Genomic DNA, 57671 nt, shown 5'->3' with positions numbered 1-57671 from the left:
ACCGCAAGGACACAATTCATTGCGGCCGATTTTGGCATGGCCGCGCACCAACGGTTCTTGTTTCGCCGCTGACTCAGGCGCCGGGCTTTGCTCGAGAGCAGACACTTCTTCATGCTGTAAACGCATTTTGCGCTGAGCCTGCAATGCGGCTTCTTGGCGCTGACGCTCCATCGCTTCCATCTGTTCTTGCGTCATAGGCTCCAAGCGGAACAGGACTCGGGTTACATCGTGTTTGAGATTGTTGAGCATTTCCTGGAACAAACCGAAGGACTCGCGTTTGTATTCCTGTTTTGGGTTTTTCTGCGCGTACGCACGCAAGCCTATGCCTTGGCGCAAATGATCCATATTGGCCAAATGTTCTTTCCACAAAGTATCCAGAACATGCAGCGTCACTTGCTTCTCGAGGGAGCGCATGATGGGCCCGATACGCTCGACTTTCTCCCGATAAAAACGCTCCATTTCCGCGCGAATTCGCTCACGCAGCGGCTCTTCATGGAGTCGTTTATCTTCATCCAACCATTGCTGGATCGGCAGTTTTACGCCGAATTCGCCTTCCAACGCCTGTTCCAGGCCCGGAATATTCCACTGCTCAGCCAGTGACTGGGGTGGAATATAGGAAGAAACCATGTCATTGACGACGTCATCACGAATTCTGTGAATGGCTTCTTCGATGCTTTCTTCATCCAGTAAGTCATTGCGCTGGTTGTATATAACCTGACGCTGATCGTTCGCGACGTCATCGTATTCGAGTAGCTGCTTACGATAATCGAAGTTGCGAGCCTCGACTTTTCGTTGAGCCGTTTCGATCGCATTAGTCACCATGCGGTGCTCAATGGCTTCGCCTTTTTCCATTCCCAGAGCGCTCATAATTTTGCGCACCCGGTCAGAGGCGAAAATACGCATCAGGTTATCTTCGAGCGATAAATAGAAGCGAGAGAAACCGGGGTCACCTTGACGACCCGCGCGACCACGCAGCTGGTTGTCGATACGGCGAGACTCGTGGCGCTCGGTACCTATGATGTGCAGGCCACCGGCTTGCAATACCTGCTCATTGCGTTTTTTCCACTCGGCTTTTATCGCGGCAATCTGCTCTTCGGTAGGGTTCTCCAAACGAGCCGCTTCCGCTTCCCAATTACCGCCGAGCACAATATCCGTACCCCGACCGGCCATGTTGGTTGCGATGGTCACGGCGCCGGGTCGACCTGCCTGGGCGACGATCTCCGCTTCGCGGGCGTGCTGTTTGGCGTTCAATACTTCGTGCGCAATGCCGGCTTTTTTGAAGCGGCGCGACATTTCTTCCGAAGTTTCCACCGAAGCAGTACCAACCAGCACTGGCGCGCCGGTTTCGTTGATGCGTTTTACTTCATTAACAATGGCTTCGTACTTGTCTTCCGCTGTTAGGAAGACCAGATCGTTCAGATCCTTTCGCTGTACGGGGCGGTTGGTGGGAATCACGACGACATCCAGACCATAAATTTGGCGGAACTCCACCGCCTCCGTATCCGCAGTTCCTGTCATACCAGACAGTTTTTTATACAGACGGAAATAGTTTTGGAACGTAGTGGAAGCCAAGGTCTGGCTCTCACTCTGAATAGGCACACCTTCTTTGGCTTCAATTGCCTGATGCAGACCTTCGGAAAGCCGTCGTCCCGGCATGGTTCGGCCGGTATGTTCATCGATCAGAATGACCTGACGGTTTTCGACAATGTATTCGACGTCCTTATGAAACAGCTTATGCGCACGCAATGCGGTATGAACATGGTGCAGCAAGCCGAGATTGCTCGCGGAATACAAGTTTTGGTTGTCGCGCAACAACCCATTCTTGGTCAACAATTCTTCAATAAGTTGATGGCCATCTTCGGTCAGTTCGATTTGGCGGGTCTTTTCGTCGACGGTGAAGTGGCCCTGTTTGCCGGCTTCTTCATCATGAAGTTGCAACTGCGGGATGAGTTTATTCATCAGCAGATACAGCTCGGTGTTGTTCTCGGTAGCGCCGGAGATGATCAAGGGCGTGCGCGCCTCATCGATCAAAATGGAGTCCACCTCATCCACTACGGCGAAGTTCAGCCCCCTCTGCACCCGATCTTCTTTGCGCAGCACCATGTTGTCGCGCAGGTAATCAAAGCCGTATTCGTTGTTGGTACCGTAGGTGATATCGGCTCCGTAGGCAGCGCGCTTTTCTTCCTGCGACTGCATGGATACTACTATGCCTACGGTCAAGCCAAGACCTTCGTATAACGGACGCATCCAGTTGGCGTCGCGCGAAGCCAGATAATCGTTGACGGTTACTATATGTACGCCTTTACCGGAAATAGCGTTCAAATAGGCGGCCAGGGTAGCAACCAATGTTTTACCTTCACCGGTTTTCATCTCCGCGATGCGACCTTCGTGCAGCGTGATACCACCGATCAACTGGACGTCGAAGTGGCGCATTCCCATGATGCGGCGGCTCGCTTCGCGACAAACCGCAAAGGCTTCCGGCAATAATTTATCCAGCGACTCACCCTTGACATGCCGCTGCTTGAATTCTTCGGTTTTGGCTTTGAGCTGCTCATCTGACAGCGCTTGGATCGCGGCTTCATGGCCATTGATCTGGGCGACCAATTTACCCATTCGCTTCAGTTCGCGATCATTTTTTGTACCAACAATCTTTTTTATAAGTGTTCCAATCATGGGATTGCAAATTCCGGAGGAAAAGGGGCTTTCGATTCGAAAGGCCCGCATCATAAATGACTTGAATTAGGGGTGAAATAGGATGCGCGTTCGCGCAAAGAAAAACGAGGGGTGTTAACGACTGGCGCGATGTATATAAGAAGAAGGATCGACCGCTCGGCCGTTTTTGTAGACTTCAAAGTGGACGTGGTGACCAGTGGAGCGTCCGCTCGTACCCATACGGGCAATGATCTGGCCCTTTTTCACCACATCGCCCACTTTGACCAGGTTTTCCTTGTTGTGGGCGTAACGAGTGGAAAATCCTTTACCGTGGTTGATTTCGACCATATGGCCGTAGCCGCTGCGCTCACCGGACCATACAACGACACCCGCCGCAACGGCAATAATGTCAGAGCCTTCTTTGCCGGCGAAATCGACGCCCGAATGCCAAGCTATGCGGCCGGTAAACGGATCGGTACGACGACCGTAGCGACTGGACATCCAACCTTTGGTAATGGGACGCCCGGCAATAAAGACATCATTTTCCAATTTACGATTGGCTAGCAGTGCTTCCAGGGTTTCCAGCTGATGCTGCCGGTTTTCGATTTGCTGGGCTAACTCTTCAATGGCGTGAGAAAAATCAGGGGGAGAGAAACTGTCGCCGGAGATCTCCTGCTCGGGACCACCCAGTGCCGGCGGCTGGGAGAAATCGAACTCCCCATTGTCGAGCTTCGCCATGGTGGTCAAACGCTCGCCCAGAGCATCTATGCGCACCAAACGGGTTTGCAATTCGGCTACACGTAACGTCAAAGCTGCCAACTTGCTTTCAGCCTGCTGGCGGGCTTGTTCGATCAATATTTCCTGTTCTTGCAACCGCTCCGCCCAGACTTGGCGGATTTCCGGCTCGAGCAGATGATTTTTGGAATCTGAAACTAATTTGAGGTAGGTGACGTAAGCAGCAACCGGAACGCCAATCAGACAGGCAAGGCAGACAGATAATAAAGCACCCGACCAAATGCCTAGGTTGATACTGCGGCAATTGCCGTATTTTTTGCTGAGGATGATGATTTTCACTGATTAATTTCGCTTTTGGGGCTGAGTCCGGTACTAGCTGAGACGTTACTCAAGACGCAGCGTTGCGATTGAGCTCTGTAATAAGTAGTACATGAACTTCCATGTGCGCAAGCGAAAGGGGGCGTCCAGCCACCCTGACGGTGGCCGACTATGGCATAAGAGCCGCCAAAAACGCAACCGTTATTCAGCAAGGGCGTTAAGTGAAGCAAATCTATAAAAAATTCGTTTAAGCAATCGCCAAGGGACGCGAGTAAGAAATAGGCACTGCTTGCTCTTCGGATTCGAAGGTAACCATTTCCCAGGCATCTTTTTGCCGCATCAGCTCGCGGATGGAGCGATTGTTCAATCCATGACCAGATTTATACGCATCAAACTCGCCGATCAGGCTATAGCCGAGCAAATACAGATCGCCGATCGCATCCAATACTTTGTGTTTGACGAATTCGTCTTCATAGCGCAGGCCGTCTTCGTTCAACACACGGTATTTATCGATCACTATGGCATTGTTGACACTGCCACCTTTGGCCAAGCCTTTGGAGCGCAGGTATTCAATTTCATGCATAAAGCCAAAAGTGCGTGCACGAGAGACTTCTTTGACAAAAGAGGTACTGGAGAAATCAACGGACGCGCGCAGCGAGCGATCTTTAAAGACAGGATGATCAAAATCTATGGCAAAGGACACTTTAAAGCCATCGTAGGGACGGAAGCTGACCCGCTTTTCACCTTCTTCAACGGTGACCGTCTTCTTGATGCGGATAAATCGTTTCGGAGCATTTTGTTCTTCAATGCCGGCCGACTGAATCAGAAAAACGAATGGACCGGCACTGCCATCCATAATAGGGACTTCATCAGCATCCACTTCGATGATGGCGTTATCGATACCGAGACCAGCGAGCGCAGACAGCAAATGTTCAACCGTAGAAATGCGCACATCACCCTGAACCAGCGTGGTCGACAGGGTAGTGTCGCCAACATTTTCCGCTTTAGCCTTAATCTCAACGACGGGATCCAAATCCACGCGACGGAACATAATGCCGAAATCCGCCGGAGCCGGCCGCAGCGTTAATACAATCTTTTTGCCTGTGTGGAGACCTACGCCTGTCGCGCGAATTTCATTTTTCAATGTTCTTTGTCTGATCATTTTTCGGTCTCAAATATAAAGCGACTAACACGCAATGCAAAAAGGGTGCGCATACTAACAAACTAAAGAAGGGAAACAGAGATGGCCGGTTGGCTGCGCGCCGGGAAAACCGCCACCCGACTGATCTTGATGAAGAGAGGCCTAAGCACTCTGCGCGATTCAGCCGCGCTAGTGTGCAGAAATCAATCTGAACTCAAACTGAATATGCCTGAACTCTCACTGAATAGGTCGAGTTCAATTGACAGCGACCACGGCCTGTTCCCGCGGGGGGAACAGGAACAGACGCGAGTCGCTGCCTTGCGGTATCAATCAGCTTGACGGCGCAGAAACGCCGGGATGTCCAGATACTCCATATCGCGCTCTCGGGTATCCAGAGCTCGTGCAGTGTTGCCAGTAGCACGGCCAGTACCAGCTGCGCGCATAACAGTCGGTTTATCCAGAACAGCGTAGTTCGGCATACCGTCTGAATTGCGGGTGTTGTCCACCACTTTGGCTGGCTGGGCGCTGACTTTGGCTTCGTTGTGACCGAGGCCAGTAGCAACCACCGTTACCCGCAGTTCGTCCGTCATTTCTGGATCGATTACGGTGCCGACGACAACCGTGGCTTCACCTGAGGCAAATTCTTCAATGGTGTTACCCACTTCAGTGAACTCACCCAAGGTCAAATCCATGCCGGCCGTGATATTGACCAGGATGCCGCGAGCACCTTGCAAGTTGACGTCTTCCAGCAGCGGGCTGCGGATAGCAGCTTCAGCTGCTTCACGCGCACGGTTGTCGCCGCGAGCAATACCGGTACCCATCATCGCCATACCCATTTCGGACATTACGGTACGCACGTCAGCGAAGTCGACGTTGATCATACCGGGACGAATGATCAGATCCGCGATACCTTGAACTGCGCCCAGCAGAACATCGTTCGCCGCTTTGAAGGCGTCGAGCAAGCTCGTGGTTTTACCCAATACCGGCAACAATTTTTCGTTCGGGATGGTGATTAGAGAATCCACGCGATCCTTCAATTGTTTAATACCGGCTTCGGCGATCGCCATACGCTTGCGACCTTCGAACGTAAACGGACGGGTGACCACTGCGACGGTCAGAATGCCGAGCTCGCGCGCGACCTCCGCCACCACTGGCGCACCACCAGTTCCGGTACCACCACCCATGCCTGCAGTGATGAATACCATATCAGCGCCGCTCAATACCTCAGCGATGCGTTCACGATCTTCCATCGCCGCCTGACGACCCACTTCCGGATTTGCACCCGCGCCCAATCCTTTCGTCATGTGGCTGCCGAGCTGCAATACGGTTCGCGCATCTATATCTTTGAGCGCTTGCGCATCGGTGTTGGCGCAAATAAATTCAACGCCTTCGATTTGACTGGAAATCATGTGTTTAACAGCGTTGCCGCCACCACCACCGACTCCTACCACTTTAATTACCGCATTTTGCGGTAAAGCATCTACCAGTTCAAACATAAGTTCCCCCTCATTTTCCCCTGAAACCGTGGATTAGTACCGAGTTAAAAATTCTTTTGGAACCAACCTTTAAGGCGGGTCCACACACTTTCGCTGTTGTTATGAAAAACTTTGCTGCCTCCTTGCTGTTTCATTCCGTAAATCAAAAGACCCACCCCAGTTGAATAAATTGGATTATTCACAATGTCCTTTAAGCCGCGAACGTTTTGCGGAGTTCCCAGGCGGACGGGCATATGGAAAATTTCTTCTGCTAGCTCTACTACGCCTTCCATTTTCGATGTGCCGCCGGTTAAAACAATTCCCGCCGGAATCATGTCTTCAAAACCACTGCGCCGCAGTTCGGCCTGAATCAAGGTGAATAATTCTTCGTAACGAGGTTCCACTACCTCCGCCAATGCTTGGCGGGATAATTCCCGCGGCGGTCGGTCGCCGACGCTGGGCACTTTGATGGTTTCTTCCGCGCCGGTTAATTTCGCCAGAGCGCAGGCGTATTTAATTTTGATTTCTTCGGCGTATTGGGTGGGCGTACGCAATGCCATTGCAATGTCATTGGTCACCTGGTCGCCGGCAATCGGAATCACGGCGGTATGGCGAATCGCTCCGTCGTAAAAAACCGCAATGTCCGTAGTACCGCCGCCTATATCCACAACGCAGACGCCGAGTTCTTTTTCGTCATCCGTCAGGACGGCGTAACTCGAAGCGAGTTGCTCGAGGATGATGTCCTCGACTTCCAAACCGCAGCGTTTGATACATTTTTCGACGTTATGCGCTGCATTCAGGGCACAAGTCACCAAATGCACTTTCGCTTCCAGGCGAACACCAGACATACCCAGCGGCTCTTTCACGCCTTCCTGTTCGTCGATCACATATTCCTGCGGCAGTATGTGCAGAATTTTCTGGTCCGCTGGAATCGCCACTGCCTGAGCAGCATCAATAACGCGCTCAATATCCTGCTGATAAACTTCGCGATCTTTAATCGCCACTATGCCGTGGGAATTCAGACTGCGAATATGACTGCCCGCGATACCGGCATAAACAGAGTGAATCTGACACCCCGCCATCAACTCCGCTTCTTCCACCGCTCTTTGAATTGATTGCACGGTGGAATCGATATTGACCACAACACCTTTTTTCAGCCCAGCCGATTTATGGGATCCCAACCCCACCACAGAGAGCTCCCCCTCTGGGGATATTTCGCCGACAATAGCGACAACCTTGGACGTTCCTATATCCAAGCCGACGATCATTCTCCCCCCACTAGACTGTGCCATTGCCCTTTTTCACTCTTAAATTTGCTTTTATTTGACGTAAATTCACATTTACCAATTTCGATTTACCTGGATGGCATCAACCACCCGCCATGTATTGTCCTTCCACCGGATTTTTCCAGGTCACGGCAAATCCACTGGGGTAACGCATATCGACAAGCTCAATCTTATGGAAATCCTTCCCCAGATCCCCCGCCTTTGCTGCCAATAAATATTGCAGTTTTTCCCACAAACGATCGCGGCCGAGCTTAATCACCAATCCTGACTGAGTCGTCAATGTCCAAGCCCTGGTCGCATCCAATTCGACTGCAGCTAACACTAAATCTTGTTGCGCGAGTAATTTGCCGATGCGGAGATATTGTTCCATGATTTCCCGTGCGTAACGGTCTTCACCATGAAGAAGCGGTAATGCTTGTATTTTAGTCGTTTTTTCAACTTCTATGATATCGCCGCGCATATTTAGGAATCCTTTTTCTCCCCAGCGCGCAATCGGTTGCTGTTCGGTAACCCTCACGACCAGTTTGTCAGGCCACATACGAGCAACAGATGCGGTATCAATCCAAGGATTGGATTCCAGTTTTCGCTTTAGATCGTGCAAATTCATTTCCAAAAATGAACCCTGCACATGCGGTGCGACATATTCTTCGATAAGGTCACTCGAAATAAACTGAAACGAGCCCTCAACCTGCACTTCTTTAATTGGTCGATGGGCGATTTGCTGCAACTTTTCCTGCGGATTGAAATACCAAATAGCCGCAACAATTCCACCGATCAAACTACCTGCAGACAGCACTTTCCAAACGACTGCCCCCATAGCCCTGTAACGGCCAAAGGAAACTTTCGCCTTTTTGCGAGTAGCGCCCGAGCGCGCAGCACGAGCGACAGCCGGAGAGCTATTTCTCGAGCTGTTTCCCGAATATGACCTTCTCGTTGCGCTGATCATGGCTTTTAATCCAAGGTCTGACTCAATATCGCTAACACAAGCTGATTAAACGAATATCCCGCCGCTTTGGCGGCCATGGGAACCAAACTGTGATCGGTCATACCGGGCACCGTGTTCAATTCCAACAAATAAAAGTTGCCATTTGCATCCGCCATGACATCCACCCGTCCCCATCCCGAGGCGCCAGCCGCATTGAATGCATCCGCAGCTAATTGTTTCAAACGGCGTTCATCTGCGTCGTTAAGGCCACAAGGGCAAATATAGCGAGTATCGTTCGCCTGGTATTTCGCGGAAAAATCGTAAAACTGGTGATTGGTTTCCAATTTAATGGGCGGCAATGCAATTCCGTCGAGTATGGCAACGGTATATTCGGCGCCGCGGATATAGCGTTCTGCTAATACCAGCCGGTCATAACGCTGCGCGGCTTCGAAAGCCTGTTGCAATTCCGCCGCACTCTTAACTTTTGCCATGCCGATGCTGGAGCCTTCATGGCAAGGTTTTACCATCGCCTCACCACCGAGCTGCTCGATAATAAGGTTCCAATCACTGCTGGAATTCAGCACTGCGTAATCCGGTGTCGATAATCCGCATCCGCGCCATAATTGTTTGGTGCGCAATTTATCCATGCAGAGAGCCGACGCAGCTATGCCACTGCCGGTGTAAGGCAAATTCATCCATTCCAGGAGGGCCTGGATTTTGCCGTCTTCACCACCAGCACCATGCAGTGCAATAAATACTCGATCAACCTTCAATTTTTGTAATTGTTGCAACGGGTTTTCACCAACATCGACTGGCTCAACAGCAACGCCCTCTTCGCGCAATGCATTGATAACAGCCGCGCCGCTGCGCAGAGAAATTTCACGTTCGGCGGATGTGCCGCCATACAGCACCGCAACTACGCCGAGTTGTTCCGGTCGTGCTTGTTTAAATGAATAGTGTGTCATGTCTCTTTTGAAACCTGAGAAAATTGGCGAGCCAAAACCGCGGCAAGTCCGCCGACGTTGCCCGCGCCTTGCGTAATGACGATATCTCCGGGCCGAATGATATTGGCCAACACCTGGGGAACAGCATCAACGCTTTCCACAAAAATCGGGTCCACTGTGCCACGAGTGCGAATACTGCGGCTTAAAGTGCGACCATCCGCACCTGGTATCGGTTCTTCCCCAGCCGGATATACGTCCAACAAAATCAATTGGTCTACTGTGGACAACACATCGGCAAAATCTTCAAATAAATCCCGCGTGCGCGTGTAGCGATGCGGCTGATAAATCATGACCAACCTACGCGTCGGCCATCCCGCACGCACCGCTGCGATGGTCGCTGCAACTTCGCGCGGATGGTGGCCATAGTCGTCCACCAGCATTAGCGGTTCGCCCGGCCCTAAAATAAATTCACCATAAACCTGAAAACGTCGACCGACTCCGAGAAAATCTGCGAGCCCCGCCTGAATTGCACTGTCTGGAACACCTTCTTCCGTTGCAACGGCGATTGATGCCAGCGCATTTAATACGTTGTGGCGTCCGGGCAAATTCAAAAATATCGATAAAGGTTCCGACTTATTGGGACGCCATGCGCGAAAACGTTGCGTTTTGCCAGTTTGCACCACATCTGTCGCGCGATAATCGTTGTTTTCGCCAAATCCATAAGTAACGGTCGCGCGCCCCACTGAGGGCATAACTTCGCGAATCACCGGGTCGTCGCCACATAAAACGGCCAAACCGTAAAAAGGCAGATTGTGCAGAAACGCAATAAATGTCTGCTTCAATTTATTGAAGTCGCCGCCGTAGGTGTCCATATGATCGGCGTCAATATTGGTGACCACTGTGACCATCGGCTGCAGATGCATAAAGGAAGCATCACTTTCATCCGCTTCCGCGACCAAATAACGACTTTCCCCGAGACGCGCGTTGGTGCCGGCGCTATTTAATAGTCCGCCGATAACAAAGGTGGGGTCCAAATCACCTGCGGCAAGAATTGATGCAATCAAACTGGTCGTGGTGGTTTTACCGTGGGTACCTGCCACAGCAATTCCGTGGCGATAACGCATCAATTCACCCAACATTTCGGCGCGGCGCACAACCGGAACACGCGCTTCACGCGCAGCGACAATTTCCGGGTTTTGCGCGTTAACTGCGCTGGAGCAGACCACAACATCGCGACCGGCAACATTCGTTGCGTGATGACCGATAAATATAGTCGCACCCATGGATTCGAGGCGTCGCGTCGTATCCGATGCTTTTATATCGGAACCGGAAATTTCATATCCCTGGTTGAGCAACACTTCTGCAATGCCACACATACCAGCACCGCCGATACCGACAAAATGGATTTTGCGGATGCGGCGCATTTCCGGCACGTTATGATTTTTGGCATTAGCCATTGGCCGCCTCCAGACATATATCTGCGCATGAAGTCGTTGCCTCGGATTTCGCGGCTTTGCGCGCTGCTTGCGCCATTTTTAATAAAAGGCCCCGCTGAGCGATAAATGTCATAACTCGTTCTTTCAATATCTCTGCCGTGAGAGATTTTTGTGGATACAGTTCCGCTGCACCTTGATCGACAAGCCAGCGCGCGTTTGCCGTTTGGTGATCGTCAATTGCGAATGGAAAAGGAACTAAGAGAGAAGCTACTCCCGCTGCACTTAATTCTGCGATTGTTAGAGCGCCTGCGCGGCACACGACCAAATCAGCCCAGGCCAATGCTTCGGCCATATCGTCGATAAATGCAGTAACTTCCCCTGACACGCCGCACTCTTTATAAACAGCGAGAGTATTGTCTAAATGTTTCGCACCCGTTTGATGACGGACTTGCAGTTGTCCTTCTTTAATAAATGGTGCAACCGCTTTAGGCACCAATTCGTTTAATGCCTGGGCACCAAGACTTCCACCCAACACCAAAAGTTGCAATGGGCCAGTGCGATTTTGCAAACGCGTTTCGGGTTCCGGTAAAGCGGCTATATCTTCCCGCACAGGATTGCCGATACAGATTGCTTTGGGCAATACATTCGGGAATGCGGTTAAAACTCGCGTCGCAATTTTCGCCAACCACTTATTGGTAGTGCCTGGACGCGCGTTTTGTTCATGGATAACCAGCGGAATCCCCATGATGCGCGCGGCTATGCCGCCCGGACCTGACGCATATCCACCCATTCCCAACACAACATGCGGTTGGAATTTTTGCAAAATTGCGCGCGCCGCCCACACTGAACGCACGATTTTCCAGGGCGCGCCGATCAGGGTCTTTAAACCTTTTCCGCGCACGCCGGAAATGGGTAATAAATGAAGATGGATATTTGCTGCAGGCACCAATCTCGCCTCGATTCCACGATCGGTACCCAACCATTGAATTTCACATCCGCGACTGCGCAGCTCTTTCGCAACCGCTAACGCAGGAAATACATGACCACCCGTTCCACCGGCCATAACCAGCACACGTTTTTTTGCACTGTCAGTCATTGGCAGCCTCCCATTTTGTTGAAGGCTCTTTTTTGGCTGAAGGCTCTCTTTTAGCTGAGGGCTCTCTTTTAGCTGAGGGCTCTCTTTTAGCTGAGGGCTCTCTTTTGGCGGACGGTTCTCTCTTTGAAGGTTCACCTTTTGCAGAAGAAAGTTCCGTTTGCATGCGCAGCAGCAACGCCATAAAACAGCACGAAATAATCAAGCTGCTTCCACCGGAACTGACAAATGGCAGCGTCAAGCCTTTAGTTGGCAATAAACCGGATGCCACTCCCATATTGATAAATGCCTGAGCCGCAATCAGCATGCCGACGCCAACGGCGGAGAAGGCAATAAACGGATATTCGCGTTCACTTGCCGCGCGAGCTATTGCCAGAATTCGCCATACCAAAATTCCGAAAGCCACTATTACGGATGCTGCGCCAAACAAGCCGAACTCTTCTGCGACTATGGCGAAAATAAAGTCTGTATGCGCCTCTGGCAGGAAAAACAATTTTTGCAGACTGTTGCCCAGTCCCAGCCCAAACCACTCGCCTCTACCAAATGCGATCAACGATTGAACCAACTGATAGCCACTGGAAAATTGTTCTGCCCAGGGATCAAGAAATGTCACCAATCGCTGCCAGCGATAGGGCGAAATGATCGCAAGCGTGGCCAGTCCAATGACCCCGGTCAGCGACAGCAGAATAAAGCGAATCAAGGGAATACCCGCCATAAACATCATGGCTCCGGCGGTCAAACATAAAACCACCGCACTGCCGAAATCCGGCTCGAGCAATAACAACAGAACAAATGCGCCAAGGATGCCTATCAGTTTGAAAAACGCACTCCAGCGGGTTTGAAACTCACGGGTCCTGCGCGCCAGAAAACTGGCAAAGAAAATAATGAAGCAGAATTTCGCAACTTCTGATGCCTGTACTGATATTGGTCCGAAAGAAAACCAGCGCTGGGCGCCGTTAACGGTTTTACCAACACCGGGGATCAAAACAGCAATCAATAAGGTTATGCCCGCGAACAACAACAGAATCGACCAACGGTTCCACATTTCCACCGGCACGTGATAAACCAAAAATCCCGAGACAAGAGCCATGCCCAGAAAAATCACGTGCCGCTTAACGAAATACCACGGATCGCCGTAAACCTGAGCAGCAAAATCAATGGAGGCAGAAGCCACCATGATGACGCCGAACGACACCAGACCAAAAGCCAACAGCAACAAGGTCCAATCGAATTGGGGTCGCTCGGACACAAATAATGGCGATTCCAACATCAGTGCGCGCATAACCGCTCCACTATGTCGCGAAATTGGTCGCCGCGATCTTCGTAGTTTCTGAACATATCCAGGCTGGCACAGGCTGGCGATAACAAAACCGTATCGCCGGGCGAGGCAAATTTGCGCGCTTTTTCCACCGCCTCTTGCAGCGAAGAACATTTTTCAACGGGCACCAGCGGTGCGCACACTTGCGCGATTTTGTCTGCATCTTTGCCGATCAGGGTCACCGCTCTTACGCTAGCTTTAATCAAAGGAGCGAGTGAAGAAAAATCTGCACCTTTGCCATCGCCTCCAGCGATCAGCACTATATTGGGCTTGTCACTGGCCAGACCTTTTAACGCCGCTTCGGTCGCACCTATATTGGTGCCTTTGGAGTCATTGACGTAATCGACGCTGTCAAATCGGCCCACCAATTGGCAGCGATGCGGCAAACCCGGAAATTCCCGCAAGGTTTCCAGCATGGCATTTTCGTCGAGGCCGACTGCTCGTCCCAAAGCCAGAGCAGCGAGCGCATTGGCAAGATTGTGCAAACCACGCAACGGAATTTCTGAAGCATTCAATAATTTGCGCAAACCGTGAGCCAGCCAAATTCCGTCGGCATCCCGGTGCAAACCAAAATCTTTCAAGTCCGGCTCACCGAGTCCGAAACGCGTCACTTGCGCGCCTTCGGCCAATGGCGGTTGCGTCAAGGCGTCGTCCCGATTGATCACCAAATGTTGGGCATTCATATAAATGCGCTGTTTGATGAAGTGATATTCCGCGAGATCCTTGTAACGGTCCATGTGATCGGGCGACACATTTAACACGGTGGCCGCGGCCGCACGTAGGCTGACCGTACTTTCCAGTTGAAAGCTCGATAATTCCAATACGTACAATTCGGCACTATCGTCGAGCAAATCCAGTGCAGGCGTACCGAGATTGCCACCGACCTTGGCGGCAACACCCGCTTTTTTAGCCATTTCGCCAACCAGCGTCGTGACCGTGGTTTTGCCATTGGAACCCGTAATGGCCACTATGGGTGCGCGCGCTTCGCGGGTAAATAATTCGATATCACCAATGACCGGCACGCCGTCGGCGATGGCTGCAGCGATCGCCGGATGTTTACGCGGCACGCCCGGACTCAAAATAATTTCGCTGACACCTTGCCATTGCGAGTAATCAAATTCGCCCGTCAGTATCCGAACTCCCGGAAATTGCTGTTGAAAACGCGCTAGACTTTCCGGTTTCGGTGCTTTATCCGCCACCATAAAGGTACGCCCTTGACGCGCCAGGAAACGGGCAACGGAAAATCCCGTCACGCCGAGCCCGACGATCAATGCAATACGACTTGTGGCGATCAGAGCAGCCATGATTTATCTCAACTTCAAGGTCGCAAGACCAATCAAAACCAACATGACGGTAATAATCCAAAACCGCACAATCACGCGCGGTTCTGGCCATCCTTTTAATTCAAAATGGTGATGTAGCGGCGCCATACGGAAAATTCGTCTACCCGTGAGTTTGAAAGACGCCACCTGCAAAATCACCGACACGGTTTCCATCACAAAAATGCCGGACATGATAAAAAAGACGATTTCGTGGCGGACAATCACTGCAATAACACCCAGAGCACCGCCGAGTGCCAATGCACCTACGTCGCCCATAAAAACCTGTGCGGGATAGGTGTTGAACCACAAAAAGCCAAGTCCCGCTCCGGCCAATGCGCCGCAAAATACAACGAGTTCGCCCGTGCCCGGCACATAGGGAATATGTAAATAAGTGGCGAAATTGGCGTGGCCAACGAGATACGCGATTATGCCGAGTGCCGAACCCACCATCACGGTCGGCATAATCGCCAAACCATCCAAACCATCCGTCAAGTTGACTGCGTTACTCGCGCCGACCACCACGAAATACACCAGCAGCAAATATCCCCAACCCAAATCAAGCGTGACGTTTTTGAAAAAGGGCACGTACAGTTGGGTTTCCACTGGGCTCTGTGCAGTCGTATACAAAAAAATCGCCACTGCTATACCGGCAACTGACTGCCAAAAATATTTCCAGCGCGCGGGCAGGCCGCGGGAATTTTTTTCGATGACCTTGCGGTAATCATCGACCCATCCCACCAATCCATAGGTAATGGTGATAAACAGCACCGCCCAGACAAAACGGTTGGTGAGGTCAGCCCATAAAAACACGCTGATGGAGATGGCAAATAACAAAAGCGCACCGCCCATGGTGGGTGTGCCGGATTTGCTCAAATGACTTTTCGGACCATCGTTGCGTACAGCCTGCCCGATTTGCTTCTGCACCATTTTCCGAATGAACCATGGCCCAAGCAAAAGAGAGACGCACAATGCGGTCATGATTCCAAGAATTCCGCGCAGCGTCAGATATTGAAACACCGCCATAGGGCGGAAAAACGGTTCCAAATATTGGGCAAGCCAAACTAGCATGAAGAAACTTCCTTCGTGTTTAAAACCCGCTGCACGATTTCTTCCATGCGTGCACTGCGGGACCCTTTAACCAGCGCAGTGGTGTGCGCATCCAGTTGAGAGAGCAGCGCATCCACCAACGCTTCTTTACTGGGAAAATTCAATCCGCCTGTGCCAAATTCCGCTGCACTCAATGCGGATAAAGGGCCGTGCGTTAACAAAACCGAAATATTTTTCTGCGCGGCGTAGCGCCCAAGTTCGCGATGTTGCGCAGGAGCTGTCTCGCCCAATTCGCCCAAATCACCCAATACCAGCACGCGGTTACCAGGACAATTGCTTAAATAGTCGATGGCCGCACGCACGGAAGCGGGATTGGCGTTGTAGGTGTCGTCGACTATGCGTGCCCCACGCGGACCGTCATAAATTTGCATCCGGCCTTTTTCGCCGGAAAATTTTCCAAGTCCCGCCGCTATATCACTTAAGTTGACGCCTGCAGCAATTGCGCAGGCGGCCGCGGCCAGAGCGTTGGCAACGTTGTGCTGGCCCGGCAAAAGCAAACGAACAGGCTGCATTTCGCCTTGGTAACACAATGCAAAAGACGCGCGCCCTACGGAGTCGAATTCGATCGCTTGCGCATAAACCGCAGGAATAGCTCGGTCGCTTTTTGCCAAAGAAAAACCGATTTGTCGGCACTGCTGCGTTGCTTTGAGAAATTGTTCAGCAAAGGCGTCGTCCAAGTTAATTACTGCTGTCTGATGCGCTTGCAGTGCGCCATAAATGGAGCCTTTTTCCCGCGCTATAGCCTCAATCGAGCCGAATCCGCCAATATGCGCCGGACCGACATTGTTAACCAGCGCTATGTCCGGCTTAACCAAATCGGTGAGATAGGCAATTTCGCCCGGATGATTGGTGCCAATTTCGACAACAGCAAATCGCTGCGTCGACAAATTCATCAGTGTCAAAGGCACACCGATGTGATTATTAAAATTGCCTTGCGTTGCCACTACATCAGCTGCTGTGGCGAAAATATCGCGCAATAGACCTTTGACGCTGGTTTTTCCACTGCTGCCGGTTACGGCCACAATGGTTCCGGAAAATGCTTTGCGGCTCAGCGCCCCTATGGCGCCCAGCGCACGCGTGGAATCGGCCACAACCACTTGAGGCACATTGGCAGATTCAATGTCCTGTTCGACAACCAGCGCGCATGCACCGCGATCAACGGCGACCTGTACAAAATCGTGGCCATCAAAATTGTCACCGCGCAAAGCCACAAATAATTCACCTGGTTGAAGCTGGCGTGAGTCCGTGCTCAACTTGGTAAATTCAGCGTCGCTGCCCACCAGGCGAGCGTGCAAAGGTGCGATCAGATCCGTCAGACGCATCAGACACCCCCTCGTTGGGCGCGAAGACGCAATGCTTTTTCCGCCTCTTCCACGTCGCTGAACGGACGTTTTTCTTCGCCGATGATTTGATAGGTTTCGTGACCTTTGCCAGCAATCAGGATGACATCACCGGGTTGCGCCTGGGTAATAGCAAAAGCAATGGCCTCTGCTCGATCGGTAATGCAACGGTGTTTTTGTGCACGAAAACCGGTGCAGATTTCCTGCAAAATGCTGTGCGGTTCCTCCGTGCGCGGATTATCGCTGGTGACAATCACGTGATCGGCAAATCGCTCTGCCAATGTCGCCATCACCGGCCGCTTGCTGCGATCGCGATCGCCGCCGCAGCCGAACACCACCCATAATTTTCCGGAGGTGTGAACTCGTGTGGAGGCAATGGCTTGGGCAAGTGCGTCAGGCGTATGAGCGTAATCGACCACTGCCGTCACATCTGCGTCTACTGCAATACGCTGCATGCGCCCAGGAACTGGCAGCAATCTTGGAACGGCTTCCAGCAACACCGGAAATTCACAACCAATTGCACACAGCGCCGTCAAGGCGGAGATCAGGTTGTAGACGTTAAATTCGCCGAGTAATGGGCTGGAAATTTCTGTCTCGCCCCATGGCGTCGCCAAGCGAAAATTCACGCCTTCTGCGCTATAGGTCAAATCGCTGGCGTAAACATCTGCGGCAAAATGCAGTAATGAATAGCTGTAGACATTAGCGCGCTGTTTGGCGGCGGCGACCATTTGCGGCGCATGAGGATCATCAAGATTGATAATCGCCGCCTGCAGTCCCATCGACTCAAATAATTTTTGTTTGGCAGCAGCATAATTCTGCATGGTGCCGTGGTAGTCGAGGTGATCGTGGGTGATATTGGTAAAAATACCTGCACGAAAATTAATGCCAGCGACGCGATGTTGATAAAGTCCATGCGAGGAAACTTCCATCGCCACCATGCGCACATTGTTATCCCGCAAATCGGCCAGTAATTTCTGCGCGCGCGCCGCATCCGGCGTGGTCATACCAAAATCATGAATAACACGGCCATCAACCGCTACACCCAGGGTTCCAATAGTGCCTGCTCGACCGGCAATGGCGCTGTAAAGCTGCGCTAAAAGAGAAACGGTTGTGCTTTTGCCGTTAGTGCCAGTAACGCCGATAACCTGTAGTGAAGAAGAAGGATCGCCATAGCATCTGCCAGCAATTTCGCTGACGCGCGCAGGAAGGTTGGCCACGCTGATCACCGGCGCATCTACTTCATAACGTACAAGCCCGGTTTTTTGTTCTACTGTCGATTCAATTAAAACCGCTACTGCTCCGCGTTTTACCGCGTCGGCAATAAATGTTTGGCCGTCTAATTTCCCGCCTTGCAGAGCGATAAACAAATCACCGGGAGCGACCTGACGACTGTCCTGGCATACGCCGGAAACACGCAGATTCCTCAAATCGTCCGGCAGGCGCAACTCAGGCATCAGCTGCGCCAGTGTGATCGATGATGCTGTGATAGGCGTTGCGCTTGTCATTAGCGTGCCACCACTTTTTGTTGCGAGGGTGATTGACTAGGCGGCACCTGCAACAAACGCAAAGTGCCCTCCGCCACCCGGGCGAATACCGGAGCAGCGGCTTCACCGCCGTAATAATGTTCCTGTGGTGGTTCATTAATAATTACCACCATGACGATTTCCGGATTGTCAGCAGGTGCAAGACCAGCAAACAAAGCGATGTATTTGTCGTCCGCATAACCGCCTTCACCCACTTTATGCGCGGTACCAGTTTTGCCGGCTACTGGGTAGGCTTTGATTTGTGCGCGTGTTGCCGTACCACCGGTTTGGGTAACGGCTTTGAGCATGTTTAACACCTGCTGCGAGTGTTTGACATCTATGACGCGGCTGCCTTCTGGAACATTTTGCTGCTTGAGAATGGCGGTCGGTCGCAAAATGCCGCCGGTGGCGAAAACTGTGTACGCGTGGGCAAGCTGCAGCGCCGTCAAAGTCATGCCGTGACCGAAAGCCAAAGCCGCGCGCTCGGTCGGATGCCAACGGCGCGGATTGGGCAATTTGCCCAGTGCTTCTCCGGGAAATCCGGTGCCCGACAATTGGCCAACGCCAACGCGATAGAACACATCGCGCAAATCTTCCGGCGGTAAATCCATGGCAATTTTGCTGATCGCGACCTGACTGGATTTTTGAATCACGGTGGTCAAATCCATCACACCGTAATTGCGGAAATCCGAATAGGTTTTGCCGCCGACGCGCCAATACCCGGGATTGGTATCAATTTTGGTGTTAGGGCTATATCGACCGCTTTCCAGAGCCGCAACTATGGTAAATGGCTTCATGGTCGAGCCTGGCTCGATCATGTCTGTGACCGCGCGATTGCGTAACTGAGCTGGTTGAATCTGGCTGCGGTTGTTCGGGTTATAGGAAGGCTGATTGGCCATGGCGAGAATTTCGCCCGTTTGCGCATCCAGCATTACGATGGAACCGGATGCCGCGCCTTGTTCTGCAATGGCATTTTTCAATTCGCGATAGGCGAGGTATTGCAGGCGCAAATCCAGACTGAGTTGCACATCTTTGCCCGATTCGGCCGCGCGGATCACGCCCAGATCTTTTACGACATTACCTTTCAAATCCTTCATCACCCTGCGGGAGCCGGGCGTTCCTGCCAACCAATTTTCCAGCGCCAATTCCATGCCTTCGCGCCCGCGATCGTCGATATCGGTAAAACCGACCACGTGCGCCGCGACTTCACCTGCGGGATAAAAACGCTGAAAGCCTTTTTCCGCGGATACGCCTTCCAATTTGAGGGCGAGAATTCTGTCGGCGTCATGCGGCGGTAAATTTCTCGCCACATACATAAATTGTTTGTCACTGAAACGGCCAATGCGGGCTGCCAGCTCAGAGGTTTTTAAACCGAGCGCTTCAGCCAATACCGCTGTTTTTTCCGGATCGAAACGTTGCGGGTTGAGCACAATGGATTTGACAGGCGTGCTGACGGCGAGGATTTCACCGTTGCGGTCGGTGATCACACCTCTATAGGCCTGGATGACTTCTTCCCGCACGGTGCGTGCCTGTCCCTGCTCTTGCAAAAACGTGTAGCCTTTTTCAGCGGTGGGAATCACTTGCAGGTGCGCGAGATGCCAGATCAGGGCTGAAGGTAAAACCGCCAAAAGCAAGACCATACAAATAATGCGCGCACGAGCAAACACCGGTCCTGCCGGTGTTTGGCGCGCAATTTTTTTTGGACTTGCGTTTTTGCGTATCATCGTTTTACAACGACCACCTGATCAGTGTCCGGTACTGTCATGTTCAATTCTTTCAATGCCATTTGCTCTACCCGGGCATAGGCCGAGAGAGAACTTTTTTCCAACAACAATTGCCCCGACTCCGCCTGCAAATCTGCAGCGGCATGGCGCAGCGTTTCCAATTCATGGGTAGCGAGACGGGCACGGTGGGTGACGTAGATAACGGAGAGCGCAGAGCCCATCACGAGAAACCACGCAGCAAAAATCAACATGCCATGTCCTAACTTGCGTACCATTGGGTACCTCTCTCACCGGTTCACCCCGGTCTGATACACGTTGCGGAAATGAGGATTAAATTTTTTCAGCCACTCTCATGATTGCACTGCGTGAGCGGATATTTTGCTGTACTTCCTCCTCACTCGCCCTAACGGTTTTGCCGATGATCCTGAGCCTGTGCTGCAACTGGTCCGCCGTTACCGGCAATCCTTTGGGAAATATCTGACCGCGCGCCTCTTGTTTCATAAACCGCTTGACTATGCGGTCTTCGAGGCTGTGAAAACTGATCACTACCAAGCGTCCACCGGGCTGAAGGACAGCCATTGCGGCGTGTAACGCCTGCTCTAAATCCTTTAGCTCGTTATTGATCTCAATACGGATCGCTTGGAACGCGCGCGTCGCTGGATGCTTATCGCGTTCCCATTTCGGATTCGCCGCAGCAATGACCTCTGCCAATTGACGCGTCCGGGTAAAAGGACTTTCACGTCTGTGCGCGACTATTGCCCGGGCCATGCGACGGGAAAATTTTTCCTCGCCATATTCGAACAACACTCGCGCAATTTCTTCTTCTGACGCGCTATTTACCCACTGCGCCGCACTGATACCGCGGCTGGTATCCATCCGCATATCCAGCGGGCCATCCTGCATAAAACTGAACCCGCGTTCCGCCTGATCGAGTTGCGGGGAGGACACCCCCAGATCCAACAATATCCCCGCAACTCGGCCGGCAACCTCACGCTGCGCAGCTATATCAGCCAGCGCAGCAAAAGAATCGTGAACAATGGAAAAACGCTGATCCTCTTGTTCCAGTTTTTCCCCCGCGGCTATCGCCAGCGGGTCTTTATCAAATCCCAGCAACCGACCTTCCGCGTTGAGTCGCTGCAGTACTGCGCGACTGTGGCCACCCCGACCAAAGGTGCCATCGATATAAAAACCGCTGGCATCCTGTACTAACGCGTCAACCGACTCCCGCAGGAGTACCGAAAAATGCTCTGGCTGGCTCATAAGTCCTACAGGCTCAAGGTCAACAATTCGGGCGGTGGTGCATCGTCGTCCAGCTCCGCGTTAACCACCGACTTGAACCAAGCCTCTTCACTCCACAATTCCAATTTTTTTCCCAACCCCACCAACATCAGGTTTTTATCGAGCCTGGCATAGGTGCGCAGAGTCGGTGGCACCAACACGCGACCGTTACTGTCCAGCTCGAGCGAAGTTGCATTTCCCAGCAACAATCGTTGTACGCGCAGCGCGTGTTTGTTGAATGTCGGCAGGGCTTCAATTTGCGGGCGGATCTGCTCCCATTCATTCTCGGGATAGATCAGAATGCATCGGTTTTCCGTATGGGCTGTCATAACCAATTGGCCGTTGCTGAGCGCCATAAAGCATTCCCGCTGCTTGGCGGGTATCGCGATGCGCCCTTTAGCGTCCATCGTTATGCTGTGACTGCCCTGGAACACACTTTGACCATTAGAAGACCGTTTGCCCTTGGGAGACCACCATCGCCCCACCAATATCCACAAAAAACCACTTTATTCCACTTTAGCACACTATCCAGGCCGCGTGGCGCCTGTCAACACGGCAGACCACCAAAACGAGAGGGCACCAATTAAAAATGAGAATTTTTTTGGTTTGGAAAATTCTGCAAAACAGGCAAAAAAGAAAGATCTTTTTGATGAGAAACAAAGGCGTGGAAGCAAGTGCTAACAAAGCACTTTAATTGCAAGAATATTTCGATTTAACAACGCGGAAGAACTACGCAAAGAAGGGATAAAGCGTATATGAGAGATAATGCGGAGTCGGCCGATAAGCCGGGTTCTGTCATGGACAGTCATTCATCTGGGACAAGCGTCGCCGCTTGCCTCTAGCAACCTACCCGAATCCAGCGCGGGCCACGCCATTGGATTCCTATTTGGTCTTGCTCCGAACGGGGTTTGCCGTGCCGCAGACTGTTACCAGCTGCGCGGTGCGCTCTTACCGCACCCTTTCACCCTTACCATCCAAAGATGGCGGTCTACTCTCTGTTGCACTTTCCGTAGGCTCGCGCCCCCCAGGCGTTACCTGGCGTTCTGCCCTATGGAGCCCGGACTTTCCTCCCCTGTCGAAACAGGAGCGACTGCCTGGCCAACTCCGGGGCGCACCTTAACAAAGATATTCCTGCGCCGGCAAGCAACAAATGTTTGGCTTCAGCGCGTCAATGCCCAGTCGTAGAGGCGATTTTTCTTTTCGCCTGTGATGGCCGCAGCCAGTGAGGCCGCCTGTTTCACCGGCAGTTTCTCATCCAACAATAAACTCATCACCCGGCAGGCTTCCGGGGAGAGCTCCTCTTGCTGCTCGGGCGGTTGATAGCCGGCCACGAGCAAGACAATCTCGCCCTTCTGCTGATCCGGATCCTGCTCGACTATAGCGAGGACCGAGCTGATTGTTCCGGATAAAAAGGTCTCGAAGGTTTTGCTGATCTCCCGCGCCATTACCATGCGCCGCTCCGGTCCAAAGACTTCCAGCAGATCGGCTAGGCTCGCCTGAATTCGATGCGGCGATTCGTAAAAAATCAGCGTGCGGGAATCTTGTACCAGCGCCTGATAAAACGCGCGGCGCGCACTGTTTTTAGCGGGAGGAAACCCTTCAAACGCAAAGCGGTCCGAAGGCAGACCGCTGGCGCTTAAAGCTGCAATCGCAGCGCACGCGCCCGGGATAGGGATGACATTAATGCCTTCCTCCCGCGCTGCGGAAACCAAACGATAACCGGGATCTGAAATCAACGGCGTACCCGCATCGGAGATCAGCGCAATGTTTTTTCCCGCTTTTAAACGATCCAACAAATCCTGGGCTTTTTGTTCGCTGCTGAAATCGTGGTAGGAGATCATGGGAGTGCTGATCTGAAAATGCTGCATCAACTTCCCACTGTGACGTGTGTCCTCTGCCGCTATGAGGTCGACCGTTTGAAGAACCTCAATGGCGCGGGGTACCATATCGGCCAAATTACCGATGGGGGTCGGCACTATGTATAACACTCCGGCAGCCGAACTCACTCGGACAGTCATGATTCTCACTCCAATAAATCTCGTTTTTATTCACCGTGGAGATCCAGCATGAGTTTTGGTACTCGGCTGACGGCATTCGGCGTCATTACACTCGCGCTTCTCGCTTGCGAGAGCAATCAGAGCAGGCCCGGCGGCACTGATACTTCCACAATAGTCGCGCAACAGCGGCAATCGGCAGACGCTCTGCTGGCCCAAGCTGAGCGCTCGGATCCACAAACCAAATTCGGCTTGATGCTGGAAGCGGCGCAAATACTGGCGCAAAGCGGAGATGTCGGCAGGGCGCGCAGCATCATAAACAATCTGCCCCCACAAACGAACCTCCGAATTTCCACTGCCCAGGCTGCACGCCTCGCTCTGGTCAGAAGTTATATCGCCACTGCAGACGGTTATTACGTTCAGGCACTGGAATATTTGGAAGCACCACCGGCCGATTATCCATCCGCGCTTCCGCTCGAACTTGCTCATCCTATCTTGGAGCAAAAAGCCACACTACTTCATAACATGGGAAATTATCCCGCCAGCCTGGAAGAGCGCGTCCGCTTGCACGATTTGCTCGGCGGCCGGGCGCAGGAGAGTGCAGATAATCAACAACGCTTGTGGCAAACCCTGATGGAAATTCCCTCGGCGGAACTAGGGAAGCTTCTTGCAGAAGGCGGTGCAAGTCGCGATTTGGAAGGCTGGTATCGCTTGGCGCTGCTCAGCAAAGACACCCAGGCCAATATCCGCGAACAATTGGCGCGCCTGGACCGCTGGATGCTGGAGTGGTCCGATCACCCCGCTAGCGTCAATCTCCCCGCCGACCTGCAGATGCTGCGCCAGATTCTCAGCGAGCAGCCGCAACAAATTGCGCTGCTGCTGCCGTTCTCGGGAAAACTCGCCAGCGCCGCCAACGCGATTCGCGACGGATTTATGGCGGCTTACTACCAACACCGCCAATTGGAATCCGACGCTCCCGCCTTGCGGTTTTATGACACGGAACAGCAGGACATCAACGCGGTGTACGACCAAGCTTTGGCGGACGGCGCGCAGCTGATCATTGGTCCTCTGGCGAAAGAGCAGCTGCAGGATTTGGCGCTGCGCCCGGCGCTGCCTGTGCCGACTCTGGCGCTAAACACTATCGATAATCCGCTCGGTACTGTCGCCAATCTGTTTCAATTCGGCCTCGGGGTGGAAGACGAAGCTCGCCAAGCGGCAGAACAGGCTTGGCGCGATGGTCACCGCCGCGCCATGATTCTCGCCCCCAATAACAACTGGGGCGATCGCAGCGTTAACACATTTATTACACACTGGCGCAATTTTGGCGGCGAAATCGTTAAAGAATATCGCTACTCCGAAAAGCAGGATTATTCAAAACTGCTCAAACAAGCTTTGCAGTTGGACTTGAGTGAAAAGCGCGCGCAGGAAATTCGCGCGCTGATCGGCAATGTGCAATTTGAACCGCGCCGCAGACAGGATATCGACTTGATTTTCCTGGTCGCCCAGGCCAATGAAGCGCGCCAGGTAAAACCGACTCTAGCCTTCCATTACGCGGCGGATATTCCGGTATATTCCACCAGTCAGGTTTACTCCGGAGTTCCCGACAGCAAGCTCGATCAGGATATGAATGGCATCAAATTCTCCACCCTGCCCTGGTTTTTCGAGCGCCAAGCGGCCGAGAAAAAAGCGCTGGAAAAATTCGCCGACAACAGCGCCGCACTGCAACCGCTGTATGCAATGGGTGTGGACAGCTTCCATTTGTATCCGCGCCTAAAACAATTGGAAGCGGTGCGCGAAGCGAATTTTTACGGGCTCACCGGAACTCTGCGTCTTAATGAACAACAGCAGTTCCAGCGCCAGCAGGTGTGGGCAGAATTTCGTAATGGCCGCCCGCGAGTGCTGGCCGAGTCGTTCTGACGATGATTTTTTCTCTCACCCGCCACCAACTGATCGGACAGCAAGGTGAGCGCACCGCCGAACGTTATTTGCTTGAGCAGGGCTTGCGCTTGGTCACGCGCAATTACCGCTGCCAAAGCGGCGAAATCGATTTGATCATGCGCGACGGCGATACCTTGGTGTTTGTCGAAGTGCGGCAGCGCAAAAGCAGTGATTACGGCTCGCCGCTGGAAACTGTTTCTGTGGCTAAACAGCGCAAAATCCTTTCCGCCTCTCAACATTATTTACAGAGCGAAAAAATCTCGTCGCGCCAAGCGATGCGCTTCGATGTTGTCGGCGTCATACATGACGGCAAACAAGCGCGCATCGACTGGGTGCGCAACGCGTTTTAATCACCGGAAATTTTATGTCGCAGAGAGTCTATAACCTGTTCCAGCGCAGTATCGAAGCCAAGATGCAAGTGGGCGAAGAATTGGCCCCGCTGATCGAGGCTTCCGCCGACCGGCTGGTACAGGCCCTTTTGGAAGAAAAGAAAATTCTGGTTTGCGGCAACGGCCCGTCTTCCGCCCTCGCGCAAATATTTACCTGCAATCTCGTCGACCGGTTTGAAAAAGAGCGCCCCGGCCTGCCCGCCATTTGGCTCGGCGGCAATCTGGCGACCTACACATCGATCGTCGCCGATGCGCACTACCACGACGTCTACGCAAAACCACTGCGCGCACTCGGGCAAGCGGGGGACATTTTGCTGGTGTTGAGTTCGAGCGGAAACACCCCAAACCTGCTCCACGCGATTCACACTGCCCACGACCGCGGCCTGTCGGTCATCGCCCTGACCGGGCGCGACGGCGGCGAGATTGGGCGCATGTTACAGCCGGGAGATATAGAACTGCGCGCGGCAGTCAATTCCCGCAGCCGAATCCACGAAATCCATTTATTGGTGCTCTACTGCCTTAGCGATTTGATCGACCACAAACTTTTTGGAATTGAATGATATGCAGCGATTTACAGCGTTTCGCCTGATTACCTTAGCGTTCTGCACTCTGCTGTGCAGTTGCGTCACCATGCTCGACGCAACCAACGACGGTCCGGTGCAGCCCGATCCAGGGCGCAGAACCTTTGGTGCCTACGTCGACGACCAACGATTGGAAACATTGATCGAAGTGAATCTGCGCAAGGCGGATCCGCGCATGCAAGATGCTCGTATCAATGTCGTCAGTTTTAACGGTGTGGTCCTGTTAACCGGCGAAGTACCACATAGTGATTTGCGCCAAATTGCCGGTGAAACCGCGCGCGCCATTGCCAAAGTCCGCCAAGTGCACAATGAATTGTTGGTGAAAAGCAGTTCGACGTTTTTCGCGCGCCGCAACGACAATTGGCTGTCCACCAAAGTGCGCGCGAAAATTCTCGCCAATCGCGATATAGAATCCGAACGCGTTAAGGTGATAGTCGATAATCGCGTGGTTTATCTGATGGGATTATTGACGCGCAAAGAAGCCGATTTGGTCAGCGGACTGGCTGCGCAGGTAAGCGGCGTGGAAAAAGTGGTTCGCGTTATTGAATACATCGAAAAACGCTAAATTGTTCATTACTCCCAAATAAAAATGCCCCGGATAAAACCGGGGCATTTTGTTTTCCTCTCTACACAATTTCCACCGCAACTGCCGTAGCTTCGCCGCCGCCAATACAGAGCGCGGCAATTCCGCGTTTTTTGCCGTAAGTTTGCAACGCGGCAATCAAGGTCACCAAAATCCGCGCACCGGATGCACCGAGGGGATGGCCTAAAGCGCAGGCGCCGCCGTGCACATTGACCTTTTCGGCAGGAATTTCCAAATCCCGCATAGCCGCCATGGTCACCACTGCGAAAGCTTCGTTAATTTCGAACAGGTCGACGTCTTTCACCGACCAATTGGTTAATTCCAAAAGTTTTTTCACCGCGCCGACCGGCGCCGTGGTGAACCATTCCGGCGCCTGTGCGAATTGCGTTTGCGCCTTGATGACCGCAAGGGGTTTTAAGCCGCGTTTTTGTGCTGTGCTTTGCCGCATTAACACCAGTGCCGCTGCACCATCCGAAATAGAACTGGAATTGGCCGCCGTGACTGTGCCATCTTTTTTAAATGCGGGTTTTAGTGAAGGAATTTTTTCCGGTTTTGCATTGCCCGGTTGTTCATCCACCGCGACCACGGTTTCACCTTTGCGGCTTTTCACCGTGACAGGAACAATTTCCCGTTCAAAATGCCCTGCGGCAATTGCGTCATTGGCTTTGTTTAGCGAAGCGATGGCAAAGTCGTCTTGCTGCTGGCGAGTAAATTGATATTTGTCGGCGGTGGCTTCGGCAAAAGTCCCCATCAAATTGCCGTCATAGGCGTTTTGCAAACCGTCGAGGAACATGTGATCTAACAGTTCGCCGTGACCCAGGCGATATCCGGAACGCGCTTTGGTTAACAGGTAAGGCGCATTGGTCATGCTCTCCATGCCGCCAGCAACCACAATTTCCGCATTTCCAACGGTGAGCGCATCTGCGCCCATCATCACCGCCTTCATTCCCGAACCGCACACTTTGTTGACCGTAGTGGTGGGCACATTTTGTGGCAAACCCGCTGCAATAGCCGCCTGACGCGCGGGCGCCTGACCGAGACCTGCAGGCAGCACACAACCCATCAAAACTTCATTGACATCCGCAGGAGCCACACCAGCATCGGCCACTGCACCTTTGATTGCCTCACCTCCCAACTGTGGTGCGGATAATTCGCTAAAAACACCGCTCATACCTCCCATGGCGGTGCGGGCGATACCGACAACTACAATAGGATCGTTCATAGGGACCTCCTGCTGGTCAATTCAGATTTGGAATGAAGACAGATAGACGGGACGTGGAAACTTGGGATTCTATGCTGTCTTCGCAATATGGCCGACGATTTCTATGCCGGAACACGGGTTTGGCTGCCCTTTTTGCAACATGGGTCGACTTTTTCTCTGATAGACTTTCTTTGCGTTTAGTTGCACCTGGTGTGTTTTGCGCCACACTCTTTTATTAGTCCAACCAAAGGGAACTCTGTCATGAGCATTTCAACCATCGTTACGTTGGTTATTGTTGTTGCGCTTATCTTTTACGTCATTTCCATCTACAACAAATTAGTTGCACTGAAAAACCGCTTTCAGAACGCATTTGCGCAAATCGAAGTGCAATTAAAGCGCCGTTACGATCTGATTCCCAATCTGGTGGAAACGGCCAAGGGTTATATGGCGCATGAAAGAGAAACCCTGGAAGCCGTCATAGCCGCACGCAACTCAGCTCTGTCCGTGTTGAAATCAGCCGCCGCCAATCCGGGCAATGCAGACGCCATGCAGAGCTTGGCGGGAGCAGAAAATGCTCTGGCTGGCGCACTTGGCCGCTTGAATGTGGTGATGGAGGCTTATCCGGATCTCAAGGCCAATCAAAATATGATGCAACTGTCCGAAGAACTGATTTCCACGGAAAACAAAGTGGCATTTTCACGTCAGGCGTTTAACGACTCAGTCACTGAATACAATTCCTACCGCCAAAGTTTCCCGCCCGTGGTGTTCGCCAATCTGTTTGGCCACAGCACCGATGCAAAGCTGCTCGAATTCGAAGATCGCGCCGCCATTCAACAAGCACCCAAGGTTTCCTTTTGATGATCGCCCGGTGCAATGCCGGGCCCCTGGATAACTTTGGTGAATTGATTCCGCTATGAACTTCTTTGCTGAACAAGAACGCGCGCGGCGCAAGACCCTTTTACTCGGGGTTTTGATGACGGCGGCGGTTATCTCCTTGATTCTGATGACCGCGCTGGCCATCAGTATGATCCTTTACTTTATCCAGTGGCCGATCGACTCTCCGCGCATGGTGGAGAATATGCAGACACCCTGGAAGGAACATTTTCTCTACTCTCTGAATTCCAGCATTTTGCTCTACGCCGCCATAGCCGTGGTGGCGACTGTGGCTGGCGGATCTCTGTATAAATTTTTCCAGCTCGGCGGTAATGGTCGACGCGTCGCCGAGGCACTGAACGGACGCATGATCCTGGCGAACACCACCGATCCCTTGGAGCGGCGCATGCTCAATGTGGTGGAGGAAATGGCCATAGCGTCGGGTAATCCCGTACCACCGGTTTACGTGCTGGATGAGCCAGGGATCAACGCTTTTGCCGCCGGAACGGATAGACGCAATGCCGTCATAGGTGTCACCCGCGGTTGCCTGGAGCTATTGAACCGCGAAGAACTGCAAGGCGTTGTCGCGCACGAGTTCAGCCATATCCACAACGGCGATATGAAACTCAACCTGCGCCTTGTGGCGGTATTGCACGGTATTCTGCTGATCGGCCTGATCGGCTCGTATATGTTGCGTTCGTCTTCGAGCCGCAGCCGCAACAAGAATCACGGTGCGGTGGTGGGAATGGGCCTGGCATTAGTGGTACTGGGATATTGCGGGATCTTTTTCGGCAATCTGATTAAAGCCGCTGTCAGTCGCCAACGGGAATTTCTTGCCGACGCCTCTGCAGTGCAATTCACCCGCAACCCAACCGGAATTTCCAATGCGCTGCGCAAAATCGGCGGTCATAGTGAGCATGCCATTTTGCACAACGCCCGCGCTTCGGAATTCAGCCATATGTATTTCGGCCAGGGGCTTAAATCGGCTCTTGGGGGTTTGATGGCGACTCACCCTCCTCTGCCCCTGCGCATCCGCAAAATTCTGCCGCGCTGGGATGGCAGCATGATTACCCCGACCGCACAAACAGCGGTCGACGATATCCAACCCAAGCCCTCTACTACTGCAGCGGGATTTTCGACAGCAGCCGCCAGCTTGGCGCAAGTCGGCACCTTGAGCGCCGCCATAGAGCAGGTGGGCAATCCGACCGAAGAAAACCTCAAGAGCGCGCAAGTGTTTTTGATGGAACTGCCCAAGTCCATCTACGCTGCTGCACACGAGCCTTTCAGCTGCCGTGCGTTGATTTACTGGCTGTTGATGGACCAGAACAATCAGGAATGTCGGCGCAACCAATGGCAAATTCTGCAATCCTCGCTGGATGCGCAGACTCTGCAAGCCATGAAAGATCTGGAATACGACATCAAAGCACTGCAAAGGGCGGACTATTTGAGCGTGGTGGATCTCGCCATGCCCGCGCTGAAAACCCTGTCCGCCAGCCAGTACCAGGAATTCAAAAAGGAATTGGCGGCGCTGATCAAGGCCGACGACAAAATCTCCCTGTTTGAATGGTGTCTCTATCGCATAGTCACCAGCGGTTGCGAGGACAAGACGGTTCATGGCACTCATCGCCTGCCGCAACTCCAGGAAGCCGTGCAGACCCTGCTCACCGCGGCCTGCCAAGGTCAAAGCGAGGTGCAATTCGCTGGCAGCCTTGCGGCGGCCGAGCGCCACTTATCCGGTGTTGCGTTGCAGAAAGAAGCCAGTCGCACCTTTTCCATCGCTGCTCTCGACGCTGCGATGAAACAACTCCAACGGCTGCGCCCGCTGGAAAAGCCGACCTTATTGAAAGCTTTAGCAGCCTGTATGGAAGCAGATAAGAAGATTACCCAGGAAGAGATCGAGCTGTTTCGCGCTGTGGCAGACTGCTTGGACTGCCCGGTCCCGCCACTGGGTCACGGACTCGATAAATAGAAATGGGGCCTTTGAGGACCCCATTTTGTGAATCAATCAAGGCAGGGTTCAATCAACGTAAATAGGCCCTACTCCCATCCCCCAAATCACCACTGTGGCGATCAAAATCGACACAGCCAGCACAAGACCAACGGTTATCACTGACGTGGCGTACATAAAAGCCTGATCTTTGGAAATATCCATCAGAATTGGAATCCCCTGATAAATCAGGTAGACCGAATAGGCCACCGCGATACCCATCACTGCCGTAACCAGCCAGAGCTCGGGGTAAAGCAGAACGATTCCAGAAAGCAGCGTGGGGGTGGAGATATAAACCGCGAGCGCAGTTCCCTCGTAGTGACGGCGCTCCGCATCGTCCTTAACACCGTAGGTTTTGGACATCCAATTGATAAACTCGCCCAGCAGATAAATGCCTGCCAGCAGCGCTACATAGGTCAGGGCACACAATGACGCGGCACTTGCCGCCGTCAGCTTCACAGGCTCACCTCTAGCCACTGTCCAGCCCACTTGCGTAACGCCTATATAAGCGCAAACCGCCGGGATAAGCGCAAGAAATGGTACGTGGCTGACGAAGACTTGGAGGAAGGAACTTTTGTCGTTGCGGATGGATTTCCACTCAGACTGAGGATTAAACAGGATGCCGAGCGTGTGTTGCAAAATACCCATACGTATCTCCGATTGCGCCGTTATTAAATTTATGTAACGCGAGATTGTGGACTTATCGTATGAGATTCTATGACAGCTATGGTTCCGTCGCTTCGGCTTAGTAAGACCCTTTCGCAATCTAAAAACCGCCTAAAGGCCTTTTTCGCTATATGAACGGCAGCGGGACCATGCTGCCTTGTACTTCACAACTCTACTTCACAACTCTACTTCACAACTCTGAGGCTGGGGCGCTTTTCACCCCCGGCTGGACCGGGTTCAGTAGGCTTAGGAGGTTCCGGAGAACTGGGCTCCGGTTCAAACATCATGCCCTGGCCGTTTTCCTTGGCATAAATACCGAGGACGGCATTGCAAGGAACATAAATGTCCGTCGGCACACCGCCAAAGCGCGCACTGAAGCGCACACCGGTATTGCTCAAATCCAACCCCATCACCGCACGCGGCGCTATGTTCAGGACGATTTGGCCATCTTTGGAAACGTACTGCTGGGGCACCTGTACGCCCTCAGCGCGCGCGAACACCACCAGATAGGGGGTGAGGGAATTGTCGACAATCCACTCGTAGAGCGCGCGGATGAAGTAGGGCCGGCTGGACGTCATACTGGATTTATTCACCGCTGCTTAACCTCCTCTCTTAAGTGCGCGACGCAGGACGAATGGACTTCTCCCAGTCGGAGAGACTAGCGACGAAAGAATCGCGCTTGAACACCCGTTCCATATAATCCAGCAAAGGCTGAGTTTGCCGCGTCGACGGAATCTTGATGCCGAATGCCGGCAGACGCCACAAGATAGGCGCAACACAGCAATCCAACAACGAAAAGTCCGGACTCATGAAAAAGGGTTTATCGGCGAAGATCGGTGCGATTGCCACCAAACTGTCAGTCAGCTCTTTGCGCGCCTCAGCGGAATTTTTCCCGTCGCGCGCCAGCGCATCCACCAGCGGACACCAGTCCATCTCCACCCTATGGATATATTGACGAATTTCCGCCCGCGCTACGGGATAAACCGGCAGCAGTGGTGGATGGGGGAAACGTTCGTCCAGGTATTCCATCATAACGCGCGACTCATACAACGTCAGATCGCGGTCGATTAAAGTGGGCAGGGAGTTGTAGGGATTCGCTTCGCTAAGTTCTTTTGGCAGGTCGAGCGGATCAGCCGTAATGACCTCTACCCCGACGTTTTTTTCCGCGAGAACTATGCGAACTCGGTGACTGTAATGATCTTTGGCGTCAGAAAAAAGGGCAGCAGATGAACGTTTGGCCGTACCTACCATCGAGACCTCACTTTTAGGGGGACATCAGTCCCGGCTTGCGCCGGGACAGTAAGCGTTGACGATTTGGACGACCAACCGACTACTTATGAACGTCTTTCCAGTATTCGCGGTTCAACAACCAAGTGAATACCAAAAAGACCAGCAGGAACAACATGACGTAGATACCGATGCGCTTCCTCTTCTCTGCGCCCGGTTCAGCCACATACTCCAGGAAATTCACTACGTCGTAAACCACGCGCTCAAATTCTTCACCGGAGAGAGAGCCCTTGATTGCACCGGGAGCCAAAGTGCCACAAGCGACTGTTGCAGGCTCACCCACCTGGTTGCGGATGACACGACCATGGCTGTCGACGGCTGGCCCAGGAGCACATTCGAGCAGGCCTTGCAGCTCAAGCATCACATGCGGCATACCAACGTTCTCGAAAACCTTGTTGTTGACGCCGGTAGGACGGGTATCGTCGCGGTAGAACGTCAGCAGATAGGTATACAGCCATTCGGGGGAACGTGAGCGCGCAACCAAGCTGAGATCCGGAGGAGTGGCACCGAACCATCTTTTGGCATTTTGCGGAGACATAGAGATGGTCATCAGTTCACCGATCTTTTGATCGGTGAAAATAATGTTGTCGAGCATCACCTGATCCGGAATACCGAGATCTTCCGCCACCCGGCCATAGCGTGAATAACCGACGCTGTGGCATCCCATGCAGTAGTTGACGAAATACTTCAGGCCGCGCTGCAGTGACTCTTTGTCGCTGATATCGAAAGGCTTATGCGGCTCCAGGCAAGGAACGTTACCACATGGACCTCCCTCTGATGCACCCACCGCCTTGATCGGCACTATCACCAAAATGATAAACAAGGCGAATCCACCGAGAACCAGACCTTTGCTCAAGCCGGTCATGCGAACACGGTCAGGCACTGGGCTGCATTTTTCCCGGCGAGTCCAGAACGGCATGCCGATGAAATAAGCGAAATACAGAACAGTACACAGCTGCGCCAGAATGGTTCGGCCGGGAGTAGAAGGCTTAACACCCAGATAACCCAAAATCACAAACGCTGCAGCGAACACAATCAGCGCAATGCGACTAAAGGTGCCTTTGTAACGAATGGATTTAACTGGGCTCTTATCCAGCCAGGGCAACACAAACAGAATGGCAATAGCCGCACCCATGACCACGAAACCGAGGAATTTGGAATCCAAAGGTCCAATATCAAAGGTCACAGCGCGCAACATGGCGTAGAACGGCGTGAAGTACCAAACCGGTGCTATGTGCTCTGGAGTCTTCAAACCATTGGCTTGTTCAAAGTTTGCGTATTCCAGGAAGAAACCGCCCATTTCCGGAGCGAAGAAGATAACGCCACAGAAAGCGAACAGAAACACGGTTACGCCAACCAGATCGTGAACGGTGTAGTACGGGTGGAACGCGATTCCATCCAGAGGTACGCCGTTTGCGTCTTTATGCTTCTTGATCTCGATACCGTCGGGGTTATTGGAACCCACTTGGTGGAGAGCCAGAATATGAAGCACCACCAGCGCCAGCAGAACGATCGGCAGAGCGACTACGTGTAGAGCAAAGAAGCGGTTCAAGGTGGCTCCCGAAATCAGGTAGTCACCGCGGATCCATTGAACAAGGTCTTCACCAACAACAGGAATCGCACCAAACAGGTTTACGATTACCTGCGCCCCCCAGTAGGACATCTGGCCCCAAGGCAACACATAGCCCATGAAGGCTTCGGCCATAAGCACCAAGTAAATCAACATACCGAAGATCCACACCAGTTCGCGCGGCGCTTTGTAGGATCCGTACATCAAACCACGGAACATATGGAGGTAAACCACCACGAAGAAGGCAGATGCACCGGTGGAATGCATATAGCGCAGAATATCGCCGTAGGGCACGTCGCGCATGATGTACTCAACAGAAGCAAAGGCGCCTTCAGCAGAAGGTTCGAAGTTCATCGTCAGCCAGATACCGGTGAGCAGTTGGTTCACCAGTACGAGCAGTGACAGCACTCCGAAGAAGTACCAGAAGTTGAAATTTTTCGGCGCGTAGTATTTGCCCATGTGGGTATCCCATGCGCGCTGCACCGGAAGGCGGTAATCAATCCAGTTCCACAAGCCTGTAAGCCACTTTGTCATTGGATCACGCCTCCTGATCTTCGCCGATGAGTATTACGGTATCGCTGAGATACTTATGGGGGGGGACTTCCAGATTGATGGGCGCTGGAACGCCTTTCAATACGCGGCCTGCCAAGTCGAATTTGGACCCGTGGCACTTGCAGAAAAAGCCGCCCTGCCACTCAACAGATCCGCCTATATCAATCGAACCCACTGTCGGTTGGTATCCAGGAGCACAGCCCAAGTGGGTGCACAATCCGAGCAGCACGACAAATTCTTCTTTAATTGCGCGCCCTTCATTTTTTGCGTAACCGGGCTGAACCGATTTTTCAGAGGTGGGATCACGCAACTCCGGCTCCATGACTTTCAAACCGGCCAGAGCTTCCTGAGTACGTCGAACTATGTAAACGGGCTTTCCACGCCACTCGACAGTTACCATCTGGCCTGGCTCCAATTTGGAGATATTGACCTCCACTGGAGCGCCTGCCGCTTTGGCCTTGGCGCTGGGGTTCCAAGAACCCACGAATGGTACCGCGGCGCCAATAACACCCGCAGCCCCCACGACGGACGTCATCGCCGTTAGGACACGACGACGCCCTTGGTTTACACCGTCATTGCTCATGACGCTAATCTCCCGTGACAGCTTTTAAAAGACAAAGGTTGAGAATGGATAAATTCTATGATCTTCAGCGGCGGGATCACTTTATTAAAATGGAGTATCCCGACATCTCGCCTACTGCGGTGATGCCGTATGAATTGATTGCCCCAAGTGCCCACAAAAAATGGCAACATGGTAATGAAAATACCTACTGCTTACAAGGAAATACGCGTCGTCTAACCAGGCGCCCAGGCCATAAAAAGTTTTCCAACTCGCGCGGATAAGTTGCCAGACACCAAAGAAAAAAGCCCGACATTGTCGGGCTTTCGGATATCCAACGATTAACGTTTGGAGTATTGCGGTCTCTTGCGCGCTTTGCGCAAACCAACCTTTTTGCGCTCCACTTCGCGAGAGTCGCGAGTGACATAACCTGCTTTTCGCAGATCGGAGCGAAGGCTGTCGTCATAAGCCATCAGAGCGCGAGTCAAACCGTGGCGAATTGCACCAGCTTGACCGAAGCTACCGCCGCCTTTGACAGTTACTTTAACGTCAAACTTGTCTGAGTTGCCGGTCAGTTCGAGCGGTTGACGCACGATCATGCGGGCTACTTCGCGACCGAAATACTCTTCGAGAGCGCGATCGTTGACGCTGAATTTGCCGCTACCCAAAGAGATAAAAACACGTGCCGTAGCAGTTTTGCGACGACCGGTACCGTAAAATTGTTCACCTGCCATAATTCAGCTTCCGTTAAATGTTCAGTTCTTGGGGTTGCTGGGCTGCGTGCGGATGAGCATCGCCGGCATACACCTTCAGTTTTTTGAAGATCGCACGTCCAAGAGGCCCTTTAGGCAACATACCTTTCACGGCACTCATGATCGTCAGCTCAGGAGCCTTGATGATCAATTTTTCGAAGCTGATGGATTTCAAACCACCGGGGAAACCGGTGTGGTGATGGTAGAACTTGTCTTTTGCCTTGTTACCGGTCACGCGAACTTTTTCGGCGTTGATTACAACGATGTAATCGCCAGTGTCCACGTGGGGAGTAAATTCAGGCTTGTGCTTGCCGCGCAGGCGGTGAGCAATTTCTGCAGCCAGACGGCCGAGAGTTTTGCCTGAAGCATCGACAATGTACCAGTCACGTTTTACTGTTTCCGATTTGGCACTGTAAGTCTTCATGTTGTAGGCCTTCAAAACGTAGGGTACAAACTGGAACCCGGAAAACCCGGGGGTTAAAGCCCTGCCCACAAGACGCGGGCAAAAAGGAGCGCGAATCCTACACAAGGATTGGCCGTTTTTCAAGCAACTTAAGCGTCGAATCTACGGTCTGTGAGGCTGAGCCAGATACTCTTCACTCTGCATCTCCAGCAAACGGCTCACGGTGCGCTGAAACTCGAATTCCAACCGCCCTTCTTTATACAGCTCTGTCACCGGACAAGCGGCGGAGAGCACCAGCTTGACGCGCCGGTCGTAGAATTCATCCACCATATAGATAAAACGCCGCGCCTGGTCGTCATTGCGGCCGACAAACTGAGGGACATTGGAAACCAGGATGGCGTGAAACTCTTTGGCCAGAACTATGTAATCGTTCTGCGAACGCGGGCCGTCGCACAGGGCAGCGAAATCGAACCAGGCCACATCGTCCGCTTCATAGCGCGCACAGATCGTCCGATTTTCCACCTCAAGCGGCACATTCTGCTGAATAGCGCCTCTCTCAGGTACGAGGCGATGGAAACAATTTTTCAGAGCCTGCTCCGCCTCATCTCCCAGAGGAGAGTGGAAAAGATCCGCCTTGACCAAAGTTCGCAGACGATAATCCGTACCACCGTCGACATTGAGCACATCCGTATGACTGTTCAACAGCGCAATCGCTGGCAGAAAGCGCACCCGCTGCAGGCCATCTTTATATAAGCCATCCGGCTCAATATTGGATGTCGCCACCAGGGTCACGCCGCGCGCGAACAAAGCGTCCAGCAAATTCCCCAAAATCATGGCGTCGGTAATATCGGATACAAAAAATTCGTCAAAGCAGATAACGCGCGCTTCACCCGCCAGCACATCCGCTACTTTTTCCAGGGGATTTTTTTCACCTTTAAAACGCGTGAGCTCGCTGTGAACGCGGCGCATAAAGCGGTGAAAGTGGACGCGCATTTTTTGTGGAAACGGCAGGGTTTCAAAAAAAACATCCATTATGTAGGTTTTGCCGCGCCCGACACCTCCCCACATATAAACGCCTTTAGGCGCCGAGGGAGTTTTACCAAATGCAAATAAACGCTGCCAAAGCGGAACTCGACGATGCTGAAGAGCAACTAATTCGTCGAACAGAATCTGCAAGCGTTCAATCGCTTGCCGCTGTGCTGCATCTGCTGCAAATCCTGATTTTTGCAAGTCACGCTCATAGCGGCTGATCGGTGTATCAATCATTGGAGGGGTTCTAACCAGAAAAACAGGCGGCGCGTACTTTAACTTGCCGCTCTAGGTGGCGCAATTTCGCTGTGAACCAGCGCAAGTTGCTGTAAGTCGGGGTATCATTAAGAAGCGTGTTGATTGCCGCCAAGCCGACTGCGTTCAATAACATAGCAAACAGATTTCCCATCTGCCGGCTAAAAATTGCACGCCTCGTCGCCCCACCTCCATTTTTTCCGCCTAAGGAGATTTTTGTGTTTCCGTTAGAAAGCTTGTTTATCGTCGGGATTATTATGCTGATAGTGGGCGCTGTTATAGGTGCCATTGTGAGCCGAACCTGGATTGCACCGGAGCAGCACAAAGAGATTGAGCAACGACTTTTGGACGCAAAACGGGAGCTGGAAAGCTATCAACAAGACGTCGCGCAACATTTCAGCGAAACCGCGCAAAAGGTGCGCGAACTTACCCAAAGTTATAAAGAATTGCATGAGCACCTCGCTCTGGGCGCTATGCAACTGACCAATGTCGAGATCGGGCGTCAACTATTCGCAGCCGGGGAAAACGAAGAAGGCAAAGAAAAACTGAATGCTTCGCAGATTGAACCACCGAAGGACTGGGCACCGAAGATTCCCGGTAGCCACGGGATGTTGAGCGAAGAATTTGGTTTGAAGGACGACGATGAAGCCGCAACGCTGCTGGAAAACTCTCCCGGCGGCACCAAGCGCACGATCTAAAGCGGTCGCTGAGATAACCTGTTTATGTGGATGAGAGCGTTTGAATACCTTCGCTGGCCAGCGGTCTTCGGACTGCTGATGGCGCTCATCATTCTGCAGCTGTTCCCTGAGCTCAATCCGCGCAATAGTCCGACAGCCCCCCACAATCCCTCGTTTAATGTTATGGGCCAGCAATACGAAGGGATGACCTCCTACGCTGACGCCGTCAACCGCGCAGCACCTTCTGTCGTCAACATTTTTACCCGCAAAAAAATCAACCGCACGACACACCGATTGTTCAATGACCCTCTGTTTCGCTACTTCTACAACAGCGCGGATATCCCCCGCCAGGAGCGCATGCAATCAGCCCTCGGCTCTGGGGTGATCATCAGTGAACAAGGCTATTTGCTCACCAATAACCACGTGATTTATGGAGCTGACGAGATTGTGGTGCAGCTGCAGGACGGGCGCGAGAGTAAAGCGCGGGTGATAGGGGTCGATCTGGAAAATGATTTGGCGGTCCTGAAGATCGAACTCGACAATCTGAAAGCCATCCCCATAGGCTCACCGCAAACCGCTCAGGTGGGCGATATAGTGCTGGCGATAGGCAATCCGTTTGGCATGGGCCAGACGGTAACCCAGGGCATTATTTCGGCGACCGGACGTTACGGCCTGGGCATCAGCGTGTTTGAAAACTTTATTCAGACAGACGCGGCCATCAATCCGGGCAATTCTGGCGGGGCCTTGATCGATGTGCACGGCAATTTATTGGGCATCAATACCGCCATCCTCGACCGCATCGGCAACTCAGATCTGAACGGCGTTGGCCTGGCTGTACCCGCCGATACGGCAGTGCGCACCTTGAAGGACATTGTCGAGTTTGGCCGGGTTGTGCGCGGCTGGTTGGGTGTGGATGCCCAGAGCCTGACGCCGCAACTGGCGCACTCCTTCCAACTGGATTCCACCAATGGTGTGTTGATTACCCGTATCTATAACAAAGGGCCTGCACATGTGGCGGGCCTACAGCCCGGTGATGTGATAGTGAAGATCAACGACGAACCGGTGGGCAATGGCGCCCGCGGCCGGCAGCAGATTCAAGAGTCACGCCCCGGCGAAACCGTGGACATAGAGTTTTATCGCAATGGCAAACTCGAGCGTGTTCAAGCCATTTTAGAGAAGAAGCCGGTAACCGGCTAATCAGCGGTCACCGGGCAGAATGCGATACTCCGCCGAGCGCGCATGCGCTTCCAATGATTCCCCTCGCGCCAATACCGACGCAATTCGACCGAGCTTAGAAGCCCCGGCAGCCGAACATTGAATCACCGAACTGCGTTTTTGGAAGTCGTATACACCCAAAGGTGAAGAAAACCGTGCTGTGCCTGAGGTTGGCAGTACGTGGTTTGGACCTGCACAGTAATCGCCTAAAGCCTCACTGGTGTGTCGCCCCATAAAGATGGCGCCTGCGTGTTTGACTTTGAGCAACAGGAGCTCCGGTTGTTCGACCGACAACTCCAGGTGCTCAGGAGCAATGCGGTTTGCCAGCTCTATAGCCTCATCCATCGAACCCGCTTCAATCAACGCGCCGCGTTTTGCGAGCGACGCACCGGCTATGTCTTTGCGCTCCAAAGTCGGCAGCAAACGCGCAATGCTGTTTTCCACTGCGTCGAGGAAGGCTTTGTCTGGACTGATCAGAATCGCCTGGGCGTTTTCGTCATGTTCTGCTTGGGAGAACAAATCCATGGCGATCCAATCCGGATCGGTTTTACCGTCGCAAACCACCAGAATTTCCGATGGCCCTGCGATCATGTCGATATCCACCAAACCAAACACGGCGCGTTTGGCGGTAGCGACAAAAATATTGCCGGGTCCGACGATCTTATCCACTTTCGCGATGCTTTCCGTGCCGTAGGCCAAGGCAGCAACCGCCTGGGCGCCACCGATGGAAATCAGCTTGTCCACACCGGCGATAGCAGCCGCTGCCAGCACCAGATCATTCAATTCTCCGCGCGGTGCCGGGCTGACCATAATGACTTCCGGAACACCGGCCACCTGAGCAGGAATAGCATTCATCAATACGGACGACGGATAAGAAGCCTTGCCGCCCGGCACATACATACCCACACGATCCATAGGCGTAATCTTTTGCCCGAGGATGGTGCCGTCGGGCGTCTGATAGCTCCAGGACTCCTGCCGCTGATGCTCGTGATATGAGCGAATGCGCTCCGCCGCCACTTCCAGCGCTTCGCGCTGCTCCGCCGGAATGCGCGCCAGCGCCTGTTGCAGCAGCTCTCTGCCCAATGTCAGATCGGCGACAGTTTTGGCGTCGCGCTGATCGAATCGATTGGTGTATTCCACCACTGCGGCATCGCCCCGAGTGCGTACCGCGGCCAGGATTTCTTTAACCGCCCCTTCCACCGCATCATGGGACTCAGCTTCCCACGCCAACAGACTATCGAGTTGCTGGGAAAAATCGGGAGATGAAGACTGGAGACGACGAATCAGCATGGATTGGCTCCGGGTTACGTGCCGCTATTGATTTCATTGACGGCGCTTTCCATGGCATCCATCAGGGCTTCTATCTGGTAGTGCTTGAGCTTCATGGAGGCTTTGTTGACGATCAGGCGCGAACTGACTTCCGCGATGACCTCGCGCGGCTCCAGGCCGTTGGCTCGCAAGGTATTGCCGGTATCGACAATATCGACGATTTCATCAGCCAACTGCAGCACCGGCGCCAGCTCCATAGCGCCGTAGAGTTTGATCACGTCCACCTGCTGACCTTTTTCGGCGTAAAAGCGCTTGGCGACGTTGACGTATTTGGTGGCGACCTTGATGCGCCCGGCTTTGGGAGCCTGGCCTACCAAGCCCGCTGTCATCAAGCGGCAGCGCGCGATGCGCAGATCCAGAGGCTCGTAATAACCGTGGCCACCGTGCTCCAGCAGTGTATCTTTGCCGGAAACACCGACATCGGCCGCGCCGAATTGCACATAGGTCGGTACATCCACGCCGCGCAGAATCAGCAGGCGCACTTCCGGCGAGGAGGTTTCAAAGGTCAATTTGCGGCTGTTATGGATGGATTCCAGGGGCTCGATGCCTGCTGCAGCAAGCAGCGGCAAGGTCTCTTCCAGAATACGGCCTTTGGTTAGTGCTATGGTGAGCTGTGCCATGGTAATCCCCTGATCAACCTGCAACCCGTTGAATATTTGCGCCCAAGAGCTGCAATTTTTCTTCAATGCACTCGTAACCGCGGTCGATATGATAGATCCGATCGATCAAGGTTTCCCCTTCCGCTACCAGACCCGCAATCACCAGGCTCGCTGACGCGCGCAGATCGGACGCCATGACCGGCGCACCTTTCAAACGGTTTACGCCCTTAATAATGGCGGTGTTGCCCTCCAGGGAAATATTGGCACCCATACGGTTAAGTTCGTGCACTTGAATCAGACGATTCTCGAAAATCGTTTCCGTCACTGCGCCTGTCCCTTCGGCAATCGCATTCATCGCTGTGAACTGCGCTTGCATGTCGGTGGGGAACGCCGGATAAGGTGCCGTACGAATATTGACGGATTTGGGCCGATTGCCCTTCATATCCAACTCGATCCAGTCAGCGCCTGTGCTGATATGGGCACCCGCTTCCTCCAGCTTTAGAAGAACCGCGTCAAGAATGGACGAGGTAGTGTCGCGCAGACGCACCCGCCCACGGGTTGCCGCTGCGGCGGTCAGATAGGTGCCGGTTTCAATCCGGTCGGGCATGACGGAATAGTCGCAGCCGTGCAGACGCTCTACACCGTGAATCGTCAGCGTATCGCTGCCAATACCTTCGATCTGCGCCCCCATCTTCACCAGACAGTTGGCCAAATCGACGATTTCCGGTTCGCGCGCGGCGTTTTCCAGCACGGTTGTGCCCTTCGCCAGCACGGCAGCCATCAACAAGTTTTCTGTACCGCCAACCGTCACCACATCCATAAAGAAATGAGCACCTTTCAAACCCTGAGGCGCTCGGGCGCGAATATAGCCGCCATCCACTTCGATCGACGCCCCCATGGCTTCCAGTCCGCGCAAGTGAATATCAACGGGGCGACTGCCAATAGCACAGCCGCCAGGGAAGGAGACATCGGCTTTACCGAAGCGCGTCAACAGCGGACCTAACACCAGAATCGAGGCGCGCATGGTTTTGACGAGATCGTAGGGTGCAGAAAATTCGCGGATGGTGTTGGCATCGATCTCCACCCCCATACGCTCATCAACCGTCACTTCGACGCCCATGCAGCGCAACAAGGTGAGCATGGTGGTGATGTCGTTCAAATGCGGCAGATTGGCCAGATGCATGGGACTGTCCGCCAGCAACGTAGCCGCCAGAATCGGCAGACCGGAATTTTTGGAGCCCGAAATGCGAATCTCCCCATTGAGGGGAGTACCACCGGTGATAATCAGTTTGTCCATCGCGATGAGTCTGCTTTAAGAAGGGAGAATGGCTTGTCCCAGAGATATCTGCCTGGGATCAGTGTGCGCCGGGTACCAGCGTTTTCATATGCACTGCGTGAATTGCACCACTGGCAATAGCTTGACTGAGAGCGCTGTAAACCAACTGTTGGCGTTTGACCGGGGAAAGCCCTTCGAAAGCGGTGCTGGTAACGGTGAGGTGGGCGTGATTCCCTTCCATGCGGGCTTCCACCTGGGCATCGGGAATAGCTGCCACTACGGCATTAATTATGTCTTGCTCTTGCATATATAACCTTCAGCTGCACCGCATATACGGCACAGCTCCGCAAAAAGTGCGTAGTTTAATCAAATCCTCCGCCCCGCGCACCCGCTGCGGGGCGGTCGGCGGGGTTTAGACGGCTTTCTGTGACCAGGTATTGATGACCTTGTCGATATTGTTGTCGTTCTGCTTCATAGCTTGGGCGAATTGATCGCGGAAGCTCTTGCCCAAATTCACGCCATTGAGAACGACATTAATCAACTTCCACTCTCCGGAGCCGTTCTTCGCCATGGAATAGGAGATGCGACTGGTGCCGTCGGCCGCTGCCACTTCCTGAATCACATCAACGCGCTTGGCATTACTGATATCTTCCTTCACCGGAAGTGTGGTGATTTTCAGGTCGCTGTAGTTCGCCAAGCCTTTGCCCAGGGTTTCCACCATGCCGCGAGTAAAGGTTTCAGTGAATTGATCGCGCTGTTCAGGAGTCGCCTTATCCCAGTAACCGGCCATTACACTCTTGGCGATAAAGGCGAAGCTCACATGCGGCTCAAGTGTTTTGCGCACGCGGGAAAAGTATTCGTCCGAATTTTCTTTGAGCGCTTTTTCGCCGCCCTTGATTACTTCCATCACGGCGCTGGTAACATCCTGTACCACCTTGTGCGGGTCGTCATTTTTTGCCGCCTCTGCCAGAGCTGTAGCCCCCCACAATCCCATGACCAGCAACAATACAACCCGCAAAAACCATACAACCCGCAAATTCGCGCTAACTGATTGCTTTTTCACACAACTCTCCTTAACCGTATCAAAGAAACATAACGCGCCCTTTTTCAGCCGCTTTGAGCACTTTATTCAACTGACCGAAGCGCCAGTCATGATTTGAACCGTGCAGCGGCGCGAAGTTTACTGCCACATCGCCAGGTGCGCGAGCGAAGCTGACATCTTAGATCTATTCCACCTTGCTAGTGCTATTCCACCATGCCAAACCTGAACATGAGTTAACCTAACACTATGAAAAACCGATGGGTACGTGCGCTTGCCTATTAATATTCCATCGTCTTATCCCTTATCATGGGCGGCTTTCCCAAGCTAAGGACTCTCATGAGGCAATTCTCAGCAAAAGAACTCATCGCTTCCGGACGGCGAACCATCCGGTTGGAACAGGAGGCGGTCGCTGCGCTGGAAGAGCGGATCGGCGACGACTTTGTGCGCGCGTGCCAATTGATCCTTAGCTGCAAAGGCCGGGTAGTGGTCACCGGGATGGGTAAATCTGGTCATATAGGGCGCAAAATCGCTGCCACTTTGGCCAGCACTGGTACGCCAGCCTTTTTTGTTCATCCGGGAGAAGCAAGCCACGGCGACCTCGGCATGATTACTCGTGGCGATCTGGTGATGGCCATCTCCAATTCGGGCAACTCGCCAGAAATTCTCACCCTGCTGCCAATCCTGAAACGCCTTGGTATTCCCATGATCACCATGACCGGCAAACCGCACTCCCCGCTGGCGGAGGCCGCGGAAGTAAGTCTGGATATTCATGTGGCGTCAGAAGCCTGCCCTCTGGATTTGGCCCCGACCTCTAGCACCACCGCAACCCTGGTGATGGGCGATGCCCTGGCGGTCGCCTTGCTCGAAGCCCGCGGCTTTACTGCGGAAGACTTTGCCCTCTCCCACCCCGGCGGCATCCTGGGCCGGCGCCTGCTGTTACGGGTCAATGACTTGATACACGCCGGCGACCAGATGCCCAAGGTGCAAGCACAGACGTCGCTGCTGGATGCCCTCAGCGAAATCACCGCCAAAGGCCTGGGCATGACCACTGTCGTTGGTGAAGACGGTACTTTGTTGGGCGTGTTTACCGACGGCGACCTGCGCCGCGCCGTCGACAAAGGACATGACATACGCCAAGTGACCATCGAAAACATCATGACGCGCAAGCCGACCACAGTGCACCAGGACGCGCTCGCGGCGGAAGCGCTCACCATTATGGAAAACCGCAAAATTACCGCCTTAGTCGTTATCGACGAGCACAACCACCCCGTCGGCGTTATTCATATGCACGACCTGCTGCGTGCGGGCCTTGTTTAAGGTGCATCAGACCATCACAACTATGCTGAGCGAATCGGAACTGCAACAAAAGGCACAAGCCATACGTCTCTTAGTACTGGACGTCGACGGCATATTGACCGATGGCCGACTTTTTTACGGCGCATCCGGCGAGACGTTAAAAGTCTTTAACACGCTCGACGGGCACGGCATCAAGATGGCGCAAAAGAACGGGATTCAGGTGGCCCTGATTACCGGCCGGCGCGGCGAGGCTTTAATGAGCCGGGCGAAAGATCTCGGTATCGAATGGATTCAGCAAGGACGCGAAGACAAGTTCGACGCCCTGCAAGAAATGATCGCTGGCAAATCAATTGGACTGCACGAAATTGCCTGCATGGGCGACGACTGGCCGGATCTTTCCATCATGTGCCGAGTCGGTTTGGCTCTGACCGTTCCCAACGCCCACGATGAAGTAATCGCGCGCGCGCACTGGCAGAGCAAACGCCGAGGCGGCGAAGGCGCCGTCCGTGAAGCCTGCGATATGCTGATGCGCGCCAAAGGCAGTTTTGCTGCCGCTCTTGCGGCCTATACCGATACAGGTCGATGAAACACAACTGGATTTATATATCGCTGGTCGCGGCCCTGGTCATTGCTGTCGTCATGCTGTGGGAAGAACAGCCGCGCATCCTGAATCCGTTTGGCGCTGAAGAGCCTGAAACACGCTTTCCCTATGCGGTAATCGAAGATGCGCACTCCAAGCATTTCGATTCAGAGGGGAAACTGAGCTACGAATTTATCGCCACAACATTGCGCCACTTCCGCCTGGATCTGCGCCGGGTGAGCGAAAACGACTACACCAATCTGGAGTCGCCCAAACTGACCCTGCACACTGATGATGGCGATCCCTGGTATGTCACTGCCGAACAGGGCGAACTGAGCGAGCGCGGCACGCTGCTGAAACTCTGGCCCAATGTGCGCATCTGGCAGGAAGACAGCAGCGGACAGCAATTGACCGAGTTGACGACGACACACCTGGAAATTCGGCCCCGGGAAAAAATTATTTCCACAGATGCCGAGGTCAGCATCAGCTCCCCTCAGGGCCGCCTGGATGCCAAAGGCATGATTGTGGATCTGGAAAATAAACGAATTGAACTGCTCAACCGAGTGAGGGGCTACCATGAACCGATTGCCAACACTCCAGCACCTTAACCTGGTGAAAGGACTGTTCCTGTTGCTGTTACTGGCTGGACAACTGTTATTGGCCGGACAGCAGGCCTTTGCTTTGCCGTCAGATCGAGATCAGGCCATCACCATCCATTCAGATAGCGCTGAGCGGGATGAAATCAAAGGCACTACGACTTATTCCGGCAATGTGGTCATGCAACAGGGTTCTATGCGCATCGACGCCGACAAGGTGGTGATCGTCAACGTTAAAAACAAAGTGACGCAGATAGTCGCCACCGGACGGCCCGCGCGCTATCAGCAAAAACCCAGTCCCGATGAAGGCCCGATCATCGCCCAGGCCAATCGCCTGGAATACAACATTGCGCAGGACACACTGCACCTGATCGAAAACGCCTCATTGCAACAGGAAGGCAGCAGCCTGTCGGGCAATCGCATTGACTACGATGTCAAAAAATCCGTGGTGAAGGCTGGCGGCGACGCCAGTCAGAACGAGCGCGTCAAAATGGTTATTCCAGCAAAATCGCTGAAACAGGCAGAGGAATAAAATTTCAATGGCGAAACTGGAAGCCCGCAATCTCGCGAAAAGCTATAAAGGTCGCAAAGTTGTCATAGACGTTTCCATGACGGTGGAAAGCGGTCAGATCGTCGGCTTACTCGGCCCCAATGGCGCAGGGAAAACCACTTGCTTTTACATGATCGCAGGACTGGTCGCTGCCGACAGAGGCGAAGTCTATATCAATGACCGGCAGGTCACCCATCTGCCTATACACGGCCGGGCGCACGCCGGACTCAGCTATCTCCCCCAGGAAGCCTCGGTTTTTCGCAAATTGACTGTGGCCGAGAACATCATGGCCATATTGGAGACAAGGAAGGACCTGTCCCGCAAGGCGCGCAGAGAAGTTTTGGACCATCTGCTGCAAGAATTTCACGTCACCCATATTCGCAACAGCCTAGGCATGGCGCTGTCCGGCGGTGAGCGGCGCCGGGTGGAGATCGCGCGCGCCATCGCGACCAATCCGGAATTTATTCTGCTGGATGAACCTTTTGCCGGCGTCGACCCCATTTCCGTCAACGACATCAAAACAATTGTCACCCATCTCAAAAATCGTGGCCTCGGAGTGTTAATTACGGATCACAATGTGCGGGAAACCTTGGACATTTGTGAAAAAGCCTATATTGTGAGTGAAGGCTACATCATTGCCGAAGGCTCCCCTCAAGTGGTTATGGATAACCCGAAAGTGCGCAAAGTCTATCTGGGAGAAAATTTCCGCCTCTGAGCCACACGTGGCGCGCCCGCTTGACAAGCAGCAAAACATATCTTATCTGGCCCAAAGTTTGCTTTAAAAATAGGCCAAAAGTGATTGCTTGTATAAATAGGGATGACTAGAATTAGTTCATTCCACATACCTGCAACGGCGACGACTGACGAATGAAGCAATCACTGCAACTCAAGCTCGGCCAGCAGCTAACCATGACTCCGCAGCTGCAACAGGCCATCCGCCTTCTGCAACTGTCCACGCTTGATCTTCAAACCGAAATTCAAGAAGCGCTGGAAACCAACCCCATGCTGGATGTGGCCGAGGATGAAAGTTCCGCGGATTTCACTCCTGAAGGCGGTCCCGAACTGGATTTCATCAACGGCAAAGACACCTCACTTAAAAGCGAAGAAATAACCAGCACACGAGAAGAAAGCGAGGAATCCATCCCAGACGGCGAATGGAGCCATGAAATCCCCACCGAATTAGCGGTAGACACCAGTTGGGACGATGTCTATCAAAGTGCTCCCACTGGCACCGGGCTGTCCCGCCCTGAAAATGAAGACATGGATTTCGAGTCCCGTCGCGGCGCCTCTGAAACCCTGCAGGATTATCTCTTCTGGCAACTCAACCTCACCCCCATGAGCGATCTTGATCGCTACGTCGCAGAAGCCATTCTCGACGCAGTCGGCCCAAGCGGCATGCTGGTTCAATCCATAGAAGAAATCTGGCAAGGACTGCAGCAGGATCAACCCGAACTTGAAATGGACGAAGTAATGGCGGTACTCCACCGTCTGCAACAATTCGATCCTCCGGGAGTGGTGAGCCAGAACCTCTCCGAATGCCTGCTCCTGCAATTGCGCCAGATGCCGAAGACCCTGCCCTCCTACGAGGTGGCGATCAATCTGGTACAGCATTATCTGCCCCTGCTCGGCGCGCGCGATTTCAAACAATTGATGCGCAAATTGCGGGTAAAAGAATCCGAATTGCAGGAAGCCATTCGTTTAATTCAGAGCCTGAACCCGCGCCCAGGTGAGCAGATCGGCGATGACACTACGGAATATGTGGTGCCCGATGTGTTCGTGAAAAAGGAAAACAATCGCTGGGTGGTACAGCTCAATCCCGATATAGCACCCAAATTGCGGATCAACCCGGATTACGCCTCTTTAGTCCGCCGCGCCGACAGCAGCACCGACAACGCGTTTTTGCGCGATAACCTGCAGGAAGCCCGCTGGTTTATCAAAAGTCTGCAAAGCCGCAATGAGACTCTGCTGAAAGTGGCCACTTGCATAGTGGAACGTCAGCAGGCGTTTTTGGAGCACGGCCCGGAAGCCATGAAACCCATGGTTCTGCATGATGTGGCGGAAATGGTGGAAATGCACGAGTCGACCATTTCGCGTGTAACAACGCAAAAATACATGCATACCCCGCAGGGTATTTTTGAGTTGAAATATTTCTTCTCAAGTCACGTAAGTACCGAATCTGGCGGCGAGTGTTCCTCCACAGCCATTCGCGCTATCATTAAAAAGCTAATCGCAGCGGAAAACCCGCGCAAACCTTTGAGCGACTCCAAAATTACGGCCTTATTAGAAGAACAAGGCATTCATGTCGCTAGAAGGACCATAGCAAAATATCGGGAATCCCTAGGCATTGCACCATCCAATGAACGTAAGCGGCTGGTATAAGCAGCCGTCTTTTCCAAATAAGTGGGTGTACTTACAAAGTTGCACCCCAAAAATGAAGTCCAACAATTATGCAAATCGAATCCCTTCTGACCATTAAACGCACCCTTTGCCACGCGGATTGCAGCAGCAAAAAACGCGCTCTGGAAATGCTGGCGACGCTGATCGCCGAGGGTAGTGAAAACATCAACGCTGACGAACTGTTCCAACAATTCATCTCACGTGAGCGCCTCGGCTCCACCGGTATCGGCGAAGGCATTGCTATCCCTCACTGCCGCTTTAAAACTGCTGGTGCCACTGTCGGCGCGCTTATGACGCTGGCGAAACCCATCGATTTTGATTCAGTCGACGGCCAGCCTGTCGATATAGTCTTTGCCATGTTGGTGCCGGAAAATGCAGAGACTGAACACCTGCATGCCCTGGCCATGTTGGCCGAACACCTGCAAAACCCCAATTTTGTACAGGCTCTGCGCCGCGCGGAAACCGACGAGGACCTCTATCGCGCGGCTATAGGAAACGACATCTAACCTCTTTCGGAGTGATGTTATGGAATTCGTGGTCATCAGCGGTAGGTCCGGTTCGGGCAAGACGACTGCGCTCCAGCTCCTGGAAGATAGCGGCTTTATCTGCATCGACAATCTTCCGGTCAACCTCCTTCCGACCCTGATCGCCGAGGTTTCCCAGGCCAATCACCAAAACCCCATGAAGTTTGCGGTCGGCATAGACGCCCGCAACGTCGGTGGTGATTTGAGCCGGTTTCCCGAAATCCTCGAACAAGCCCAGAAACAGCAAAACGCCGTTTTTACGGTGGTTTATCTGGATGCCAGCGATCAGGTGTTGATCAAGCGCTTCAGCGAAACACGGCGCAGACACCCATTGTCCAACAAGACCACGGGACTGAGGGAAGCAATTCAGGCGGAGAATGATATCCTCGACCCGGTTGCACGTATTTCTGACATCACCATCGACACCAGCAACCTGACTCTGCACGAGCTGCGCACCGCGGTGAAAAAGAAGGTCGCGGGCGCCGAAGGGCAAGGATTGGCCTTGATGTTCGAATCCTTTGGCTTTAAATACGGTGTTCCAGTGGATGCGGATTTTGTGTTTGACGTCCGCAGTCTGCCGAATCCTTATTGGCAGCCCGAATTGCGCGCCTATACAGGCCTGCAGGCGCCGGTTGCCGATTTTTTGGACTCACAACCTCAGGTCAAATCCATGCTTGAGGACATTGTGCAGTTTTTGGAGAAATGGATTCCCAGCTTTGAGCAGAACAACCGCAGCTATTTGACCATTGCTATAGGTTGTACTGGCGGCATGCATCGCTCGGTGTATCTGGCAGACAAACTGAGTGCGCATTTCCAGACGCTGTACCCGAACGTACAGACGCGCCACCGCCAACTTACTCAAATGTCGCCCTGAACCGCTCAGGAATCAGGCATAAAAATAACGTATAACGGCACCAGAACATGATTTCGAGACAGATCGTCATATCCAACAAATTGGGGTTACACGCGCGCGCCGCGACTAAATTCGCCAATGTATGCGGCCGTTTTACCAGCAAAATGCAGGTGTGCTGCAACGGTAAGACGATTGATGGCAAAAGTATTATGTCCTTGATGCTGCTCGCCGCCTCCAAGGGCACTTCTATTGAAATCACGGCAGATGGACATGACGAGGAAGAGGCAATGGCGGCCATTGTCGAGTTGATCGAAGACAAATTTGGCGAGGGAGAGTGAGCTCTCTTCAATATTTCTATCGCTTTGCCCCCTTCTTCCGCAGACTCCCCCATAGAACCACCGCCCCGGATGATGTAGGCTTCTTCGCCTTTTGAACGCCCGGGGCGTTCCACCCGACTCAATGGTATTGGTTATGAATGAATTCGACCTGGACCCGCAGGACGACAGCGAAGAGGAAATTGAATACGTCAGTAAAACGCGCATGAAAAAAGAAATGCATGCGTTGCAAGAACTGGCGGTTTACCTGACCACCCTCAAACCGGAGCAATTGGCACGTATTCCTTTGCCCCAGGATTTGCTGAACGCGGTTCAAGAAACCAAAAACATCAAAAAGAACGAAGCTCTGCGCCGCCATCATCAGTATCTCGGACGCCTGATGCGCAGCGCCGATCATGAAAAAATTGCCGCCGCAGTCTCAGGGCTGAAAGAAGAACAGAACCGCTTGGCGCGCCTGTTCCATGTCATGGAGCGCTGGCGCGACGATTTAATTGCCGGCGACCAGGAGGTTGTCGAGCGCTTCTTTATAGAGTTTCCCCACACTGATCGCCAAGAATTGCGTCACTTGGTGCGCAGCGCCAAAGGCGCGGTAGGCACCCAACAGGCCAGCACCCATGCGCGCAAATTATTTCGATTTGTGAGAGATGCGATGGCGGGTCCAGGGGAGTACTGAAACACTAGCGCCACAGTTTTGGCGTCCGCCGTTCTTATTCCTACCCCGGCATAACGCGCCATTCCAACCATCACCGCAGGGACCTATATACGGAAGTGGGTCCCAACACCTGGGAGGTGTTAGTGAAAGAGTTGAAACCCTATCGAATCCTGCTGGGCCTGATGATATCGGCTTATGGAAATACCGCACTGGCCGACGGCTACGGCGTGTTTGATGCCCGCACACAGTCGCTCGGCGGCACTGGTGTCGCCCTCGGCTCTCTTACGACTGGGCATTTCTACAATCCCGCACTGACGGCATTTCATGAAGGCCACGAAGAGCGCACCCAGGACGGCAGTCACAGTTTTCACTCAGTGCTGTCCATTTCCGATGGTGCACGCACCACTTTAGATATGGTTTCCGATGACCTCGAAAGTCGCTTGAGCGATGCCATCGATAATCTCAACGCCAATCTCACCGAAGAAACCGCCCGCGAAGGCCTTGAGGCCGCCTGGGACTTGAACGCGGCCATCCGCAAGCTCGATGGCAAAAGCATCAATGCCGACGCCTATGTCGGCTATAGCATCAGTATTCCCGCCGATCTTGAAGGGGGTACCTTTTTTGTCGGGTCGCGCGCTATAGGTCGCGGCGTATCGGATATCAGACCTGAAGATTACGACCTTCTGGATGATTACATAGAGGTTCTGAAATTTATTGAAAGCGGCAGCAGCGATGGCGTCGACCACCCGGAGCTGCGCGACGGGGATGGCAATCTGCTCAACCCCGGCTTACGCATGCAATCGTCCGGCTCAGGAGTGGCGGTGCTGCTGTCGGAGCTCGGCGTTTCCGCCGCCAAGCAATACCCGTTATGGGGTCAGCAGGTCAGCCTCGGCATAGCCCCCAAGGTGGTACATCTCCGTTTGTTCCACGAATACTGGCGCGCGGTCAATGGCGAGTTTGAAAACGTCGGCGAAGATGAGACTGATTTGTACTTCAACCTGGATGTGGGAGCCGCTGTCACACTTGCCGAGGTGTGGCGTGTTGGACTCGCTATCAAAGATGTCCGCAGCAAATCCGTCTCCACCGAAAGCGGCCGCAGGGTCAGGCTGAAACCGCATGCCCGTCTAGGAATGGCCTATATAGGCAACTCCTGGAGCGCCGGCCTGGATGCCGACCTGGACAAGACAAAAGACATCCAGGATATCGACCAGAGGCAGGACGTCAGCCTCGGTATCGAATACCGCACATCATTCGGCATGGCTTTGCGCACCGGCTACCGCCACGATTTGGCAGGTTCGGTAGATGATCAACTAAGCGCGGGAATTGGTTGGGAGATCGCACGCCTGCGGTTGGATCTCACCTATGCACAGGGTAGCGATAGCCAAGGTGCTGCCCTGCATATCGGCTGGGCGCATTAATCAAAACCGTCGATGCTGCAATACCGGCATCTGGCGGCGCACATCCGCCAAAGCGGCAAAGTCCAAGTCTGCCACCACAAGACTCGGACTTTCTTCCGCACAAGACGCCAACACGCTTCCCCAGGGGTCGATAATGCAGGAGTGCCCCCAGGTACGGCGCACTGCATCGTGTTGTCCGCCTTGGCCTGAAGCCAGGACAAAACATTGATTTTCAATCGCGCGCGCGCGCAGCAAAACTTCCCAATGGGCTTCGCCGGTACGGTAGGTGAAGGCTGCAGGCACAACCAACATGGTCGCTCCAGCATTGACCAACTGACGGAAGTACTCGGGGAAACGCAGGTCATAACAAATCGACATGCCGAGCTGCCCCCAGGGGGTAGGTACCACCACAGGCGCATCGCCCGGCGCGAAGTTATCGGACTCCCGGTAGCGCCCCACGCCGTCCGCCACATCGACATCGAACAGATGGCACTTGTCGTAACGCGCAACGCAGTCCCCGGAATCGGACCAGACGCTGCAACCGGGGAATACTTTGCCCTGAGGGGCCGCAACTCCCGTGCGGGACGCGGCATAGGGGATAGTGCCAGCGATAATCCACAAGCCGTATTTTTTTGCTGCATCCGCCAGGAAGTGACCTATGGGACCAGAGTGATCCGCCGGCTCAGCAATGGAAGGCAGATCCTTGCGCCCGAAAACGGCGAAGTTCTCGGGCAAAACCAATAGCTGGGTGCCTTCATTATGCGCCTGCGCTATCAGGCGATCTGCTTGCGCGAGATTGGCGTCGACATCCGGACCACTGCACATTTGCGCCACTGCGGCGCGCACTTTAAGGCTCACGTTTACCTCCTCAAGCTCATTGTTGCGACTCCCTCAAGGCTCACTCTTGCTCAAGGCTCACTCTTGGCCCCTTCCGCTTTGCTCCCGTTCTTTTGCACGGTGTTTTCAAAAATTCGCTCGAGTTTCACCTTGGGATCATCCCAGCGACCGGTGACGTCATAACGCAAGCTGGAGACTCGATCCACCTGATCCTTAAATACTTTGCCCATCACGTAAACCCCAATCGCCAGGGGGACGCCGCCGGTAAAGACCGCAGCCATGGTCAGGTTGCCGGCGAGCGGCAGAGTCGCGACCAGTTGGGTATCCATGGTTTCCTGTACCACATTCAGATCGCCGACCAATTGCAGGTTGCTGGACGGCGTCTCCACCTGCAGTGGATCGCGGATATGAATGGAGCCGGTGCGGAACAGCAGGCTTCCCCGTATGGTTTCATAGCCCAGACCCGTCGAACTCAGGTCGGAGAAATCCAGGCGCAGCCGGCGCGCCAGGGTATCGAAGTTAAGCAGGCCGATCAGCTTCAGCAGCGGATTTTCCCCTACTGCACCACCGCGGCTGAAAATGCCGCGCTCGATGGTGAGATCCACTTCGCCAGCCAGATTTGCCAAAGTAAATCGCGGTGGTACATCCGACCACTGGAGATCCACATCGAATACTGCGTTGCTGCTGGTGAGCGCGGGATCTAGCCCAAGATGGCGGAAAGTGTCGCCCAGATTGCTGCCGGTTATTTGCCCGGAAAAGAAAGTTTCATTGCCCGAAGCGGTGCGCAGCCAAATCAACTCTGCCCCCGGTTTGCCACGGCCAGCGATGTTGAGGCCGACCGTCGCGGCGGTGAGGTCGTAGGCCAAAAGCCCTTTTTCGATCGGGCGCAGCTTCATATCCCAGCGTCCCAGTTGGCGGTCGCCGCTGCGCAAATCCTGAATTTGAATATCCATCGGCGGAACTGCGGCCAAGTCCAGGGATTGCCAAAAATCGGGTTCTGGCTCCAGCGGTTGGAACAAATCATCCTGACTGAGCAATTGATCGACCGTTGCCGTCTCTGGGGTATTCCCACTCGCCACATCGTCATCCGGCAGATACAAACGCTCGAGCTGAAGCTGTAGAGGCTGCTCATCGGAGATCCAGGTGACCGAACCTGCGATGGTTGGGTGCTCCACACCGATCTTCCAGATATCGCCCGCGTTACCGCCGGTCATATGGAAGTTTTCCAGTTCCAAATCCCCTGCCTGCAGATTGCCAAACACCAAATCCAGGCGAATGGGCATCTCCTGATCGGCTGTGACCTCCCCAGACTCATCGGCCGCCTTTTCTGCCTCACTGCGAACTCTCACAAGCTCTTGGATAGCATCCCACCAGACCATAGCATCGGCGGAATCCACCTGACCGTGGATATGAAAAATTCCGCTTTCTGCAGAGTTGGCGACATGCCCCAGCGCCATATCCAGCGCGCGCACAACGCCGTTTTGGTTGATCACCAACAGTTTCGCCAAATCCTGCAAAACAAACCGGTAGTGCTGGAAGCCTGACTCGCGCTGATGTTCCACCTCAATTTGCAACGGCATAGCTTGCGCCGCCGTTTTGCCGAGTGGCGGCGGAGCCATTATGTCGACCCCTTCCAATGGAGTAGTCAAAGACAAATTCAGGGTATCGCCCGCATTGCGGAGCGGCACCTTGAGCTGCCCCGTAACCTCGGCGACTCCCGCAGCGAATACCAATTCCGGCCGCGCGGACCATTTGCGCACATCGGCCACATCGGCAGATCCCGTCAAGTCCACCAGCAGCTGGCTACTGTTACCGGACATTTCCGTTCGAATGGCTGCGCTTACAGGTTTACCCCACAACAAGGCTCCTATGCCCGAACTGCTTAATCCGGTAGCGGAATCATATTCCAGAGGGCCATTAAGATTGGCGAAATCCAGGTTCAAATTGGGCATGACCAGCCGGTTATCGATAAACCGCAGCTTGACCTTTTGATAAGCCGCAGGGTGATCCACATCGAACGGCACCAATAGGTCGACATTGCCAGCCAATTCGCCTTGCCATTGCCAGCTGGCGAGCTCGTCTCCGCCCAAGTCCCGCAGTGGCGACTGAGCCAAAAACTCGGCTGCGGCCCGGCTGTCTCCAGCCACAGAGCCACGCACCCGCACGCCCAGATCCTCATCACTCACTTGCAGCAGCTGCACCTGAGCGTCCTTTACCTGCACATTGCCAAGAAACCCATGCAAGTCGGTGACGTAAAGGTCGCGGTCATCCAAATAGACCTTCCCAGATGCATTGCGCAAAGCAGGCCATTGAGAATCGTAAACCAGCTCTCCCTCATGAACCTCAGCCTGCAGCTGCACCACTCTGGCCAAATCGGATTCACCCAGCGGGCCGTGATAGATAAAGCCCGCGTTCTCCAACTGGCCGCCTTGTATGGCCCGGTCGAGCCATTCGAGCAGGGGTTGGGGCAGGACATTGGGGATCAACTGATGGTGCAGCATGGCTGAACCCTGCTTGGCACCAATTACCAGGGTCATCTCGGGGTCGGCGATATCGCGATTCAAAGGAAAGCGCAGGTTGAAGTGGCCATTGGCGCTGACGTGTTCATTGGCAAGATACAGCAAGCTTGAAGAGACACCGACCCGCCGGGCGTTTAAATCTATATCCCAGCCAATAGCGCCTTGAGCACTGTCGAACACCAAGGGCTCGTCGTAAATTTGCGGGAAGTTCATAGAGAAGCCGTGGTCGGTCTGCAGACGGATTTCCCCTCCCCATGCGCCCGCCTCCACATAACCTTCCACACCCTGCAACGCCGGGGCACCAACCCAGGCGTCCACACCACCTTCGCGAATATTGGCTTTGAGAGAGAAATAGCCCTGTTCACGGGTTCGACGGGCAAGCTGGATATTAAAAAGCTCGCCGCGCGGGCGAAGGGTATCTAACACTTCTGCGGCGTACCCGCGAATCAATCCGGCGCGCAACACAATCTCCGTCCATACCGCCACGTCGAGCGACGCCACTGCCAGGCGCGTTTCCTGACCAATTCCACCTTGCAACAATACATCTACGGGAGGCGCGGAAAACTCGGTCCAGATCAGGCGTGCCTGATTAAAGCCAAGTTGCCAGCCTTTTTTGGAGTCCCAACGCCCATTGAGATCACTGCGCAGCAACTGCGGCCATTCAATTCCTGCCGGCGACTTCAACGGCGAGCCGAACACCTCCAGAGAGCCCGCCAAAGTCACGCCACGATTGGCACTGCCGTTAAACCACAAGGCCAGGT

Annotated in this window: 54 protein-coding genes and 1 other RNA gene (2 of these 55 cut by a window edge); 19 read left to right on the top strand and 36 right to left on the bottom strand. The window is 53.5% G+C overall.

Annotated elements, in window-relative coordinates; translation table 11 throughout:
- From secA to rsmI, 20 genes are all read right to left on the bottom strand, one after another.
- Window positions 1–2673 carry the 5' portion of a preprotein translocase subunit SecA gene (gene secA / locus DWB84_RS17735; RefSeq protein WP_187411145.1) on the bottom strand. Its footprint begins 42 nt before the window's first position, so only the first 2673 of its 2715 coding nucleotides appear in the window; it begins with the start codon at window positions 2671–2673; its stop codon lies off the left edge, out of view.
- Between the two features lie 114 nt (window positions 2674–2787).
- Window positions 2788–3726 carry a M23 family metallopeptidase gene (locus DWB84_RS17730; RefSeq protein ID WP_187411144.1) on the bottom strand — a complete coding sequence of 313 codons (939 nt, stop codon included), beginning with the start codon at window positions 3724–3726 and terminating at the stop codon, window positions 2788–2790.
- 226 nt (window positions 3727–3952) lie between these two features.
- Window positions 3953–4867: a UDP-3-O-acyl-N-acetylglucosamine deacetylase gene (gene lpxC / locus DWB84_RS17725; RefSeq protein ID WP_187411143.1), complete on the bottom strand. Its 915-nt coding sequence runs from the start codon at window positions 4865–4867 to the stop codon at window positions 3953–3955.
- Between the two features lie 305 nt (window positions 4868–5172).
- On the bottom strand, window positions 5173–6342 hold the full coding sequence (gene ftsZ / locus DWB84_RS17720; RefSeq protein WP_187411142.1) for a cell division protein FtsZ: 1170 nt from the start codon (window positions 6340–6342) through the stop codon (window positions 5173–5175).
- 44 nt (window positions 6343–6386) lie between these two features.
- Window positions 6387–7613 carry a cell division protein FtsA gene (ftsA, locus tag DWB84_RS17715; RefSeq protein WP_187411141.1) on the bottom strand — a complete coding sequence of 409 codons (1227 nt, stop codon included), beginning with the start codon at window positions 7611–7613 and terminating at the stop codon, window positions 6387–6389.
- Window positions 7614–7689: 76 nt separating this feature from the next.
- Window positions 7690–8553: a cell division protein FtsQ/DivIB gene (locus DWB84_RS17710; protein ID WP_187411140.1), complete on the bottom strand. Its 864-nt coding sequence runs from the start codon at window positions 8551–8553 to the stop codon at window positions 7690–7692.
- Between the two features lie 5 nt (window positions 8554–8558).
- Window positions 8559–9497, bottom strand: a complete 939-nt coding sequence (locus DWB84_RS17705) for a D-alanine--D-alanine ligase (protein ID WP_187411139.1) — start codon at window positions 9495–9497, stop codon at window positions 8559–8561.
- The gene (murC, locus tag DWB84_RS17700; protein ID WP_187411138.1) at window positions 9494–10933 is read right to left on the bottom strand and encodes a UDP-N-acetylmuramate--L-alanine ligase; all 1440 of its coding nucleotides are present in this window, start codon (window positions 10931–10933) and stop codon (window positions 9494–9496) included. The genes DWB84_RS17705 and murC overlap by 4 nt, the downstream gene beginning before the upstream one ends.
- Window positions 10926–12008 (bottom strand): undecaprenyldiphospho-muramoylpentapeptide beta-N-acetylglucosaminyltransferase, encoded by a 1083-nt coding sequence (murG, locus tag DWB84_RS17695; protein ID WP_187411137.1) that lies wholly within the window; start codon window positions 12006–12008, stop codon window positions 10926–10928. Before murG ends, murC begins: the two co-directional genes overlap by 8 nt.
- Entirely contained in the window at window positions 12001–13287 is a 1287-nt protein-coding gene (ftsW, locus tag DWB84_RS17690) for a putative lipid II flippase FtsW (RefSeq protein ID WP_255429055.1), read from the bottom strand. Before ftsW ends, murG begins: the two co-directional genes overlap by 8 nt.
- Window positions 13275–14627, bottom strand: coding sequence for a UDP-N-acetylmuramoyl-L-alanine--D-glutamate ligase (gene murD, locus DWB84_RS17685; RefSeq protein ID WP_187411136.1), 1353 nt, complete (start codon window positions 14625–14627; stop codon window positions 13275–13277). The genes ftsW and murD overlap by 13 nt, the downstream gene beginning before the upstream one ends.
- Before the next feature lie 3 nt (window positions 14628–14630).
- Window positions 14631–15713: a phospho-N-acetylmuramoyl-pentapeptide-transferase gene (gene mraY, locus DWB84_RS17680; protein ID WP_187411135.1), complete on the bottom strand. Its 1083-nt coding sequence runs from the start codon at window positions 15711–15713 to the stop codon at window positions 14631–14633.
- Complete coding sequence (murF, locus tag DWB84_RS17675) at window positions 15707–17074, bottom strand: UDP-N-acetylmuramoyl-tripeptide--D-alanyl-D-alanine ligase (RefSeq protein ID WP_187411134.1); 1368 nt, start codon at window positions 17072–17074, stop codon at window positions 15707–15709. Before murF ends, mraY begins: the two co-directional genes overlap by 7 nt.
- A complete protein-coding gene (locus DWB84_RS17670; protein WP_187411133.1) occupies window positions 17074–18597 on the bottom strand; it encodes a UDP-N-acetylmuramoyl-L-alanyl-D-glutamate--2,6-diaminopimelate ligase in 1524 nt (507 codons plus the stop codon). The genes murF and DWB84_RS17670 overlap by 1 nt, the downstream gene beginning before the upstream one ends.
- Window positions 18597–20255: a penicillin-binding protein 2 gene (locus DWB84_RS17665; protein ID WP_187411132.1), complete on the bottom strand. Its 1659-nt coding sequence runs from the start codon at window positions 20253–20255 to the stop codon at window positions 18597–18599. Before DWB84_RS17665 ends, DWB84_RS17670 begins: the two co-directional genes overlap by 1 nt.
- Window positions 20256–20335: 80 nt before the next feature.
- Window positions 20336–20614: a cell division protein FtsL gene (gene ftsL / locus DWB84_RS17660; RefSeq protein WP_255429054.1), complete on the bottom strand. Its 279-nt coding sequence runs from the start codon at window positions 20612–20614 to the stop codon at window positions 20336–20338.
- A 55-nt stretch (window positions 20615–20669) separates the two neighbouring features.
- Complete coding sequence (gene rsmH, locus DWB84_RS17655; protein ID WP_187411131.1) at window positions 20670–21599, bottom strand: 16S rRNA (cytosine(1402)-N(4))-methyltransferase RsmH; 930 nt, start codon at window positions 21597–21599, stop codon at window positions 20670–20672.
- A gap of 5 nt (window positions 21600–21604) precedes the next feature.
- On the bottom strand, window positions 21605–22051 hold the full coding sequence (gene mraZ / locus DWB84_RS17650) for a division/cell wall cluster transcriptional repressor MraZ (RefSeq protein WP_187411130.1): 447 nt from the start codon (window positions 22049–22051) through the stop codon (window positions 21605–21607).
- A 331-nt stretch (window positions 22052–22382) separates the two neighbouring features.
- An RNA gene (gene rnpB, locus DWB84_RS17645) (RNase P RNA component class A) lies at window positions 22383–22723 on the bottom strand.
- Window positions 22724–22777: 54 nt separating this feature from the next.
- Window positions 22778–23635 (bottom strand): 16S rRNA (cytidine(1402)-2'-O)-methyltransferase, encoded by an 858-nt coding sequence (rsmI, locus tag DWB84_RS17640; protein ID WP_187411129.1) that lies wholly within the window; start codon window positions 23633–23635, stop codon window positions 22778–22780.
- A 48-nt stretch (window positions 23636–23683) separates the two neighbouring features.
- Between rsmI and DWB84_RS17635 the strand changes: the two genes are divergently transcribed.
- Genes DWB84_RS17635 through DWB84_RS17620 form a run of 4 tightly spaced genes read left to right on the top strand, consistent with a single transcriptional unit; the run spans window position 23684 to window position 27084 of the window.
- Window positions 23684–25528, top strand: coding sequence for a penicillin-binding protein activator (locus DWB84_RS17635; RefSeq protein WP_187411128.1), 1845 nt, complete (start codon window positions 23684–23686; stop codon window positions 25526–25528).
- A gap of 2 nt (window positions 25529–25530) precedes the next feature.
- On the top strand, window positions 25531–25899 hold the full coding sequence (locus DWB84_RS17630; protein WP_187411127.1) for a YraN family protein: 369 nt from the start codon (window positions 25531–25533) through the stop codon (window positions 25897–25899).
- A gap of 14 nt (window positions 25900–25913) precedes the next feature.
- Window positions 25914–26498: an SIS domain-containing protein gene (locus tag DWB84_RS17625; protein WP_187411126.1), complete on the top strand. Its 585-nt coding sequence runs from the start codon at window positions 25914–25916 to the stop codon at window positions 26496–26498.
- 1 nt (window position 26499) lies between these two features.
- Complete coding sequence (locus tag DWB84_RS17620) at window positions 26500–27084, top strand: BON domain-containing protein (protein ID WP_187411125.1); 585 nt, start codon at window positions 26500–26502, stop codon at window positions 27082–27084.
- 61 nt (window positions 27085–27145) lie between these two features.
- Here the strand turns inward: DWB84_RS17620 and DWB84_RS17615 are convergent, their stop codons facing one another.
- A complete protein-coding gene (locus DWB84_RS17615) occupies window positions 27146–28324 on the bottom strand; it encodes an acetyl-CoA C-acyltransferase (RefSeq protein ID WP_187411124.1) in 1179 nt (392 codons plus the stop codon).
- Between the two features lie 240 nt (window positions 28325–28564).
- On the opposite strand from DWB84_RS17615, the gene DWB84_RS17610 reads away from it, so the two are divergent.
- Together DWB84_RS17610 and DWB84_RS17605 are read left to right on the top strand one after the other, a co-directional pair.
- On the top strand, window positions 28565–29161 hold the full coding sequence (locus tag DWB84_RS17610) for a LemA family protein (protein ID WP_187411123.1): 597 nt from the start codon (window positions 28565–28567) through the stop codon (window positions 29159–29161).
- A 55-nt stretch (window positions 29162–29216) separates the two neighbouring features.
- Window positions 29217–31145 (top strand): M48 family metallopeptidase, encoded by a 1929-nt coding sequence (locus DWB84_RS17605; RefSeq protein ID WP_187411122.1) that lies wholly within the window; start codon window positions 29217–29219, stop codon window positions 31143–31145.
- 48 nt (window positions 31146–31193) lie between these two features.
- Here DWB84_RS17605 and DWB84_RS17600 read toward each other — a convergent pair whose 3' ends face one another.
- The 8 genes from DWB84_RS17600 to zapE all read right to left on the bottom strand — a co-directional run bounded on the left by DWB84_RS17600 (window position 31194) and on the right by zapE (window position 38218).
- A complete protein-coding gene (locus DWB84_RS17600; protein WP_187411121.1) occupies window positions 31194–31811 on the bottom strand; it encodes a Yip1 family protein in 618 nt (205 codons plus the stop codon).
- 203 nt (window positions 31812–32014) lie between these two features.
- A complete protein-coding gene (locus tag DWB84_RS17595) occupies window positions 32015–32407 on the bottom strand; it encodes a ClpXP protease specificity-enhancing factor (RefSeq protein ID WP_187411157.1) in 393 nt (130 codons plus the stop codon).
- A gap of 34 nt (window positions 32408–32441) precedes the next feature.
- The gene (locus DWB84_RS17590; protein ID WP_187411120.1) at window positions 32442–33080 is read right to left on the bottom strand and encodes a glutathione S-transferase N-terminal domain-containing protein; all 639 of its coding nucleotides are present in this window, start codon (window positions 33078–33080) and stop codon (window positions 32442–32444) included.
- Between the two features lie 79 nt (window positions 33081–33159).
- Entirely contained in the window at window positions 33160–35220 is a 2061-nt protein-coding gene (locus tag DWB84_RS17585) for a ubiquinol-cytochrome c reductase (protein ID WP_187411119.1), read from the bottom strand.
- A gap of 4 nt (window positions 35221–35224) precedes the next feature.
- Window positions 35225–35821, bottom strand: a complete 597-nt coding sequence (gene petA / locus DWB84_RS17580; RefSeq protein ID WP_187411118.1) for a ubiquinol-cytochrome c reductase iron-sulfur subunit — start codon at window positions 35819–35821, stop codon at window positions 35225–35227.
- Window positions 35822–36138: 317 nt separating this feature from the next.
- Entirely contained in the window at window positions 36139–36531 is a 393-nt protein-coding gene (gene rpsI, locus DWB84_RS17575) for a 30S ribosomal protein S9 (protein ID WP_187411117.1), read from the bottom strand.
- Between the two features lie 13 nt (window positions 36532–36544).
- Window positions 36545–36973, bottom strand: coding sequence for a 50S ribosomal protein L13 (gene rplM, locus DWB84_RS17570; protein WP_187411116.1), 429 nt, complete (start codon window positions 36971–36973; stop codon window positions 36545–36547).
- A gap of 141 nt (window positions 36974–37114) precedes the next feature.
- Window positions 37115–38218, bottom strand: coding sequence for a cell division protein ZapE (gene zapE, locus DWB84_RS17565; protein WP_187411115.1), 1104 nt, complete (start codon window positions 38216–38218; stop codon window positions 37115–37117).
- Window positions 38219–38454: 236 nt separating this feature from the next.
- Here zapE and DWB84_RS17560 point away from each other — a divergent pair, with 236 nt between their 5' ends.
- Together DWB84_RS17560 and DWB84_RS17555 are read left to right on the top strand one after the other, a co-directional pair.
- Window positions 38455–38934 (top strand): YhcB family protein, encoded by a 480-nt coding sequence (locus DWB84_RS17560; RefSeq protein WP_370589745.1) that lies wholly within the window; start codon window positions 38455–38457, stop codon window positions 38932–38934.
- Window positions 38935–39012: 78 nt separating this feature from the next.
- Entirely contained in the window at window positions 39013–40110 is a 1098-nt protein-coding gene (locus DWB84_RS17555) for a trypsin-like peptidase domain-containing protein (protein WP_255429053.1), read from the top strand.
- On the opposite strand, the gene hisD is transcribed toward DWB84_RS17555, so the two are convergent.
- From hisD to DWB84_RS17530, 5 genes are all read right to left on the bottom strand, one after another.
- Window positions 40111–41418 carry a histidinol dehydrogenase gene (gene hisD / locus DWB84_RS17550; RefSeq protein WP_187411113.1) on the bottom strand — a complete coding sequence of 436 codons (1308 nt, stop codon included), beginning with the start codon at window positions 41416–41418 and terminating at the stop codon, window positions 40111–40113.
- Between the two features lie 14 nt (window positions 41419–41432).
- Entirely contained in the window at window positions 41433–42077 is a 645-nt protein-coding gene (gene hisG, locus DWB84_RS17545) for an ATP phosphoribosyltransferase (protein ID WP_187411112.1), read from the bottom strand.
- Between the two features lie 13 nt (window positions 42078–42090).
- On the bottom strand, window positions 42091–43353 hold the full coding sequence (gene murA / locus DWB84_RS17540) for a UDP-N-acetylglucosamine 1-carboxyvinyltransferase (RefSeq protein WP_187411111.1): 1263 nt from the start codon (window positions 43351–43353) through the stop codon (window positions 42091–42093).
- A 58-nt stretch (window positions 43354–43411) separates the two neighbouring features.
- Window positions 43412–43639 carry a BolA/IbaG family iron-sulfur metabolism protein gene (locus tag DWB84_RS17535; RefSeq protein WP_187411110.1) on the bottom strand — a complete coding sequence of 76 codons (228 nt, stop codon included), beginning with the start codon at window positions 43637–43639 and terminating at the stop codon, window positions 43412–43414.
- Between the two features lie 105 nt (window positions 43640–43744).
- On the bottom strand, window positions 43745–44395 hold the full coding sequence (locus DWB84_RS17530) for an ABC transporter substrate-binding protein (protein ID WP_187411109.1): 651 nt from the start codon (window positions 44393–44395) through the stop codon (window positions 43745–43747).
- A 315-nt stretch (window positions 44396–44710) separates the two neighbouring features.
- On the opposite strand from DWB84_RS17530, the gene DWB84_RS17525 reads away from it, so the two are divergent.
- From DWB84_RS17525 to traF, 11 genes are all read left to right on the top strand, one after another.
- Window positions 44711–45691, top strand: a complete 981-nt coding sequence (locus DWB84_RS17525) for a KpsF/GutQ family sugar-phosphate isomerase (protein WP_187411108.1) — start codon at window positions 44711–44713, stop codon at window positions 45689–45691.
- A 22-nt stretch (window positions 45692–45713) separates the two neighbouring features.
- Window positions 45714–46256, top strand: coding sequence for an HAD family hydrolase (locus DWB84_RS17520; protein WP_187411107.1), 543 nt, complete (start codon window positions 45714–45716; stop codon window positions 46254–46256).
- Window positions 46253–46858 (top strand): LPS export ABC transporter periplasmic protein LptC, encoded by a 606-nt coding sequence (gene lptC / locus DWB84_RS17515; protein WP_187411106.1) that lies wholly within the window; start codon window positions 46253–46255, stop codon window positions 46856–46858. The genes DWB84_RS17520 and lptC overlap by 4 nt, the downstream gene beginning before the upstream one ends.
- Window positions 46827–47378: a lipopolysaccharide transport periplasmic protein LptA gene (gene lptA / locus DWB84_RS17510; protein ID WP_187411105.1), complete on the top strand. Its 552-nt coding sequence runs from the start codon at window positions 46827–46829 to the stop codon at window positions 47376–47378. The genes lptC and lptA overlap by 32 nt, the downstream gene beginning before the upstream one ends.
- A 7-nt stretch (window positions 47379–47385) precedes the next feature.
- Window positions 47386–48111, top strand: a complete 726-nt coding sequence (lptB, locus tag DWB84_RS17505; RefSeq protein ID WP_187411104.1) for an LPS export ABC transporter ATP-binding protein — start codon at window positions 47386–47388, stop codon at window positions 48109–48111.
- A 152-nt stretch (window positions 48112–48263) separates the two neighbouring features.
- Complete coding sequence (locus DWB84_RS17500; protein WP_187411103.1) at window positions 48264–49775, top strand: RNA polymerase factor sigma-54; 1512 nt, start codon at window positions 48264–48266, stop codon at window positions 49773–49775.
- Window positions 49776–49843: 68 nt separating this feature from the next.
- Entirely contained in the window at window positions 49844–50299 is a 456-nt protein-coding gene (locus DWB84_RS17495; protein ID WP_187411102.1) for a PTS sugar transporter subunit IIA, read from the top strand.
- A gap of 19 nt (window positions 50300–50318) precedes the next feature.
- A complete protein-coding gene (gene rapZ / locus DWB84_RS17490; RefSeq protein WP_187411101.1) occupies window positions 50319–51191 on the top strand; it encodes an RNase adapter RapZ in 873 nt (290 codons plus the stop codon).
- A gap of 47 nt (window positions 51192–51238) precedes the next feature.
- Entirely contained in the window at window positions 51239–51508 is a 270-nt protein-coding gene (locus tag DWB84_RS17485; RefSeq protein ID WP_187411100.1) for an HPr family phosphocarrier protein, read from the top strand.
- A gap of 133 nt (window positions 51509–51641) precedes the next feature.
- Complete coding sequence (gene yjgA / locus DWB84_RS17480; RefSeq protein ID WP_187411099.1) at window positions 51642–52178, top strand: ribosome biogenesis factor YjgA; 537 nt, start codon at window positions 51642–51644, stop codon at window positions 52176–52178.
- A 122-nt stretch (window positions 52179–52300) separates the two neighbouring features.
- Complete coding sequence (gene traF, locus DWB84_RS17475) at window positions 52301–53575, top strand: conjugal transfer protein TraF (protein WP_187411098.1); 1275 nt, start codon at window positions 52301–52303, stop codon at window positions 53573–53575.
- Here traF and DWB84_RS17470 read toward each other — a convergent pair whose 3' ends face one another.
- Together DWB84_RS17470 and DWB84_RS17465 are read right to left on the bottom strand one after the other, a co-directional pair.
- Complete coding sequence (locus DWB84_RS17470) at window positions 53576–54412, bottom strand: carbon-nitrogen hydrolase family protein (protein ID WP_370589744.1); 837 nt, start codon at window positions 54410–54412, stop codon at window positions 53576–53578.
- A gap of 50 nt (window positions 54413–54462) precedes the next feature.
- Window positions 54463–57671: the 3' portion of a YhdP family protein gene (locus DWB84_RS17465; protein WP_187411097.1), read on the bottom strand. The gene runs 823 nt beyond the window's last position; 3209 of the gene's 4032 nt are visible here — the last part of the coding sequence; its start codon lies off the right edge, out of view; its stop codon occupies window positions 54463–54465.

Origin of the sequence: Saccharophagus sp. K07 (assembly GCF_014336955.1) — a bacterium.
In the GTDB taxonomy this organism is placed as follows: Bacteria; Pseudomonadota; Gammaproteobacteria; order Pseudomonadales; family Cellvibrionaceae; genus UBA5868.
This window is presented reverse-complemented; position numbering and strand designations above follow the sequence as displayed.

Coding starts and splice junctions, on each gene's coding strand:
- lpxC (WP_187411143.1), bottom strand. CDS start 4,867: ATGATCAGACAAAGAACATTGAAAAATGAAATTCGCGCGACAGGCGTA.
- ftsZ (WP_187411142.1), bottom strand. CDS start 6,342: ATGTTTGAACTGGTAGATGCTTTACCGCAAAATGCGGTAATTAAAGTG.
- ftsA (WP_187411141.1), bottom strand. CDS start 7,613: ATGGCACAGTCTAGTGGGGGGAGAATGATCGTCGGCTTGGATATAGGA.
- DWB84_RS17710 (WP_187411140.1), bottom strand. CDS start 8,553: ATGATCAGCGCAACGAGAAGGTCATATTCGGGAAACAGCTCGAGAAAT.
- DWB84_RS17705 (WP_187411139.1), bottom strand. CDS start 9,497: ATGACACACTATTCATTTAAACAAGCACGACCGGAACAACTCGGCGTA.
- murC (WP_187411138.1), bottom strand. CDS start 10,933: ATGGCTAATGCCAAAAATCATAACGTGCCGGAAATGCGCCGCATCCGC.
- murG (WP_187411137.1), bottom strand. CDS start 12,008: ATGACTGACAGTGCAAAAAAACGTGTGCTGGTTATGGCCGGTGGAACG.
- ftsW (WP_255429055.1), bottom strand. CDS start 13,287: ATGCGCGCACTGATGTTGGAATCGCCATTATTTGTGTCCGAGCGACCC.
- murD (WP_187411136.1), bottom strand. CDS start 14,627: ATGGCTGCTCTGATCGCCACAAGTCGTATTGCATTGATCGTCGGGCTC.
- mraY (WP_187411135.1), bottom strand. CDS start 15,713: ATGCTAGTTTGGCTTGCCCAATATTTGGAACCGTTTTTCCGCCCTATG.
- murF (WP_187411134.1), bottom strand. CDS start 17,074: ATGCGTCTGACGGATCTGATCGCACCTTTGCACGCTCGCCTGGTGGGC.
- DWB84_RS17670 (WP_187411133.1), bottom strand. CDS start 18,597: ATGACAAGCGCAACGCCTATCACAGCATCATCGATCACACTGGCGCAG.
- DWB84_RS17665 (WP_187411132.1), bottom strand. CDS start 20,255: ATGGTCTTGCTTTTGGCGGTTTTACCTTCAGCCCTGATCTGGCATCTC.
- ftsL (WP_255429054.1), bottom strand. CDS start 20,614: ATGGTACGCAAGTTAGGACATGGCATGTTGATTTTTGCTGCGTGGTTT.
- rsmH (WP_187411131.1), bottom strand. CDS start 21,599: ATGAGCCAGCCAGAGCATTTTTCGGTACTCCTGCGGGAGTCGGTTGAC.
- rsmI (WP_187411129.1), bottom strand. CDS start 23,635: ATGACTGTCCGAGTGAGTTCGGCTGCCGGAGTGTTATACATAGTGCCG.
- DWB84_RS17635 (WP_187411128.1), top strand. CDS start 23,684: ATGAGTTTTGGTACTCGGCTGACGGCATTCGGCGTCATTACACTCGCG.
- DWB84_RS17630 (WP_187411127.1), top strand. CDS start 25,531: ATGATTTTTTCTCTCACCCGCCACCAACTGATCGGACAGCAAGGTGAG.
- DWB84_RS17625 (WP_187411126.1), top strand. CDS start 25,914: ATGTCGCAGAGAGTCTATAACCTGTTCCAGCGCAGTATCGAAGCCAAG.
- DWB84_RS17620 (WP_187411125.1), top strand. CDS start 26,500: ATGCAGCGATTTACAGCGTTTCGCCTGATTACCTTAGCGTTCTGCACT.
- DWB84_RS17615 (WP_187411124.1), bottom strand. CDS start 28,324: ATGAACGATCCTATTGTAGTTGTCGGTATCGCCCGCACCGCCATGGGA.
- DWB84_RS17610 (WP_187411123.1), top strand. CDS start 28,565: ATGAGCATTTCAACCATCGTTACGTTGGTTATTGTTGTTGCGCTTATC.
- DWB84_RS17605 (WP_187411122.1), top strand. CDS start 29,217: ATGAACTTCTTTGCTGAACAAGAACGCGCGCGGCGCAAGACCCTTTTA.
- DWB84_RS17600 (WP_187411121.1), bottom strand. CDS start 31,811: ATGGGTATTTTGCAACACACGCTCGGCATCCTGTTTAATCCTCAGTCT.
- DWB84_RS17595 (WP_187411157.1), bottom strand. CDS start 32,407: ATGACGTCCAGCCGGCCCTACTTCATCCGCGCGCTCTACGAGTGGATT.
- DWB84_RS17590 (WP_187411120.1), bottom strand. CDS start 33,080: ATGGTAGGTACGGCCAAACGTTCATCTGCTGCCCTTTTTTCTGACGCC.
- DWB84_RS17585 (WP_187411119.1), bottom strand. CDS start 35,220: ATGACAAAGTGGCTTACAGGCTTGTGGAACTGGATTGATTACCGCCTT.
- petA (WP_187411118.1), bottom strand. CDS start 35,821: ATGAGCAATGACGGTGTAAACCAAGGGCGTCGTCGTGTCCTAACGGCG.
- rpsI (WP_187411117.1), bottom strand. CDS start 36,531: ATGGCAGGTGAACAATTTTACGGTACCGGTCGTCGCAAAACTGCTACG.
- rplM (WP_187411116.1), bottom strand. CDS start 36,973: ATGAAGACTTACAGTGCCAAATCGGAAACAGTAAAACGTGACTGGTAC.
- zapE (WP_187411115.1), bottom strand. CDS start 38,218: ATGATTGATACACCGATCAGCCGCTATGAGCGTGACTTGCAAAAATCA.
- DWB84_RS17555 (WP_255429053.1), top strand. CDS start 39,013: ATGGCGCTCATCATTCTGCAGCTGTTCCCTGAGCTCAATCCGCGCAAT.
- hisD (WP_187411113.1), bottom strand. CDS start 41,418: ATGCTGATTCGTCGTCTCCAGTCTTCATCTCCCGATTTTTCCCAGCAA.
- hisG (WP_187411112.1), bottom strand. CDS start 42,077: ATGGCACAGCTCACCATAGCACTAACCAAAGGCCGTATTCTGGAAGAG.
- murA (WP_187411111.1), bottom strand. CDS start 43,353: ATGGACAAACTGATTATCACCGGTGGTACTCCCCTCAATGGGGAGATT.
- DWB84_RS17535 (WP_187411110.1), bottom strand. CDS start 43,639: ATGCAAGAGCAAGACATAATTAATGCCGTAGTGGCAGCTATTCCCGAT.
- DWB84_RS17525 (WP_187411108.1), top strand. CDS start 44,711: ATGAGGCAATTCTCAGCAAAAGAACTCATCGCTTCCGGACGGCGAACC.
- DWB84_RS17520 (WP_187411107.1), top strand. CDS start 45,714: ATGCTGAGCGAATCGGAACTGCAACAAAAGGCACAAGCCATACGTCTC.
- lptC (WP_187411106.1), top strand. CDS start 46,253: ATGAAACACAACTGGATTTATATATCGCTGGTCGCGGCCCTGGTCATT.
- lptA (WP_187411105.1), top strand. CDS start 46,827: ATGAACCGATTGCCAACACTCCAGCACCTTAACCTGGTGAAAGGACTG.
- lptB (WP_187411104.1), top strand. CDS start 47,386: ATGGCGAAACTGGAAGCCCGCAATCTCGCGAAAAGCTATAAAGGTCGC.
- DWB84_RS17500 (WP_187411103.1), top strand. CDS start 48,264: ATGAAGCAATCACTGCAACTCAAGCTCGGCCAGCAGCTAACCATGACT.
- DWB84_RS17495 (WP_187411102.1), top strand. CDS start 49,844: ATGCAAATCGAATCCCTTCTGACCATTAAACGCACCCTTTGCCACGCG.
- rapZ (WP_187411101.1), top strand. CDS start 50,319: ATGGAATTCGTGGTCATCAGCGGTAGGTCCGGTTCGGGCAAGACGACT.
- DWB84_RS17485 (WP_187411100.1), top strand. CDS start 51,239: ATGATTTCGAGACAGATCGTCATATCCAACAAATTGGGGTTACACGCG.
- yjgA (WP_187411099.1), top strand. CDS start 51,642: ATGAATGAATTCGACCTGGACCCGCAGGACGACAGCGAAGAGGAAATT.